This is a genomic window from Streptomyces sp. NPDC058231 (genome assembly GCF_042882275.1).
Taxonomy (GTDB): domain Bacteria; phylum Actinomycetota; class Actinomycetes; order Streptomycetales; family Streptomycetaceae; genus Streptomyces.
The window spans coordinates 14373-67555 of sequence record NZ_JBHVWN010000008.1 but is presented as its reverse complement, the minus strand read 5'-3'; the positions used below and the strand labels follow the sequence as shown (position 1 = coordinate 67555).

Here is a 53183-nt window from a genome sequence, read left to right as displayed (position 1 = left end):
AAGACTCCGTGGTGACCTGAGGTAGCCCACCGCACGGAGGAGTGGCACCCGACGCGCGGGCACGCGTACTGCGTCGAGTTGGCAGCTATCGCAGTGGAGAAGCCCCGACACAACGCCATGGGTACGCCCGAGTACGTCACGCCACACACGCCGGCCATCCAGCGCCGCAACGAACTGGCATCGCTTCGCGGCAAACTGTGCAGGGAAGCCGATGCGTTGGAGTACAGGATGCTAACCGCGCAGCGAGCGGCGGGAGCGACGTACGACGAAGCGGAAGACGCCGGGACCGTGGCCGCGATCGAGTTCCTGGAGGCCACCGGGCTGTTCACGGCCTCGGTCAAGGAGCGGCGGAGAAGGCTGACGGCCAGGAGAGCGAAACGGGCAGCGCAGCGCACGCCTGCTGAGTGAGCGGCGGCCGGGCGGCGTGGACGGCCGCCCGGCCCGGGATCTCACGCCCGCGTTTCGCGCGGGAGCCTACAGGGCCGCCGCGCCCACGTCCGGGTGACGTGTGCCAGATTCGGCCTCGGTGATCAGGTATGTGCCCCTATGGTGCGGTCCGCTCTTGCACACCACACAGAGGGGCCGACGCGTCATGTCGACAGCACCGGATCAGCAGCCTGCCCAGGTCGGGCAGCCTCCGACGATCATCATCAACAACACTTCCAGCTCTTCCGCTTCGGCGTCGGCCGCGGCGGTCGTCGGGGGCTATGGCCGGCTGGGGCGTAGGCGTCAGTCGTTCTGGGCGCACTTCTGGCTGTTCATGTTCACCGCGGGTATCGGCAACGTTCTGTACGCGATGCACGTGAGCCGCTGGAACAGGGCTCGCGGTCTGTGACGGCGGTCTGAAATGCAGCGAGGCCCTTCCCGTGCTCGAACTACGGGAAGGGCCTCTTGGCTTTCCGTGGGTCAGCGTAGCTCTGTGACGTCATGCCGATGGGCGCCCGGATGTGCGTGTCTGGGCTCTTGGCAGCCAGCAGGGTGGGCTGTTTCTGCGTGGTCTGGGGCGCCGAGATCGATCACGGGTCTGCGGTTGGTGACGATGTCCACGCGGTTGTGGCGGGCGTAGGCGGCGAGGGCGAGGGAGAGTTTCGGCTCTGTGGCTGTTCGGCGCATGGCTGCGGCCAGGTAGTTCAGTAGCTCGGGTGTCAGGCGGACGCGGCCCTGGAGCAGGCGGAGGTTGTCCGGTCCGTGGTCGGCGGCCAGTTGCGCGGCGTGGGCGGGGTCGGGTTTCTCGACGAGGCCGGCCATGGTGCGGACCGGACCGGCACCGGAGCAGACGATCACTCCGTGGCTGCTGGCGGCTTGAATGTCGAACGGGCTTGCCAGAATCGCCGGGATGCCGGGGGCGGTGGCGGTGATGAGTTCGGAGAGCGCGGTGTGGCTGGGGTCGACGTTGTCGGCGAAGGCCAGACAGACGTCCCCGCTGCCCAGGTGCTCGGCGCCGTTGAGTGCTGAGGTGACGTCGGCGTACCGGCCGCGCTGCGCGATGAAGTCCACCTGCAGCGCTTCGGAGGGCGGCCGCGGGCTGAGCGGCTGCCGGGCCAGTTCTTGGTAGCGGGCCAGGGCGCCAGGGGCGAAGACCTGACGGGTCCAGTCGATGAGAGGTGTGTAGTACGGGTGGTGGACCACCACAGCTCGTTCGGCGCCGAGGGCTGCGGTCTCCTCCAGGACGTGCACCAGGCCGGGGCGTCCCTGGACTGGGCGGAACTCTTTGGGCAGGACCGCCGACCAGCCGCCGACGCGTGTTCCTAGTCCTCCGGCGGCAATCACCACGCCTGCGAGCTGCGCGTTCATCGATGTGCTCCCGGTCCCTGGCTGGTGGGCGATAGCGTCGCTGGATGCATACACGAGTGACGGGCATCGTCATCGAGGGCGAGAAGATCCTGCTTCTGGACCAGGACACCGACGGGCCGCGGTCCTGGTCTCTGCCCGGGGGGAAAGTCGAGAACGGGGAGAGCCTGGAGCAGGCCCTCGTAAGGGAGATGCGGGAGGAGACCGGTGTCGACGTCGAGGTCGGCCGGCTGCTGTACGTGTGTGATCACACGCGGGCTCATGTTGTTCACATCACCTTCGAGGCCCGTCGGGTCGGCGGGCAGGTCGGGGCCGTCACGGAGGGCGCGGATACGCGTCCGATCCGGCAGGCCACGTTCGTGGAGATCGGTGACCTGCCCGGCCTGGGATTCAGCGAGACGTTCGTGAAGCTGTGCCGGGAGGGCTTTCCTGGGGCCGGTTCCTACATGGGCCCCAAGTCGGCCATCGGTCTATGACCCGGTCAGGGAGCTGATCAGGTAGCGGTCCGGCTCGCCGAGCGGGCGGGCGGGGCCGTGGAGGTCGTCGATCCATTGGTTGAGCCGGTGTGCCAGTTCCCATGCGCCGAGCCCGGACGCCGGTGTGGTCTGGGGGTCGCGTACGAGGCGGACACCGACCCCGCGCGAGGAGCCCAGCAGGTAACGGGAGCGCACGGCGCCGATCGCCTCGCCGGTGCCTGGCGTGTTCCATGCCGCGCCGAACATGTACCGCTGCACGGGTTCCGTGACGGGCTGCTCGGGGCCGTCGCCGCACCAGATTTGCAGGTTGCCGACCAGGTGGTGCACCTGGTCAGGGCCACAGCCAGGGTCAGCGACCGGACTGACATCCCCCACCGCGTAGTCGCAGTTGCGGGCCCGTGCCCCGGCGGTGGCCTCCAACGCCTCGGCGCGGGTGGGTAGGCGGGCCCCGGACCAGGCAGCCATGACGGCCGCCCCGACCCAGGTGACCCAGTACGCGGGGTGTGACTCGTATCCGGGGCTGACGCCCCATCGTCGCCGTGCGGTGTCGAAAAGCAGGCGTCCGCCGCGTTCGTGCGGCATCGGGCACACCAGCAGGTTCGTACCCAGGTGCGAGTTCGGGGCTCCGGCCGCGTGCAGCATGCTCAGCAGGTCGGCCATCTCCGCGTTGGTGACCAGCAGGTTGCGCCACGAGACCCGGGACCCGGGACAGTAGGCCGGCTTGGGCGCCCTTTGTACGGGTGATGGCGTCCGTGGGCGGGGGCGGCAGCGGGCGACCGGCTCACGCACCTCATACAGGTCATCGCCGGCCAGCCATTCTGCGGCGACTGTCGTGACCTGTGTGTCGAGCACCTGCTCGGCGAGTGCCAGGGTGGCGGCAGTGTGGTGGGACAGCAGTTCGGCTGTACGGAGGTCAAGTTCGGCCACCAGGTCGGTCTTGTGCACATCGGTGGCGAACGTGGCGTCGGTAGAGGCCCGGGCGTCGGGCACTCCGGCGGGCCGGGCCCGCTCGCTGTGGGGCAGCTGAATCTCCAGGTGGCGGACAAGCCGGTCCAGCGTCGCTGCACGGTCGGTGACGTGCTGCTCGTAGGAGATGACTGCGCAGGGGCGGTCTCCTCGGGCGAGGCCGCGGGCGAGCAGCAGGGCGTTGACTGCGATCAGGCGTCCCAGAGCAACCGGTTCCTCGGGCTCATCCTGCGGCAGCAGCGGCGCGAACATGTCGCGCCACCGAGGGCGCCGGGCGGTCGCCGCGACCTGGGCGTACCGCTCGCCGTACTGCCAGCGCTCCCACAGCCGGCCACGGGCGAAGCTGGAGGCGATCCCGACGGGGGCGCGGGTGAGGACCAATGTCGGGGAGTGGGGCAGCAGTCCCAACACGGTGTCGGTGGCGAAGAACAGATTGGTTTCCTTGACCAGGTGTCGCGGCTGTCCGTAGAGGTCGCTGATCGCACAGGCCAGATGGTGCCACCCCAGGCCGTCGAGCCCGGCGTCCTCCAGGCCGACCGGGTTGCGCGTGCGCGGCGACAGCGGATGCTCCCTGCCGAGCTGCTGCCGGAAGGGCTCGTTGTGCTGCGGCATCACTGAGCGCAGCGAGTCTGACAGCCAGTTCGATCCGACACGCTCGGAGATGCCCAGCGCCAGCACCGGCGCCGTGTGCGGCGGAACCTGACCGGGGCGGTACCCGTGGAGCTCAGCCACCTGTGCGGCGATGCTCGCAGCGGTTCCTGTGCTTCTCCCCGAGCCACAGTCGCACGCGGTGAGCCCGGATCCGACTGTGTCGAGCGCTTTGTCCATGGTTGCCTCCGGTAGGAGTGAGAGCAGCGAAACGGCTGGATGCGTCGTCCGCCTGCTGACTGTGGAGAGCCGTCCTGGGATGACACCGCCCCGGCGGCGGCATCGCTCATTCAACGGCGGGGCATACCGGGGAAAGGGGGCCAGAAATGGGTGCGTTTCCCGGGCGGGGGGCCAGGCCGGGGGGCCACTATGGGATTCCGGTCATGCGACATACGAGGGGCAGCCCATGCTGAGTCGGGACGGGATCGGCGCTTTATTGCGTGGCATCCGAGAGCAGGCGGGCCGGACCCGGCAGGAACAGGCTCTCCTCATGGAGGACGCGCTGGGCGGTGGCTGGTTCGACCCGGAGAACCTGAAGCGGTGGGAGAGCGAGCGGCGGTTACCGACCCCCGTCTGGCACGACCCGATCGCGCGCGTCTATGGGCTGACGAAGGGTGATGTGGTTCGGGCCGTCGCGGCGTCACGCGGGCACCGACGCAGTCAGGGCAAGGAGGACGAGGACGTGAACCGACGAAAGTTCCTAGGGTCGGCGGCAGTTGCGGTGGGCGTGAGCACCACGCTTCCAGGCATGGCGCAGGCCCGCGAAGGGATCGACGACGCGCTGACCGGTAGCGGGGAAGGCGACCTTGCCTATCTGGAGGCGGCGTTCGAGCGGCACCGGGGCGGATACCGGGGCCGCTCTCCCCATGCCGTCCTGACGGACATGCGGGCTGACCTCGACCTGCTACGTGACGCCCTCGGTCGGCCCCACCCGGCGAAGACCCGCGCGGACCTCGCCCGCATCACTGCGGGTATCGCCGGCCTGGTCGCGATCATTCAGCACGACCGTGGCGATCAGCCGGACGCGGCCCGTTGGTTCACGACCGCCGAGAAGGCCGCGGGCGAGTCCGGGGACCGGCAGATGTGCGCTTGGGTTCTGGCGCGGCACGCCATGGTGCCGCTCAACTACGGGTCTCCTCAGGCCGCGGCACGTCTCGCTGGCCGGGCGCGCCGGGTGGCTGGGCGGGCGCCTACTGCGGCGGCTGCGTTGGCAGCGGCCGTCTCCGCCCGGTCCCTCGCCGCGATCGGTGACAGGGACGGAGCGAACAAGGCGGTTACCGACGCCCGCTCTCTGGCCGAGCGCCTCGACGGCCCGGACATTGCTGACACCTGGTTCGGTTACCCGCTCCAGAAGCATCACGTGCATCTCTCCCAGGCGCACATGCTGCTCGGGGACGTGGCGGCTGCGTACGCCGCGCAGAGGTCCGCGCTCAAACTGACGGGCACACCATCGGTGATGAGCCGTGCCTTGCTGAGGATGGATACCGCCCTGTGCCTCCGCGTTGAGGGAGACCCGAGCGCAGCGGCCGACATGGCAGTCGAGACGTTCGAGCGTCTTCCGACCAGCTATCGCACCGGTCTGGTCCGCTCACGTGCCGAGGGCCTGCACCATCAGCTCACTGGTCGGCACCGCGACCGGCTCGGAGAAGCCCTGAGGTAGCCCGGGCAGCGGGCCGCGCGTCTCCGTGCGGCCGTCGTACTCCCACATGCCGCGCTGGCAGGCGGGCCAGTTAGCGGGTGCACGTCGATTTTCTCGCCGACGATGACGGGCATACGGACAACCTCGCCCCGGCGGATGTCCGAGGGCCTGTCCGGGCGTGCTTACAACGCAACAGACCTTCGCGGCGCTGCGCCATGTCGAGCAGGAGGCCCCGCAAGAGGTACGGCGGCCGGCGTTGCGGGCGCTGACGTCGGGCCTGCTGTACGGCCCAGCACGGGTGCAGGGATTGCGGGAGTTCGCCGTCCGTACCGGTGCGGTCGCCTGACCCGAGACCGTCAGCGCCCTGTGGCAGGCTGGATGGGTCCGGTGGTGGTCTCACCTCGAAGCCGATGCTGCCACCGGGCGCCAGCGTCCGGATCCAGGCCGACATCCTTGCCCACAGATGTCGGCCTGGACTGCCGAGAAGGCCCAATTCCCCTGCCCGTTCAGATCAACAGGCTGCAATGGCGTGCTGCTCCACTGACATTGAAGTGAAAACAGACCCGAGCCACGTAGGCCGAACTGTCCAGGACACTTCCGGTTGAGTAGCTGGAATCGTTAGGGCCAAGGGCGTGCGTGTAGTAAACGCTGGGCCATGTGTAACCGCCGTCGGCGGAGCGCTCAATCCAGAAGGTGCAGCCGACGGCGACGCCGGCGTTGATGTACAAACCCAACGCGTAGCTATTCTCGTAGCTGATTACTGCCTCGCAGCGACCACCCGCGCTCGCGTAATACGTGATTTGTTCCCAGCCGTCGCCCGATTGTGTTCCGTTCGCCGCCGCCTGCGCGGTGCCGGTGGCGGCGACGACGCCACCAAGGGCAAGGATCAGGGCTGTTGCTGCCGTTACGAGTCGACGGGGGCGGAGAGCTGACATGGTTCCTCCCAGAGGCCGTGGGAGGCCATCCTGGCAAGCCGGGGGAGGCGAAACTGACCTCTTCGAGAAAGTGGCTCGATCATATCGAGCCTGACTGAAAATCTGTTCCTGACAGATGATGAAAGAGGGGCATATTTCCTCTGACTTCACCCGCCATGAAATCCGGAACCGGGAATCGATAATTTTCCGGACCATGGAGGGTGGTTTCATCAGCAGATTTCCACTAGTTTCGTCGCATGGAACGGCCCAACCGGACTTCTCCAGATCGGCAAGTTGGGGCAACATCTTTTGGCTGACCTCGCTCACGTGCAGCATGTGAGGGGCCCAGACGGCCTTCACTCCGGCACGCTCACCAGCGCGAGATGATGCCCCCATGGACGACCTGATGCAGTTCCTCCGCGACCGCCTCACCGAAGACGAACAGATCGCACGCGTGGCATCTCGACCGCCCTGGCAGCGGGATTACCGCGCCGCGTTCATGCACGGCATCAGGGACGCCGCCGGCCGCGCCCTTGTGTCCGATGGGCTGATGAAGAGCCAGGACGTCTGCCACATCGTCCACCACGACCCGGCCCGTGTTCTGCGCGAGGTCGAAGCCAAGCGTGGCCTGCTGAAGCGGTACGAGGAGCCGGAGACGAGCGCCGCCCTATCGGACTCCTTCAACAAGCTCACGGCCAGCGTGGAACGCACGGTTCTCATCGAGGTGTTCCGCCACCTCGCCCTGACCTACGCCGACCACCCCGACTACCGCGAGGAATGGCGACCGTAGGTTCACCGCGCAGCCGGCCTTCGGGCTGTATCGCCGGAGGGTGTCGTCGTGGGTACCGCCCGTGCGACCCATCGGCCGCCAGTGGCTCGGCAAGGCCGGGTCGTCGGTGTTGCACCCAGCCGCTCGCACAGCTCGGCCAGACCGTCGGCACACTCTGCCTCGGTCTCACCTAGGACAACGAACCGCGCCCCCATAACCACAGTTTGCCGGGCAAGGAGGCGCAATGAGGGCGGAACGAGAAGGAAATACGCCTGGTCGGACACTAGGCCGGCGATGGGGGTAGTAGTCGGTGATGCACCGGGACTCTCCGTCGGCGGCGTAGCGGACGTGGAGCCCCTTGGCAGCGAGGGCCTGGGTGGCTTCGAGCGTTGTGCGGGGTGCGGGAGCGGTGTTCATCGGGTCGCTGCCTCCGTGGTGATGGGCTGCTGCTCGGTGGGGTGGCAGTTGCGGCAGTCGCCGTACGGCCCGGGGCGGCAGGTCGGGACGGCCAGCAGGTCCGTGACGGCGAACTCCTCGGTGGCCTGCGGGTCGTTCACCTCGTCGAGCAGGCCCCAGCGGCGTAGTACTTGCCCGTACTGCTCGCGAAGCTTTGCCCGTTCCTCGGGTGCAGGCTGCTGTGGCTGGTCAAGGGCGGCGAGGGTGCGGTCGACGTAGCGGCCGAGCTGGCTGTGGGGAAGAACCCAGGTGCGCATCTCGGCAACGAGGGCCCGCACGCGGTCGATGGCGGCCTCGGCCTGCTCGGCGCGGTCCCGCCAGCGCTTGATCGCCGCGGCATCCGATGCCGTCCGGCGGCGCATGTCCGGCATCATGGACAGGTCTAGGAAGTTCAGACGTTCCAGCGCGGCGTTCCGCTCGTCGTACAGCTGGTCGAGTTGGTCGCTGGTGAGGTCGTCGAGCGGGATGCGGTCGGTCATGCTGCTTGGTCCTCCGTGGGGTCGGTCCATCCCTCGCGGATGGCGTGGTGTGCGAGTGCCGTGGTGGTTTCACGGCCGGTGTGCGGGCGAGCGGCGAGTTCCGCGGCCCGTCGCCGGTCGTGGCGCCCCCATGACACGAGGAGGGCCGCGAGGACGCCGGTGGCGGCGAGGAGCAGCAGCGGGACGGAGAGCCGGTGAGGGAGCTCACGACTTCGGCGGTGAGGGCGGGCGGTACCTCGTCCCAGCGGAGAGGGTCGCCGTACGGGTGGCTGGTCACTGCGGGCTCCTCGTCGCGGTGTCCTGGGGGCGGGCCGGCTGCGGCTCGGTCCAGCCGAAGGGGGACTCGTCCCGGTCGGTGTCGACGACGGCGGCCAGGAGGCGGCGCAGCTCGGAGTCCCGTACGGGTCGAGGGGCGGGCGGGCTGTTGGTGGTCATGTGCTGCTCCAGGACTGGTTGGGGCACCACACGTCGTGCTTGGTGCCGAAGGAGGTCCACCAGCGATCGCACGTGCATGTGCGGACAATCACCGCCAGGTCCTCGACCGGGTCGCAGGGGTGGAGCTCTGTGTCCGTCGCCCGAGGCTCGGGGGCGTATCCGAGACAGCCAGCGACCCCGGAGAGGACAGCCGCGCCGAAGAACGCGGCGGCAAAGGACCAGGCGCCCTGTTGCAGAGACAGGGTGGCGGCGTACGCGAGGAACACGCACGTGACGCCGTGGACGAAGGACAGGGCCCGGGCGACGAACTTCACCGTGTCGTCTCCTCGCTGATCCAGGCGCCGAGGGCGTCGGCGTAAGCCTTGCGCGCCCGGGCGGCTTCGGTCTCCGCGCGAGCGGCTGCCTCACGGAATTCGGCGACGTGCGGGGCGTGCGCGGTCAGCCGTTCGGCGAGCCAGTCCGGCATGACCTTGGCGAGCTGGGCGACGGTGCGCCCGGCCCGGCGCGGGCCGGGGTTCAGGCACAGCCGCAGGAAGTCCCGCACCTCGCCGACGGTGTCGAGGTTCGTCGTCATCGGGCCGACTTCTTCCGCTCGGGCCTGTCGAACAGGCCGGCCGCCGCGCAGAACGCGACGTAGATCCGGGCCATGCGCTTCTCCTTGGCGCGCGCAACACGGCGGGCCTTCATGCGGGCCAGGATCTGGGCGTCGGTCGGCCGCTCCCAGCGGTGAACATCGGCGTAGTGGTGACCCGCCTCCATGCCGCACTTACGGCAACCGAACGGCGGCGGCGGGTTCCCATCGGGAAAGCGGACCGGGCCACGACGCAAGCCAGTGTCCGGGTCGCAGGTAACGAGGGTCATCAGATCTCCCTGTCGTCGTCGTGCGGCTCGGCCGGAATGCCGGACCGCTGGGTCGAGGGGCGGCGGTCACCGAGAGCCAGCGCACGGGTCACTGCCTGCGCGCCGTACCGGTCGGTGGTCGCGTCCTGGCCGTGCTCCTCGAGGAACGTCAGCACCTCGACGGGCCGGACACCTTCGGGTATCGGGCGGGCCGGACGGCGCTGGCCGGTACCGCACAGCAGGCACCCGTTCGGCACCGTCGGGTCGACCGGCCCGCCCGGGTGCCGCAGGCAGTGGTTCGCCCTCGCGTTGCCCCGGGCCGAAGCGACCAGCGCCCGGGCGTGGTCCAGCTCGGTGGCGATCTCCGTGAGCGTCGAGTCGTTCACGTCGTGCCGGGCGGCGAACTCGCCCAACGCCCGCAAGGCGGCCTGCAAAGCGGGCAGGAAGTCCGGGTTCACGCGTTGCTCACCGCCCGCTGCTTCACACGGCACGAGGGGCACAACTGCCCCGGGGTGGACGCCCGATGGGCGTGGTCGCAGCCGTCGCAGTTCACCAACGGGTGGCGTTGCCGCGAAGATCGCTGAGCGGGTGCGTGAGGCGTCGGCGCATCCTCATCGCCCCCGGACGGCACCGGCGTCAGGAACGCGCCCTGCACGGGCCGATCAGCAGCCTGACGACGTTCCTCCGCCTCACGCTCACAGGTGCGGCAGACGCCGCCGGTGTCGAGGTCCGTGCCGTCGTCGCACCGAGGGCTGGTGCACTTCCCCGGGCGGATCAGGGCGACAGCGACGCCGACGGGACGCAGGATGCCCGGGCCGTCAGCGGACTCGGCATCCGACTCGTAGCCATGCTCCAACCAGCGACGCTCAGCCCGGCCGACGAGATCACCGACGGCAATGCCACGGACGAGCTCGCCGCGGATGGCGTCGACGACAGTGCCAGGCACCGGGTTCGGGAGCTGGTCCCGCAGCTGGCGGGGCAGAAGCCCGATCACGCACCCGATCGCCGCAGCTTCAACCTCATCCGCGTGCTCGTCTGCCAGCGCGGCGGAGCCGCCAACGCCCGGCCCCCCACTACCGGTAGTTGGCCTACGGCCGTCACCACCAGTTTTCTTTTCCGTCTTCGTGGACCGTCTTCTATTAGACGTACCACCGTGTGGCACGTCGGAAAGCGGTACGTCGGTGCCACCTGCGGTTTCGTCCATATCCGCAGGTGACACCGACGTACCACCGTGCGGTACGTCGGTGCCATCCGACGTACCACCTGCCGGTACGTCGGTCCCACCTGCGGAAACGTCTGGCTTCTGCTCTCCCTCCGGCGCCGACGTACCACCGTGCGGTACGTCGGTCCGAACAGGGAGATCGTGGACAGTCAGAACCGTGCCGTGCCGACCGCCGGCCAGCGTCGCACGCTCGGGAACCATGTAGCCCTGAGCCTTGAGCTCCGCGAACGCGGCACGGAAGGCGCGTCGTCCAGGGCTCTCCTTCCCGAGCTTCTTGACCGACGCACGCCACATCTCGTCGGCCGTCGTCTCCCAGCCGTCAGGACGGCTCAGCAGCTCGACAAGGATGCCGCGAGCCATGTGGCTCAAGCGGTCATCCCGCGCAGTCGCGTTCGGCACCTGCAAGAAGTCCCCGGTGAGCCGGGAGCGCCGAATCCTCACGTCGTCTCTTCTCGGTCGTGCTGGTCGGGTGGTGGGGGATCAGGGGGCGGACGTGGGCTGTGCAAAGCCGCTCAGCTCCCTATGCAGCGCCCCGCGAAGCGCGTCGCCAGCCTCCTCACGCGGTCCCGGATCACCTCGTCGGCCCGGGTCAGCACCTCGCGGGTGGGCTCACCGAACGCGCCGAGGTGGTACGCCCGCGCCTTGATGGCGAAGGGGCGCGATGCGGGCCCCCACGGGGCGGTGCCGTCGTGGCGCTGCATCACCGAGTTGCACCGGTCGCACAGGAGCCCACGGACGAACCAGACGCCCTTGCCGCCCGCGAAGTGGTCGATGACCAATTCGCCTCGCGGCGTCTCGCGGTCGAGCCGGTCGCAGATCTCGCATCGGTCCTGTGCCCGGTCCCGCATGGCCTCGTACTCGTCGCAGGTCAGCCGGTAGGAGTAGACGTGCGTGCACTTCAAGTCGGGGCGTCGCGCATGCCCGTAGTCAGTGCGCCTGGAAGCGATTCGGACCGGGTTCAGGGCATGCGGGGGCAGCACGTACGACGGTTTCTTGATCATGCTTGAACTGTACAGTACGACGGACATGCAAGTTCGACGCACATGTATAGTCGCCTCATGAGCCAGCCCGAAGCCCGCATGGGCGTGACCGACGCCCGCGCCAACCTGACTGAGGTCATCGCCAGGGTTCGCCTCCGCGAGGAGTGCATCGTCCTCACGCGGCGCGATAAGCCGCAGGCGGTCGTCGTCCCCTACGGCCTGTACGAGCGCGCCCTCGCCGCCCTCGGCGAGACCGCGGTGCCCGTCGACGAGTAGAGCGTCCGACCCGCGCGCCACAGCAGGCCGTCCCGGACCGGGGCGGCCTCTTCTGCATGCCCGCCTCACGGCCGCCTCCGCGCCTTCTGCCGGTACGTGGCCAGGTCGGAGACACCAGGCGGGAGCGTGCCCGGCCGGGCCGGAGCAGGCGCAGCACGCCGGGCCCGGCACGTCGCGATGTGCGGGACGTGGAGTCGTTCCCAGCCCATGAGGGGCATCTCGCCGGACGGACGGCGGGACTTGGCCGTGCCGACGCCGTCGCGGTACACCGCGGCGTTGCCTTCGCTGTTCGGCTCCGGGTCGACGGCGAGGCGTTTCCCGCTCTCGGTGACCGTCCACAGCACTTCGCGGCGGCAGTCGGCGCAGACGGAGGTCCTGCGCATCTGCCCCTCCTTCCATGGGTGTTCGTGACACGGCTTCGCCGCCCCTACCGGTATGACGGGGCGGCGAGGCTGCGGGACGGGGGGTCATTCGCACAGATCGGCGTTCACTGGTCGGCTGCCTTGGGGGTCACACGGGCACCGCCGCGCCCGCGCAGCTTCACGTTGGCTTCCAGCAGCAGGGTGCGGGCGGTGCCGTAGGACATGTCCATCCAGACGGCAAGGGCCCGGATCGATGCGCCGGCCCGGTACGCCTCGGCGAGGTCGCTCCGCTTCCTGCTGCGCTCCTTGTCCTTGAGGCGGGGCCGGTACTTCGTCGCGAGGCGGGGGGTGTTGCTGCTCAACTTCAAATCCCTTTCTGGGACGGGGCGGTGGGGGCCCCGTGGTGCGGCCCGGGCGTCTGGGCGGTGGGCACCGCGTCGAGGGCATCGCCGATCATGTCGGCGAGCTCGCGGCGCCGGTCCGCGAGCCCCGGGGCGCCTTGTGCGGCGTGGGCCGAGCCGAGGAGCAGGCACTCGACGATCTCGGCGACGTCGTCGTGGCCGAGACCCGTCAGTAGCAGCGCCATCACAGACGCTCCGGCCTGGCGGCAATGTCGGCGTCCGCCATCGCGGCCAGGCACGCCGCCTCTGCCTCGTCCGTGGTCAGCAGGACGGGCACGACGGTCCTCCGCTCGTCGGCGGCGACGTACCGGCGGTCGATGCCTGCGTGGGCCCACTGCACGGCGATTTCACACGCCTTGATCGCCTGCGACTCCTCACGGGAACCGGGCACCAGCTCGTTCACGAGGAGGGCCAGTTCCTCAGCCGCCTTGGAGATCCGGGCCTTTATCGCGATGCGGTCGGCATCGGTCTTCGGCGGGGCGAAACGGATCGCGATCTCACGCGGGTTGATGGCCATTGCTGGGGTTCCGTTCTCGTGTCACGTCAGTCGTTCGTTCTCGTAGGCGTCAGCGGCATCGGCCGTCTGTTGCCGTAGGGCGTCCTCGGCGCACACCTTGTGCGCGGGCTTCCTCTGGCTGTCGCGGAGATTCGTCAGGTCCCCGCAGTAGCGGCAGGGCAGTTGGCGGGCCGACCAGTGCTCGGGCGACCCCCAGTTGAGAAGCCCGGTCGGCGGCGGGTCAGGCCGCGGCGCTCGCCGACGCGGGGGCACCGGCGGCCTCCTCCGGCCTGGGCCACTCCATGCGGGGAGGGGTGCGTTTCCGGGCGGAGCGCAGGATCGCGCGCCGCTCGCGCTCGTCCAGCCCGCCCCATACCCCGAAGGGCTCGGCGCGCTCCAGGGCATCGATCTGGCACCGGCTGGAAACCGGGCAGCTGCGGCAGTAGTCCTTTGCCTGCTGGGTGAGACGGGCGATCGTGCCGTCGTCCCCCTCGGGATAGAACAGGGCAGGGTCGGCGTCGCGGCATGCGGCCGTGCGGTCCCAGTGCGCGGGGCGGGGCAGGTTGTCGGGCCAGTAACGGCTAGGACGAGGCATCAGTGCTCCCCTTCGTCGTCGCGTCCGGACACCACCGGACGGGTGTCCGTGGACACGTCCGGACGCGTGTCCGCGCAGGTCAGTGCTGTGTTCGCGGCCGGGTCTGGCCCGGTGTCCGCAGGTGTCCGGACAGCTGTCCGGACGGTTGTCCGCCTTGTCTGGCCGTCCCGGTGACGGCCGGTGGGCCGCAGCCGCCACCACGTGACGACTACGGCCAGTCCGAGGAACCACGGACCCCACACGTGCGCCGTGATCACGGCGGTGAACACCACGTTCGCGACGACGAGGAAGGGGTCAGGGGCGCTCATCACTCAGCCCGGCTTCGAGTCGCCACCGGGTGACCGTCCGGGCCGCGACACCGAGCCTCTGTGCGATCTCCTCGGCGCCCACGTCGGCTTGGGTCATCAGCACCGCGGCGTAGCGCTGCTCGTCCTCGGTCAGCTCCGGCACCGGGGGCGCCCCGCCCATGAACCGCTCCACGGCGATGAGGTCCACATCCCGGTGCCATGTGGCACCGGCCGGCGGATCCATCCGGCCCCGCACGCGCGGGCGCTCCTCCTTCGCCAGCCGCTCCACGCGCAGGACACGGTCCTCAAGGTGGGCACCGGCCACACACCGGGGGAAGCCGCACACGGGGCCAGACTTGCCCTCTGCTTCGCGGCCGTGGTGAATACGGAACGCGTACCGGTACGCCGTCTCTGCCTCACGACGCACGCGCAGCAGCGGTGTGCCGTGCTCGGACACCGAGCCCGTCCAATCGAGGTGCCCGCCGTCGACAGCCAGCGTGCGGGCGGCGAACGCCTCCGCCCACGACTCCCCCGAGCCATGGCGCCCCCGCGGGTACACGGGCACGCCTTCCTTCACACGCACCCGGCGCACCCGCTCCGGGCCGACGCCCAACTCCCGGGCAAGGTTGGACACCTCGGCGCCGTCCAGCTCGGCAGCGATCTCGGCCGCAGTGATCACCGGGTCACCTCCGGCCAGTGCACTTTGTCCAGCCGGTCACGCTGCGCCTTCGGCATCTCCAACGGCGGGACCCCGAGGTGGTCCAGTCCGGCCACCCACAGCCACCAGGCGTCGCACTGGTTGTCGTCCGGGAACTCCCGGCCGGCCCGCTTGTACGCGGCCATGGCCATCGGCACCTTGTCCCCGCTGCCCTTGCCGGTCGCGTACGCCTTGAGCGTCGCGGCCGTCACGAGGGCGTACGGGGCACCGGCCTCGATCAGCACGGCCCGGACCACGCCGTGCACCATGCTGATCGGCTTGGCCGCGAAGCTGTTCTGCGGGATGTCCTCCATCACGACCAGGTCAGGAGCAGGCCCCAGACCGAGGTGCTCACCGCCGACCGCCATGCGTGCCGCCTCCGCGATCTGCAGGAGGCGCCGGTCACCATCGCCCGTGCGGGTCTTGACCGTTGTGGTGCTGCCGTCGCGGTAGCAGATGCCGGACGCGGTCAGGGACAGGTCGAAGGCCACCACGGACGGCAGCGGCCCCACAGCCTCCGGCTCAAACAGCGGGAACGTCTCCATCACGCCTCACCGCCCACAGAGGCGCCGTCCACGCGCCCCTGCTGCCCGAGGAAACGGTCCAGGTCGAAGGGCATGGCCAGCTTGAGGCCGGGCCACTCCAGCCGCTCCCCGCTGGTGTCCTCGTTACCGGGCGGGTTGTCCAGGTCCAGCTCCGTGAGGAACGCCCAGCCGACCAGTTCGGCGGGCGCCATCGCGGAGGCCTCGAGGAACGGGCGCGCGCCGGTCAGGAACGCACGGCGCGGCGACCAGGCGGTCACCCGCACCCACACGTGCGCCGTCTCGTCGTCAAAGCAGTCCATCCGTGCACCGTCCAAGTCGACGGCGATCACGCGCGCAATGGTCCAGCCCCTAGACATCGGCCGCCTCCACGCTGGGCGCCGGAGCCTCGCAATCGTCGCGCTGGTCGACCAGCGGGATGTCCTTGGCCATCCAGGACGACGGCAGCGGCGGGGCAAGCTCGATCTCCGTCAGCACGATGTCGTCGGCCTCCTTGGTACGGCAGTTGGCCTTGGCCTCCAGGAACCGGCCGGGCAGCTCCTCCGGGGTCAGCTTCGTCGCGGTGGTCAGCTGGTCCAGGAGGACCGTCACCCCGTCCGTCAGGCTCCACCCGACGACGATCACGCGGGCCGTGCGCGCCTTGACGTCGACCGACTCCACTTCCACGGGCGTGGTGAACCGCGGCTCGTCCCGGGCGGCGAGGTACGTGGCGCCCAGCTCCGTGACGGCCGGGACGTTCTCCACGAATCCCACGTACCGGCGCAGCATCAGCGGGGCCAGCTGCTCACTGTGCTCGACCATGTCGACGCCGGCCGCGACCGCGCGCAGTGCCGCTTCTACGTCCACTTCGAGGGGGCGGGAGCTGGTGGCGTGCATGGTCACGCGGAGCTTCCCGGCCCGCCACGACGCCGTGCCGTGCGTGGTCTCCGAGGAGCACGGGCAGCCGCGCACGTTGTCGCGGGTGTCCTCGTGGGTGAGGCCGAAGCACTCCACGATGACCGTTGCGCCCTTCTCGCACAGGGCCGCCGTACAGCACCCGCAGTCGGGGCAGTCGGCCTGTGCGGGCCGGACGTATTCCGGCTCGAACGACTCGCTCAAGGTCACTGGTTCTCCAAGGTGTTGTGGCCGCAGTGCCAGCAGGTCCGGGAGCCGTCCGCGTGGATCGCGTGAGGCCGGTGGCGCCGTTCACTCGGGCAGGGGTAGAAGTCGACGGCGTCGACTTCGCCCAGCTCTTCGAGCTCGGCGAAGTCCGCAAGGTCGGGGAAGTCGTCCAGGGGCCCCGGCGGAATGGCCGGGGCGGGGGCGGGGGCGGGCGCCAAGGGGTGCGCGCTGCGCCAAACGCGGACGGTCGGGGACGCGAGATGAGCCGCAGCCGATACCAGGGCGGCACTGCCCACCGTCAGGCCGAGGCCGAGCAGGTACGGGTCGCTCATGGGGACACACCCGCCCGCGGTGCGGGGACGAGAGGCCACTCCAGCCGGACAGACGCAGCCAGTTCCTGCTTGCCGTCGGTGCGGGCGAAGTGATCCCGCAGCCCCTCGGCCTGCTCGCGCGCCCACCCCACTTGCTGCTCGTGCAGGTCGGCGAGGTCGAGGCGCTTCAGCCACGGGTGCCGGTTGGCGAGCTTCCACGTCACCGCGCAGGCGGCGACCGCGTCGGCCTCCGCCGTGTGGGCCTCATCGAGCTGCACCACGTAGTGGCGGCACAGGTCCGTCAACGTACGGCCACCGCGCCGGAACCGGTCGACCTTCTTGTCCAGGACCCGAGGGTCGATCACACGCGGCACCGCGCGGTCGAACAGCGGGCGGATGCCGTACCGGCGTGCCTCGCGATCCAACAGGGTCAGGTCGAACTGAGCGTTCATCGCGACGATAGGCAGACCGGCGTCAGCGCCCTCAGCCAGCGCCGCGATGATCTCCTCGACCGCCTCGGCGGCCGGGCGGCCCGCAGAGCGGGCCGCCTCAGACGTCCATCCGTGCACTGCTGTGGCCTCGGCCGGGATCTCGACACCAGGGTCGACAACCCAGGACCGGGCCGTGCTCGGCTGGCCGCCGCCGAAGCGGACGGCACAGCCGGTCACGATGCGGGAGGTCTCCGGGTCAATGCCAGAGGTCTCCAAGTCGAAGCCCACCAGGGGGCGACGGTGCCAACTCATGCGGCACGCCTCCGGGCTGCACGTCCAGCGGCACGGTCCTTCTTCGGCTTGGACCGGCCGCGCAGTGCCGTGCTCCACTTCACCGGCAGCGGCCTCACGGTCTCGACCTGGGACGCCTCGGCGTGCTCGGCAGCGCGCTCCGCGTAGGCGAGGAGGTGCATCTCCTCGACCGGGGCGTGCACGACCTGAACCTGACCGGCGTCCCCGGCCTCGTCCGCCTTGAGCAGGGCGACCAGCTCAGCCGACATCGGGACGACCTTGTGCAGGCGGCGCAGAGCCGACTTCTTCCACATCGCGTCGAAATCGGTGTGCCAGAACGAGTCGTTCGCCCCGGACTCCTGCGCCCGCTGGTACGCCTGGCTGTACTCGTCGCGGATCGCCTCCGCGTCCTCCCGCGTCAGGATCACGACCTGCGAGCGGGCACCCGACGCCATCCAGCAGAAGGCGTACGCGAGGATCGGCTCACCGCGCTGGGCGCGGGGAAGCTCGACACGTGGCCGATGTGTGAAATCAAGCGGGGCCGGGGCGGTCGGCTCGTAGTTCCAGTCGTCCCCTTCGTGGATCATCCCGACGTGGACCGAGCCGACCCGGCCGGACCGGTACATCAGCTCGACGTAGCCCTGAGCCATCGGCACGAACACGGCCTGCTTGCCCTCACGCCGGATGACCGCATGACGGCCGTCCGGGATGAGACCGAACCGGGCGCAGGTCAGGAGCGCCTGCAACAGGGACGCCGGGGTGCAGCGGACCAGGCCCGGCAGGGCGGCCCGCACAGCGGCCAGGAACGCCCCGGTGTCGATGTGCGACGGCAGGGCCCGGGTGAACTCGTTGCCGTACCGCTCCAGCCAGTTCAGTGCGACGTCGGCGATATCGCCGCCCTCGGCCTGCGCCGACGTGTGCAGCTGCTCCGGCGTCGACGGCTTCGCGTCCTCGGCGAGACCGATCACGGTCGCCTCGGCGGTCGGCTGCTCGGTGGTGGCCGCGCGCACACGGTCCTTCAGGGTGGACAGAGACATGTTCAGATTCCCTTCGCGGGGACACGCAGGACGCGGGCTCGATACGTGGCGTACTTCTCGGGCTGCTCGGCCTTGAGTCGGTCGATATCGATGGCGGGCACCATGTGCGTGTAAGCGGCGGCCAACTCGGGCTCGGCCTCGGTGAACTGCTTCGACGCGAAGGTGCCGTTGCCCTTCCACGTCCAGGCCGGCTTGCCGCCTGCCTTGGCGACCTCGTTCTCGGCGGTGAGCAGCTTCATCTCGTTCTCGACGAGCCGCAGTTCCTCTTTGATGGCCTTCTCGCGCGCCTTGACGTCGGCGTGCCTGGCCCGCAGCTCCTTGGCCTGCGCCACGTCGATCTCGGCGATGGTCTCGGCCTTCACGGACCAGAGCTTCGCCAGCAGGTCAGTGGTCGCCTCCAGGCCGTCAGCCGGGGGCTCGAACCCCTCGACCACGTGGCGCTGGAACCACCGCCCGCAGTAGTCGACGAGGTACTCGACCATCTCCTCGTCGCGCTCCAGGCGAGACCAACGGAGCTTGTTCCCGCCGACCAGCGCGGCCACGAAGCCGTGGTCCCAGCCGCCGACAGCCATGCCCCAATGGCACTGGATCGCGGGGGCGTCGGGGACAGCCCCGTCCTCCCACTGATCCGCCTGGTACTCCGAGCGATTTTTGCATTCCAGCAGGCCAGATGCCGGGCCCGGCCGCTCGAACGTGTAGCGGTCGACGTTCACCCGCTGCCACGGCCGGTCGACGTGCACGAGGGTGCCGGGCGCCTCCGCCGTCTCGACCCCCGACCGCTTCGTGAACATGTGGGCGATGAAATCTTCGATCTCCGTGCCGATCTCGGCGGCCTCGTTGCCCTTGAAGGTGCTCCGGCCGTGCTTCTCCTCGAAGACGTGGCGCGGGCCGGTGTACTTGCCGCCCAGCCCGAGGATTCCGGCAACGTCCGAACCACCGATACCGGCACGTCGGACCTCCAACCACTCCTCCCGGGAGACCTCGGCGGGGAGCAGCAGGCGTGCGGTGGGCGCGTCGGCCAGGTGCGAGACCGAGCCGGGGACATCGACCAGGGCGGGCGTCATGGTGGTCATCGCGCGGTACTTCCGTTCTTGGCGAGACGAGTGCGGATGCGGCAGGCATCGCACTGGCAGCGAGGGGAGTGGGTGAGGGCGGTCCTGCGGCGGACACCGGCCATGGCCTCGATCTGGGCGGCCAAGAGGAGCGCATCCTCGGGGTTCCACGCGGCGGTTTCCATGTCGGCTGTGCCGTCCAGGACGGTCGCCTCGAAGAAGTGCACGAGCCGCAGGAAACGGTCGGGATTCTCGGAGGAGGCGACGCGGAGGAACGCCGTGTCGGCGGTGGTTGGAATGGCGACCATCACTGAGCACCGCCTTCGGCCACGGGACTCCAGGCGTGCAGGTAGTCCGCAGCCTGCTTCGCCGACATGTGGCCGTTCCGCGAGCGGAGTTCGGCGCGGATGCGAGCGGCGTCCTCGTCGTGGCCGTGTACGTCAAGCATCCGGGCGGCCTGCTGGGCGTGCATGCCCCGCCGTCCCTTGGCAGCGGTGAGGATCAGGCCGGCCGGGCTGTCGTCGGCCGGAGGGCTGGGAACCGGGACGGGCGCCGGGGCGAGCGGGAGGAGTACCTGGCGGGACTCCGCCAACACCGCGTCGTACATGTCGACGTGGCCACATCGATTCGCCCACCGGTCCACGACGTACCAGTCCCCGTCGTGGTGGAACCGGTGAGGGATGACGGTGTCGAAGCCGCGGGGGCCGCCGCACTGCGGGCACCGGGTGGAGACGGTCACGGTGATGACGCCGCTGCCGCTGTATCCGGGGCCGTCGCCGTCGTGGCGGATGCGGACGCTCATGCGGTCCGGCAGTACGGGGACCGGCTCTTCACCGGCGACGTACCGCACCCACAGGGCCGTGCCGTCGGTGTGCTGTGCGACATATGCCTCGTACGCACCGGCCGGTTCGTACGCGGGCATCATCTCCGCGAGCGGGACGCGGCGCGCGACGGTCTTGGCACTGGTGCTGCTGGGGTACAGGGCGGCCATCACCCAATGGCCGCGTTCCTCGCGGGCCATGGCGGTAGCGGTGGCGTGGTCGGGATTCGCCCGGTAAATGCTGCGGGACTTCACGACTGGTCACCTCCGCGCGGCCGGGGTACGCGGGCGAGCACGGCGCACTGGCGGCAGTTGTCCGCCTGGTGGGGCTCTTCCACCGGCGCGGTCGCCGTGCGGTGCGCGACGATCGAAGCGGGCAGCAGGACGACGGCCGCGATCATGGCTGCCAGGACGAGGTCGCTCATCGGGCACCTGCCGCCGGGAGGATGGTGCCGAGCTTGCGGCGGGGAGCTGGGGCGGAGTACGACACCCAGACCTGGACGGGTACGCCTCGCCATACGGTCACGCGCTCGACGACGCCGCCGCCGTCGACTCTGACGTGCACGGGCGTGCCGCCGAGGATCTGCGCGCAGTCGTCGATGATCCGGCCGCGTCCCTCCATGCCCTTCTGCTCGCCGCAAAGGGTTCCGAGGGTGTCGATGGACCAGGTAAGGCCCTCGATCTCGGGGTGGGTGGTGAGGAGGGTATTCAGCGCCAGAGTTGCTGAGGGCTGAGGGCTAGCATGTGCTTTCACGGGTCCTCAATTCAGTGGTGTTGAGGTGCCTGGTTGGCGGGGCTGGCCGGAACCGGGGCTACGGTCCGGGCGGCCCCGTTGCGCGTCAGGCGCGCCTGCGCCCTTGGGAGGGCGTGATGGTGGCGAGCGCCAGCGCGGGTTCTTTCGACGGTGTTGCAGCCGACGCGGGGCGGACACGGAACATGTCCTTGATCTCCAGCAGGTCGTCGTCATCGAAGGCGACGGCGGCGCCGATCTCCTGGTGCGGCAGCCGCTTGAGGTCGTCCTCAAGGAAGCGGGGGAAGCAGCGCCGCATCAGCTCTGCTGCTTCTGCGATGTCGTAGTTCCGGAGGCTCATGCGGCCTCGCGAACCAGGTCGTCCAGGCTGATCTCGTACGCCCGCCTCAGCGCGACCAGCGTCCGCAGGCTCGGTGTGGTGCGGCCTTCGATCAGGCGCCACATCGTCGAGTCAGTAACGCCAATGCGCTGAGCGATTCCGCTGGACGTGATTTGCCCGGCCGCCGTCGCTCTCTCCAGGAGCACATCGGTCCGTAGAAGCAACACGGATCCCTCCCTTCGGGTCGGGGTGCACGCATGCACGTTTGCTTGCATGCATGCACCGTATCACTTGCATGCACGCGTGCAATCACCTGAAGAGACACTTCCGGTTGTGTCTTTTGCGGACAACGCGCCCGCGCACTACCGCGCCAGCCTGCGCATTCATGCACCATGCGGGTTGACCTGCAAAAATGCATGCATGCAAGCTCTGTCGGCGTGCTTGCATGCACGCTAGGGTCGCCCCATGGACACTCCCGCCTCAGAAGCCGCCCAGGCATTCGGTCTCTTTCTTGCGGAAGCCGCGAACCGGGCCGGCTACGACGTCACATCCGGCACAGGCGGCCGTAAGCGGCTCGCCACGGCGAGCGGCATGAGTGCGTCCGCCATCAGTCGCACCCTCGACGGCAAGACCCTCCCGCGCCCCTCTCAGATGGAGGCGCTGGCCAAAGCCGTACATGTGGACGTGCAAACAATGCTCGTCCGGGGGAACGTCATTTCGGGTGAATCTTGGACTGAACCAAAGGAACCGCCTGTACGCTCGGCATCGCTCACCCCCGAAGACGCAGCGGACAGCTGGGGCATCACCGATCCCATGATTCGCAAGATGCTCATCAGCAACATTCGGCAGGCGATCAGCCTCCAGCTGGAGACGGAAGCCGAGGGGGACACTGCGTCTAGGGGGTAAACGTGCTGGTCCAGGGCTGCCGAGTCGCCGGGGAGATCGCTCTCCGTGTGGCCACTCTGGGTGCGATGGCCGTCGGCGGATGCCTCGGCGCCCATGGCCTACGCCATCACAACTGGATGCACGCCGTAGGCGGCACCACAGCCGTCACCATCGCGGCACTCGTGGCGGGCATCCTCGTGATCCGCCGATGGCTAATCCAGCACAACGTGACGATGCGTCGCGACCTGGAGAGCCTGGCGACCGAGCGGCGCTTGGTGGAAGACATTGCACGCCAGGTCGAGCGGCAGACCGCGACCAACCAGCTCCGGATCGAGAGCATCCAGAAGCGGCTGGACGAAACCCTCAATCAACTGAGCGCCGAGCGAGGACAGCACGCGGTGACTCAACGCGAACTGCGCGAGGTCACCGAGGAGTACAACCTCCTCATTCAGGAGACCCTCCAATCCAGCGCCGACCGGTTTACACGCGGGCCGCAGATCCGCGGCCTCACCGGAGTCCCCAGCAGGCAGCGCGCCCGGATCCCAAACACAGCCCGCGGGGAACACGACCGCGCCTGACCACAGGTCCGGTCGGCTGAATCGATTCGATCCACCCTCAGTCGCGGCACTCGGCCCTCGTGGCATACGAAAAGGGGCCCCGCACATTCGTGACCCCTTCGTTGCCTTGGGCCACTATGAGACGGACTGTGCCCCTTCCTTCGCTGTCCCGACCGCGGCGCCTTGCCCGGGGAAAAGCCCGCGCCCGGAGCCACCGGCTCGCCCGCCCCCGGCGACGAGGACCAGGCCGAGCCCACCGGAGTCGCCCCCACCTGGCGAGCCGGCGACATCCGCCCCAGGCGCACCCCCCGCCAAGCCGCCGTCGGCCCCGAGCACAACGAAGCCGACGGATGAGCCGGCGGCGCCTCCCACGCAGCCGACCGAGGCGCCCACGGCACCGCCCGCGAAGCCCGACGACTGCACCGTCCCCATCAAGCTGCCCCCGCTGCTGGACCTCTGCCTGCTGTAGGGCGATACGCGCGCCTGTGCGAGTGAATCGCCCGGCGCGCCTGCTGGCTTCCTTTGGCACTTCGGCCGAGCATTGGCCGAGCAAGAGACCACGAGGGAAACGAAAAGACCCCCGCCAACACGGGGGTCTCTGCGTAACGCCAGGTCAAGAGTGTGAGGCTTCACCACTCAGGCGTGGGGCGGGTGGGACTCGAACCCACGGCCGACGGATTATGAGTCCGCTGCTCTAACCGGCTGAGCTACCGCCCCTTTTCGGCGTGGCGCGTACATGTGTGCGCGCCGTCTGCCGCAGCATAGCCGGTCATACGATCTCTCGCTCCGGTTGGTCGGCTTCGCATGACCATGAAGACTGCGCTGCTCGCTGCCCGGTTCCAGGCGGTGCGAAGTAGACGCGAAAGTGTCGGGTCCGAGCTGCGCGACGACATACGAAAAAGGACCCCGAAGGGTCCTCTTCCGTTCCGCTCCCCCGACTGGACTCGAACCAGTAACCCTCCGGTTAACAGCCGAATGCTCTGCCAATTGAGCTACAGGGGATCGCGCTCCCCCGACTGGACTCGAACCAGTAACCTGCCGGTTAACAGCCGGCTGCTCTGCCAATTGAGCTACAGGGGATTGCTGCGTTTGCACCGAACCTTACCTGCCTGGCTGCTGCCGGGCGGCGCGCGTTCGCTGCGACACATACATTAGCGCAAGCAGGGGGGTGCTTTGCCAATCGGTATCGCCCGGGGTGATCTCGGGTGCCGACGGGTAGGCGGGACGCAGAGGTCTCACGCAGCAGGAGAAGGGTGGCAGCCATGCGGTACCGGCTCACGTTCATCGCCGGACTGGCCCTCGGTTACGTACTCGGCACTCGGGCCGGACGCGAGCGCTACGAGCAGCTGAAGAAGTCCGCGCGCCAGTTCGCCCAGAATCCGGCCGTGCGCAACACCGCCGAGTCCGCGGCCCAGAGCGGCCGCCAGTTCGCCGGCAAGGCGTACCACGCGGTGAGCGACAAGGTCGGGGACAAGGTGCCCGCCTCGGTGGCCGAGCGGGTGCGGTCGCTGCGGGGGCAGGGCGTCGAGGACGACTGGGGCACCAGCAACACCTGACGGAGGCGGCCCCCGCCCTCCCGTACGGGAACGGTCCTGCCGTGCGGCAGAATCTCCCTATGGGCATAGTCGCCGGCTTGGACAGTTCTTCGGCCTTCACACACATCGTCGTCTGCGACACGGAGACGGGCGCCGTACTCCGGCAGGGGTACGCCGCGCACCCCGTCGAGGCGAAGGCGACCGAGGTCGACCCGCAGGTGTGGCTGCTCTCGCTCGGCGAGGCGGCGACCGGCGGGCTGCTCGAAGGCGTGCAGGCCATCGGGGTCTCGGCGCAGCAGCACGGGCTGGTGCCGCTGGACCGGCAGGGCAATCTCGTACGTCCCGCGCTGCTCGGCAACGACAAGCGGGCGCAGGTCGCCGCGGCCGATCTGATCGACGGACTCGGCGGCCGGCAGGCCTGGGCGGAAGCGGTCGGGGCTGTGCCGCAGGCCGCGCAGCCGGTGTCGAAGCTGCGCTGGCTGGCGCGGACCGAACCGGAGGCGGCCCAACGGGTCGCCTCACTGCTGCAGCCGCACGACTGGCTGGTGTGGCAGCTGCTGGGCCGGCCCAACCGGCGGACCACCGACCGCGGTGCCGCGTCCGGGACGGGGTACTGGTCGGCGGCGAGCGGTTCCTACCGCCCCGATCTGGTGGAGCTGGCGCTCGGGCACCAGGCGGCGCTTCCCGAGGTGCTCGGCCCCGCCGACGCGGCCGGGACCACTCCTGAGGGCCTGCTGATCTCCGCCGGGACCGGCGAGACGATGGCCGCGGCCTTCGGACTCGGGGTCGGTACCGGCGACGCGGTGGTGTCGCTGGGCGCCTCCGGTTCGGTGATGGCGGTGCACCACGAGGCGCTGGCCGACCCGACCGGGACGATCACGTCGTTCGCGGACGCCACCGGGATGCACCTGCCGGTCGTGCACACGCTGAACGCGGTGCGGGCGCTGCGGGGCACCGCCGAGATGCTGGGTCTGGAGAGCTTGGATGAGCTGTCCGCGCTGGCGCTGAAGTCGACACCGGGCGCATCCGGGCTCGTGCTGCTGCCGTATCTGGAGGGTGAGCGCACCCCGCACCTGCCGCACACGGCGGGCACGCTGAGCGGGCTGCGCCGCGAGTCGATGAAGCCGGAGCACCTGGCGCGGGCGGCGTTCGAGGGGATGCTGTGCTCGCTGGCGGACGCGCTCGGCGTACTGCGCGGCCGTGGCGTGGAGGTGCGGCGGGTCTTCCTGCTGGGTGCGGCGGCCGAGCTGCCGGCCGTGCAGGGGCTGGCGCCCGCGCTGTTCGGCGCGCAGGTCGTCGTACCCCAGCCGGCCGAGTACGCGGCACTGGGTGCCGCCCGGCAGGCGGCCTGGGCTCTGGGGGTCTCGCAGGGGACGCTCGACCCGCACACTCCCCCGGCCTGGCAGGGCGCGGCGGCGCAGGTACTGGAGCCGGGCGACGAGCTGCCGGTCGGCCAGGCGGTGCGGCAGCAGTACCTGGCCACGCGGGAGCAGATCCACCCCGACGCCTTCGACTCCGCGCTCTGATCCGGGCGCGCTCGGTGACACCGCCGGGCCCCTGGAGGGGCCCGGCCATGATTTTGACCCGGGCTTGAGGAAAAACGTTCGCTGTCCCCTGTGCGTTGCCGGAAAATGGGTCGACCCCCGACCCAGCCGCCGACTCCGAGAGACACGCGTGCTCATAAAAATCCTGCGGGCCTATCTCGGCCCGTACAAGAAACCGATCGCGCTGCTGGTGGCGCTCCAGCTGCTCCAGACCTGCGCCACTCTCTATCTGCCCTCCCTGAACGCCGACATCATCGACAACGGTGTCGTCCAGGGGGACACGGGCTACATCCTGCAGTACGGCGGCATCATGATCGCCGTCTCCGTCGCCCAGGTGGTCTGCAACATGGGGGCCGTCTTCTACGGCGCCCGGACCGCTGCCGCGCTCGGCCGGGACGTCCGGGCATCGGTCTTCGACCGCGTCCAGTCGTTCTCGGCACGGGAGCTCGGACGCTTCGGTGCGCCGACGCTGATCACCCGTACGACCAACGACGTCCAGCAGATCCAGATGCTGGTCCTGATGACGTTCACCATGATGGTGTCGGCCCCGATCATGTGTGTCGGCGGCGTCATCATGGCGCTCGGCCAGGACGTCCCGCTGTCGGCGGTGCTGCTCGCGGTGGTGCCGGTGCTCGGCATCGCGGTGAGCCTCATCGTGCGCCGGATGCGGCCGCTGTTCCGCACGATGCAGGAGCGGCTCGACACGGTGAACCGGGTGCTGCGCGAGCAGATCACCGGCAACCGGGTCATCCGCGCCTTCGTCCGTGACGGGTACGAGGAGAAGCGGTTCCGCGGCGCCAACACCGAGCTGGCCGACGTGGCGCTCTCCACCGGGCGGCTGATGGCGCTGATGTTCCCGACCGTGATGACGGTCGTGAACGTGTCGTCGATCGCCGTCGTCTGGTTCGGTGCCCACCGCATCGACAGCGGCGGGATGCAGATCGGCGCGTTGACCGCCTTCCTCTCCTATCTGATGCAGATCGTCATGTCGGTGATGATGGCCACCTTCATGTTCATGATGGTGCCGCGCGCCGAGGTGTGCGCCGAGCGCGTCCAGGAGGTCCTGGAGACCGATTCGAGCGTGGTGCCGCCGGTCAAGCCGGTACGGGAGCTGCGCGCGCACGGTCACCTGGAGGTGCGGGAGGCGAACTTCCGCTACCCGGGCGCCGAGGAGCCGGTGCTGCGGTCGGTGGATCTGGTGGCCCGTCCCGGCGAGACGACCGCGATCATCGGGTCGACGGGCAGCGGGAAGTCGACGCTGCTCGGTCTCGTGCCGCGGCTCTTCGACGTGACCGACGGCCAGGTGCTGGTCGACGGCACGGACGTACGGACCCTGGATCCCTCGCTGCTGGCGAGGACGGTGGGTCTTGTTCCGCAGAAGCCGTATCTGTTCTCCGGGACGGTGGCGACGAATCTCAGGTACGGGAACCCGGACGCGACCGACGAGGAACTGTGGCACGCGCTGGAGGTCGCGCAGGCCAAGGGCTTCGTCGAGGAGCTGGAGCACGGGCTGAACGCCCCGATCGCGCAGGGCGGCACCAATGTCTCCGGTGGGCAGCGGCAGCGGCTGGCGATCGCCAGGACACTGGTGCAGCGGCCGGAGATCTACCTCTTCGACGACTCGTTCTCCGCGCTCGACTACGCGACGGACGCCGCGCTGCGCGGGGCGCTGGCGCAGGAGACGGCCGAGGCGACCGTGGTGATCGTGGCGCAGCGGGTGTCCACCATCCGTGACGCGGACCGGATCCTGGTGCTGGACGAGGGCCGGGTCGTCGGGTCCGGCAGCCATCACGAGCTGATGGACGGCAATGAGACATACCGGGAGATCGTGCTCTCCCAGCTGACGGAAGCGGAGGCCGCGTAATGGCCGGTCCTGGCGGACGCATGATGGCGGGCGGGGCGCCGACCGACCGGTCCATGAACTTCAAGGGGTCCTCGAAGCGACTGCTGAAGCGGTTCGCGCCGGAGCGGACGACGCTGTACGCGATGCTGACGGCCGGCGTGCTGAGCGTCGGGCTCTCGGTCGTCGGGCCGAAGATCCTCGGCAAGGCCACCGACCTGGTGTTCGCCGGTGTCATCGGTCGGCGGATGCCGGAGGGGACGACGAAGGAGCAGGCGGTCGAGGGTCTGCGCAAGAGCAACAGTGGCCTCGCCGACATGCTCTCCGGAGTCGACTTCACCCCCGGGCACGGCATCGACTTCGGTGCCGTGGGGCACGTGCTGCTCACGGCGCTGTCGGTCTACGTCGGTGCCGGTCTGCTGATGCTGGTGTCGACGCGGCTGTCGATCCGGGTGATCAACCGGGTCGTGCTCCAGCTCCGCGAGGACATCCAGACGAAGCTGTCGCGGCTGCCGCTGTCCTACTTCGACCGGGCCAAGCGCGGTGAGGTGCTCAGCCGGGCGACGAACGACATCGACAACATCTCGCAGACGATGCAGCAGACGATGGGCCAGCTCATCAACTCCCTGCTGACCATCGTCGGCGTACTGGTCATGATGTTCTGGATCTCGCCGCTGCTGGCACTGGTCGCACTGGTGACGGTGCCGCTGTCGGTGGTCGTGGCGACGCGGGTCGGCAAGCGGTCCCAGCCGCAGTTCGTGCAGCAGTGGAAGGTCACGGGCAAGCTCAACGCCCACATCGAGGAGATGTACACCGGGCACACCCTGGTGAAGGTCTTCGGACGGCAGGAGGAGTCCGCGAAGGACTTCGCCGAGCAGAACGACGCACTGTACGAGGCGAGCTTCAGGGCTCAGTTCAACAGCGGGATCATGCAGCCGCTGATGATGTTCGTGTCGAACCTGAACTACGTGCTGATCGCCGTCGTCGGTGGTCTGCGGGTGGCGTCGGGCACGCTGTCGATCGGTGACGTGCAGGCGTTCATCCAGTACTCGCGGCAGTTCTCGATGCCGCTGACGCAGGTCGCCTCGATGGCGAATCTGGTGCAGTCGGGTGTCGCGTCCGCCGAGCGGATCTTCGAACTGCTGGACGCGGAGGAGCAGGACCCGGACCCGGAGACGGGCGAGCACCCGGAGGAGCTGCGCGGCAGCGTCTCGCTGGAGAAGGTGTCGTTCCGCTACGAACCGGACAAGCCGCTCATCGAGAACCTGTCGCTGGCGGTCGAGCCGGGGCACACGGTCGCGATCGTCGGTCCGACCGGCGCCGGCAAGACGACGCTGGTCAATCTGCTGATGCGGTTCTACGACGTCACGGACGGCCGGATCACGCTCGACGGGGTCGACGTGACGAAGATGTCGCGTGACGGACTGCGTTCGGGGATCGGCATGGTCCTCCAGGACACCTGGCTGTTCGGCGGGTCCATCGCGGACAACATCGCGTACGGCGCGTCGCGCGAGGTCACCCGGGAGGAGGTCGAGGAGGCGGCGAGGGCGGCCCACGCCGACCGCTTCATCCGTACCCTGCCGGACGGCTACGACACGGTGATCGACGACGAGGGCACCGGCGTCAGCGCGGGTGAGAAGCAGCTGATCACCATCGCGCGGGCGTTCCTGTCCGACCCGGTGATACTGGTGCTCGACGAGGCGACGAGCTCCGTCGACACCCGTACCGAGGTGCTGATCCAGAAGGCGATGGCCCGTCTGGCGCACGGCCGTACGAGCTTCGTGATCGCGCACCGGCTCTCCACCATCCGGGATGCGGACGTCATCCTGGTGATGGAGAACGGGTCGATCGTCGAACAGGGCACGCACGACGAGCTGTTGGAGGCGCAGGGGGCGTACGCCCGGCTCTACGCCGCACAGTTCGCGCAGGCGGTCGCCGAGGTGGACTGACCTCCCCGGGGGTCAGTCCAGGTAGCCGCGGAGCTGGTCGGCGAGGGCATGGTCCCGCAGCTTGTTGAGAGTCTTGGATTCGATCTGGCGGATGCGTTCGCGTGTCACGCCGAAGATCCGGCCTATCTCCTCGAGTGTGCGGGGCCGCCCGTCGGCCAGCCCGTAGCGCAGCTGGACCACTTTCCGTTCCCGCTCGCCCAGGGTGGAGAGCACCGCGTCGAGGTGCTCGCGCAGTAACAGGAAGGCGGCGGATTCCACGGGTGACGCCGCGTCGCCGTCCTCGATCAGATCGCCGAGCGCGACGTCGTCCTCCTCGCCGACCGGCGCGTGCAGCGAGACGGGTTCCTGGGCGAGCCGCAGCACCTCACCGACCCGTTCCGGCGTCAGGTCGAGCTGGGCGGCCACCTCTTCCGGCGTCGGCTCGTAGCCGCGTTCCTGGAGCATCCGGCGCTGGACGCGTACCACGCGGTTGATCAGCTCGACCACATGGACCGGGACCCTTATGGTCCGTGCCTGGTCGGCCAGGGCGCGGGACATGGCCTGCCGGATCCACCAGGTCGCGTACGTCGAGAACTTGTAGCCCCGGGCGTAGTCGAACTTCTCCACCGCCCTGATCAGGCCGAGGTTCCCTTCCTGCACCAGATCGAGCATCGTCAGTCCGCGGCCCACGTAGCGTTTGGCGACGGAGACGACGAGCCGCAGGTTCGCCTCGATCAACCGGCGCTTCGCCATCCGCCCCATGACGACCAGACGGTCGAGGTCGACGGCGAGTCGGGAGTCCGGGTCCGGGGTGCCCGCGAGCCGCTCCTCGGCGAAGAGGCCCGCTTCGACCCGGCGGGCGAGCTCCACCTCGTCGGCGGCGCTGAGCAGCGGGATGCGTCCGATCTCCCGCAGATACTGCCGGAAGAGGTCGGATGACGTACCGCCGGTGTCCGGGCGGCCGCGTGGCTCCGGCGGTTCGGGCAGCTCCGCCTTCTCTTCCATGACATCAGCCGCTTCGGGTACTCCGGGCGCTCCGGGCTCTTCGGAAGGCCGCACTGGTTCGGGTGTCGGCGGGCCCACCGCGGCCTCCGGACGGCGCACGGCCCGGTGCTGCGCGGGAACGTCCGAGACACGCTCGGTTGTGGTCACGGTCCGGGTCTGCACGGGGGCGACCTCCAGGTGATCGCTGCCGGATCGCGGGGATGGAAGCCCACCGTGCAGTGGGCCGACCGCGCTCCGATGACTCAGGCACCGCCACCCAGTGTGGGGTAAGACACATCACCGCCACGAGGGGCGTGCGCGGACTTTCTGAGTCCGTTCCGTAACCGGTCGATTACCGGAGGGAACGATCAGGATCTGTCAGAGTGCGTCGGCGCCGCTGTTGCGCAGGGACTGGGCGTACTGCTGCAGCACCCAGACCTCGTTCTGCGCGGCCGCCAGGTGGTCCGGGGCCACATTGCTGCCGAGGCGGGTGAGACTGCCCTGGACGTCGTTGATCCGGCGGTCCACGGCGCGCAGCCGGACCTTGACCAGATGCTCGCCCGCGTACGCCTCGTCGATGGACTTGCCGTGGAAGACCTCGACGGCGAGCTCGGTGACCAGCTTGCGCACGGTGTCGTCGGGCGCCGCGCCGAGGACGGCGACCAGGTACTCGCGATTGTCGGCGAGGCCCTGTTCGGCGCCGCCCGCCTCCGCGATGCACTGGCGCACCGCGGCGTAGGGCGGGGCGGTGAACTCGTCGATCCCATAGGCGTCGAAGGCCGGGGAGACCAGGGCGGGCTTCTGCAGGGCGAGCTTGAGCAGCTCGCGCTCGGTGCGATGGGCGGGGCTGCGAAGGTTGAGCGCGGGGCCCGAGTGGGCGGCGGGGGCCTGCATCCCGCGCTGCGGGCCGCCGCGGGAGGGCGCCGGTGCGGGGCCGCCCCGGTCGCCGCGGTCACGGGCCCAGCGGGCCAGCTGGGCGACCCGGCGCACGACGTACTCCTGGTCCAGGATGCCGACGAAACCGGCCAGCTGGACGGCGACCTCGCGCTGCACGCTGCTCGTCTTGATCTTGGCGACCACGGGCGCCGCCTCGTCGAGCGCGGCGGCACGACCCGCCGGGGTCTCCAGGTCGTACCGGCCGACGATCTGGCGGAGCGCGAACTCGAAGAGCGGGGTACGGGGTTCGACCAGCTCCCGGACCGCCTCGTCGCCCTTGACGAGGCGCAGATCGCACGGGTCCATGTTGTCCGGGGCGATCGCGATGTACGTCTCCGCGGCGAACTTCTGGTCGTCCTCGAAGGCGCGCAGGGCGGCCTTCTGGCCGGCCGCGTCACCGTCGAAGGTGAAGATCACCCGGGCGCTGCCGTTGTCCATCAGGAGGCGGCGGAGGATCTTGATGTGGTCGCCGCCGAAGGCGGTGCCGCAGGTGGCGATGGCGGTGGTGATCCCGGCGAGATGGCAGGCCATGACGTCGGTGTAGCCCTCGACGACGACGGCCCGGCTGGCCTTGGCGATGTCCTTCTTCGCGAAGTCGATCCCGTACAGCACCTGCGACTTCTTGTAGATCGCGGTCTCGGGGGTGTTGAGGTACTTCGGGCCGTTGTCGTCGTCGCGGAGCTTGCGGGCGCCGAACCCGACGACCTCGCCCGAGGTGTCGCTGATCGGCCACATCAGCCGGCCGCGGAAGCGGTCGATGGGGCCGCGGCGGCCGTCCTGCGAGAGGCCTGAGGTGATCAGCTCCTTGTCGCTGAACCCCTTGCCTCGGAGGTAGCGGGTGAGGTGGTCCCAGCCGGCCGGGCTGTAGCCGACACCGAAGTGGGCGGCCGCCGCCTGGTCGAAGCCGCGCTCGGCGAGGAACTTCCGGCCGATCTCGGCCTCGGGGCCGTCCAGCTGCTCCACGTAGAACTGCGCGGCGACCTTGTGCGCCTCGACCAGCCGGATCCGCTCGCCGCGCTGGTGGGAGGGGTTGTAGCCGCCCTCCTCGTACCGCAGGGTGATACCCGCCTTGGCGGCGAGGCGCTCGACCGTCTCCGAGAAGGAGAGGTGGTCGATCTTCATCACGAAGGCGATCGTGTCGCCGCCCTCCTGGCAGCCGAAGCAGTGGAAGAGACCCTTGCTCGGACTGACCTGGAAGGAGGGGGACTTCTCGTCGTGGAACGGGCAGAGCCCCTTGAGGTTGCCTCCGCCCGCGTTCCGCAGCTGCAGGTACTCGGAAACGACGGCGTCGATCGGGACCGCGTCCCGGACCGCCTTCACATCGTCGTCATTGATCCTGCCTGCCACGGGTGAAGTCTACGGGTGAAGGACGGAAGCCATGCTGCCCACCGCTGTGATCCGCGGAACCGGGGGCGGGCGTGCCGCGGGGGACGGTTCCGGTCGTGGGCGTGGCACCGCCGGCGGACGCCGGGCCGCCGCCTCCCGACGGCTGCACGGCTGATCCGCCGCGCGCTGGATCACGGACGGTCCCCGGACCGGGGACCGACCGCGACGCAGCACCGGCCGCCCGGCTCAGATCAGGGACTCCAGCGGTACGGACGGGTTCGCGAGCGCGTCCGGGTCGATCTGCCGGCCGGAGCGGATCAGTTCCTGCACGGTCTCGGTGACATCCCACACATTGACGTTCATCCCGGCCAGCACCCTGCGGTCCGTCAGCCAGAACGCGATGAACTCACGCTTGCCCGCGTCGCCGCGGATGACGACCTGGTCGTACGAGCCCGGCGGGGCCCAGCCCGAGTACTCGAGCCCCAGGTCGTACTGGTCGGAGAAGAAGTACGGAACCCGGTCGTAGCTCACCTCCTGGCCGAGCATGGCCCGGGCCGCGGCCGGGCCGCTGTTCAGCGCGTTCGCCCAGTGCTCCACGCGCAGCGGGATGCCGAGCAGCGGGTGCCGCACGTTGGCGACGTCCCCGGCCGCGTAGATGTGCGGGTCGGAGGTGCGCAGCGACGCGTCGACGGCGATGCCGCCGCCGTCGCCGCGGGGGGCGAGGTCGAGGCCCGCGGCTTCGGCGAGGGCGGCGCGCGGGGCGGCGCCGATCGCGGCGAGGACGTCGTGGGCGGGGTGTTCCTCGCCGTCGTCGGTGCGGACGGCGAGGACCAGACCGTCCTGGCCGATGATCTCGGTGAGCCTGACGCCGAAGTGGAAGCGGACGCCCTGGTCGCTGTGGAGCTCGGTGAAGATCTGGCCGAGTTCCGGGCCGATGACCCGCAGCAGCGGGGTCGACTCCGGTTCGACGATGGTGACCTCGGCGCCGTATCCACGGGCCGCCGCGGCGACCTCCAGGCCGATCCAGCCGGCCCCGGCGATCACCAGATGGCCGTTGTCGCGGCCGAGCGCGGACAGCACGTTCTTCAGCCGGTCCGAGTGGGCGAGGCGGCGCAGGTGGTGGACGCCCGCCAGGTCGGTGCCGGGAATGTCGAGACGGCGCGGTTCGGCCCCGGTGGCGAGCAGCAGTTTGTCGTAGTGGACGACCGTGCCGTCGCCGAGTTCCACGGAGCGCGCCTCGCGGTCGATCGAGGTGACGGGCGTGCCCAGGTGGAGTTCCACGTCGGCGCCGGCGTACCAGGCAGGCTCATGGACGAAGACGCTGTCGCGTTCCTCCTTGCCTGCCAGATAGCCCTTGGAGAGGGGCGGCCGTTCGTACGGATGGTCGCGCTCGTCGCCGACGAGGATCACCCGGCCGCTGAACCCCTCCGACCTGAGTGTCTCGGCTGCCTTCGCTCCTGCCAGCCCTCCGCCCACGATGACGAACGTCCGATGTGCGTCGACCACTTGATGCCTCCTCTGTGCTTGCTGCGCGGCGTCGCCGACTGCGAGCGTCCCGCACGCAGCGTGATGACGAAAGAGGGTGTACCCCGATCAGGTCACACCCAGTGGTCACAGGTCTGTCTGCCGGCCGGGCCGCCACCGCGCGGGGCAGGGTCCCCGCGCAGCCGCCACCCGCGGACCGGGGCATGGGGTGTGCTGTGCTCACGGCGGGCCCGGCTCCCCTGCGCAGTGCGGAATGTGTACCCAGCACATCATCTGCGGCGCGGCTCGACCGGTGGCCGCCGCCGCGCCCGCCGCCTCGGGAGATGCCGGGGCGGTCGCGAGCGGCCGTCAGGGGCACGGCGGCCCTCACCGCCCCCGCGAGGTGAGCGAGACGTGCAGGGAGCGGGCCGAGGCGTCGGTGAGGGCGGCGATCTGGTCGACCAGGACCCGCTTGCGGGAACGGTCGTCGGGCGCCTGGTCGTACAGGGCGCGGAACTGCGGTTCCAGTCCCTCCGGGGCACGTGCGGTCAGCGCCGCCGCCAGTTCGGCGATGATGATCCGCTGGTCGGCGCGGATCGCCTCCTGCTCCGCGCGCTGCATCACATAGCGGTCGGCCACCGCCTTCAGCACCGCGCATTCGGAGCGTGCCCCGCGCGGGACGACGAGCTCGGCCGCGTACCGGCCGAGGCGGCCGGTCCCGTACGCACGCCGGGTGGCGGTCTCGGCGGCGAAGCAGAACCGGCCGATCAGCTGGCTCGTCGCGTCCTTCAGCCGGGCCTGGGCGACGGCGGACCCGTCGTAGCCGTGCGGCCACCAGTCCTGGGCGACGAGCCGGTCGAGGGCGTCGGCCAGCTCCTGCGGGTCGGTGTCGGCCGGGACGTACCGTCCGATCGCGACGTCCCAGATGTCCTGGCGCTCGGCTTCGGAGAAGAGGCAGTCGGGGTCGATGTGGCCGGCGTGCAGCCCGTCCTCGAAGTCGTGCACCGAGTACGCGACGTCGTCGGACCAGTCCATCACCTGGGCCTCGAAGCACTTGCGGTCCTGCGGTGCGCCCTTACGGGCCCAGTGGAAGACCGGCAGGTCGTCCTCGTACACCCCGAATTTCGGTGAGTCCGGGTCGGTGGGGTGGGCGCCGCGCGGCCACGGGTACTTGGTGGCGGCGTCGAGCGCCGCACGCGTCAGGTTGAGTCCGACGCTGGCCAGTTCACCGGTCTGCACGTCGCGGACGAACCGCTTCGGTTCGAGCCGGGTCAGCAGCCGCAACGACTGCGCGTTCCCCTCGAAACCGCCGCAGTCCGAGGCGAAGTCGTTGAGCGCCTGTTCGCCGTTGTGGCCGAACGGCGGGTGTCCCAGATCGTGCGCCAGGCATGCGGTCTCGACCAGATCGGGGTCGCAGCCGAGTGCGGCGCCGAGTTCCCGTCCGACTTGAGCGCATTCCAGGGAGTGCGTGAGCCTGGTCCGGGGGCTGGCGTCCCAGGCGAGGCTGCGGGTTCCGGGCGTGACGACCTGGGTCTTCCCGGCGAGTCTGCGCAGCGCCGCGGAGTGCAGCACGCGGGCGCGGTCCCGCTGGAAGGCGGTTCGGCCGGGCCGCTTGTCGGGCTCGGTGTCCCAGCGCTCGGCGTCGGCCGCACCATAGGGCGCGCTGCCGTGTTCCTTTGTGCCCTGCGTACCGTCCATGGTTCCGACAGTAAACGGCCGGACCGACAAGGTCGCTCAGGCTGACGCCAGGAGATGGCCGTTCATCACGGCTTCGTGCGCCGGGAGCGCGTCGGCCACTGCCCGGTCGTACCGGTGCAGGAGCAGCCGCGCCATCGCCGGATGGGCGCCGAGCGGGGGCGCGGCGATCCAGGGGGCGGCATCGGCGGCGGCCGTCGCGAAGCGTCCGGGCGCGGTGAAGTACGAGGCGACGGCGATCCGGTGGCTGCCGCGGGCGGCGAGGGCTCGCACGGCGACCGGCACGGTGGGGGTGGCGGCCGAGGCGTACGCGGGGACCACGGGAACACCGCCGAGCCGCTCGCTGAGCATCCGCGCGGTGCGGCGGGTGTCGCAGGCCGAGTCGGGATCGCGTGAACCGGCGGCGGCGAGGACCACCGCGGCGCCGCGGACGTCGGTCTCCCCGGCGGGCCAGCCCGCTTCGACGAGCCGGCCGTGGAGCGCCTCCACGAGCAGCGGATGCGGCCCGAGCGGCGCGGCGACCGTGGTCCGCAGGGCGGGTACGGCCGCGGCCGCCGCCGGTATGTCGCGCTTGACGTGGTGACCGCGGCCCAGCAGCAGGGGTACCAGCACGGCTTCACCGGTCCCCAGACCGGCGAGGGTGCCCGGCAGGAGCGGTTCGTTCAGCTCGATGTGCCCGAGCCGGACGTCCAGTCCGGGGCGGAGTTCGCGCACCCGGTCCAGCAGCTTCACGACCGTACGCAGCGCCCGCGGATCGCGGCTGCCGTGGGCGACGGCGACGAGGGCAGGGGCTGCGCCCGGTGCGGGCTGCGCGGGCGGGTGCATGAATCTGCGCGTTCCGTTCAGGGAGACATGGCTGAGCTGGGTGCCGAGCTGTGCGGTGATGCGGGACAACAGTTGCGCCGTGCTGTCGAGAGGCAGGGATTCACGAGGGTGTGCCGATGCCGACTCCGTCATGGACCGATGGTGCCGGGCGCAGGTTGCCGGGTCGTTGCGCAGGGGTGACGGGTCTTTGCCACGGGCTCACGGGGAGGCCGTCGCCGGTGTCAGGGGCACGGCGCGGGAGCCGGGGGCGTCAGAGGTGGGGCGGGAGCCGGGGTGTCAGGGAGCGGGCGGCAGTCCGAAGACGCGTTCCAGGACGTGCGCGACGCCGTCCTCCTCGTTGGACACCGTGTGCTCCGGTACGGCAGCCAGTACGGCCGGGTGGGCGTTGCCCATGGCGTAGCCGGTGCCCGCCCAGCCGAGGACGGTCAGGTCGTTGGGCATGTCACCGAAGGCGATGACCTCCGAGGCGTCGATCCCCCGCGCGGCGCAGAGTTCGGCGAGGGTGCCCGCCTTGGTGACGCCGGAGGCGCTGATCTCCAGGAGCCCCCGTCCGCCGGAGTGGGTGAACTGCACCTCGCTGCCCGCCGCGCCCGCCCCTTCGCGGGCGGCGTCCAGCAGTGTGTCGGCGTCGAGCCGGTCGGACCAGGCGAGCAGCTTGGTGACGGGTACGTCGGTCAGCCACAGGTCCGCCAGTGAAGGTACGGGCAGCTCGGCGCCCTCGTCCTCGGAGAACCGCATCCGGTACGCCGGTTCGTAGAGCACCTGGTTGCCGGTCTCCAGGGCGAAGCCGATCTCGGGCACGGCCGCCGCGACCGCGGTGGCCACCCGCCGGGCGACGCTGACGGACAGCGCGCGGGAGGAGACGACCGTACGCGTCCCCAGGTCGTAGACGAGCGCGCCGTTGCTGCACACCGCCGTGCCCGCCAGGCCGGCCGCGTCGGCGAGCCGGTCGACGAACCGGGGAGGCCTGGCGGTGACGACGACGATCTCCGCCCCGGCGGCCTCGGCCGCGCGCAGGGCGCGGAGGGTGCGGGGCGACAGGGAGCCGTCTCGGCGCAGCAGAGTGCCGTCGAGGTCGGAGGCGATCAGGCGGGGAAGCAGCACCGGACGATGCTACTGGCCGGGATGCGGACGTGACGCGTGCAGGGCGCGCTCCGCCGCCTCGTGCCACCAGCGCGGTGGCGACGGCGACTTCGGCAGCGACCAGGGCTGATCCGGGTGAAGCCCCAGGGGAGACAGAGCCGTTGCGCGGACGTGGACGGTGAACCACCCGTGCCAGCGGCCGTCGGGCCCCGGGCCGCAGGCCAGGTCGAAGTACACGTCATCGGGAGGGAACGGCATCCAGTCGATGCCTCGGTCCCGTAGTCACGTACGCACGGCGGCCGCCGGGTGCGGGCAGCCTTTCAGGTTCTCGTACTCGGCGATGGTCACCCACTCCTGGGTGCCGACGGAGGCACTCGATCGGTTCATGGGTGTCATGATGCCCGGCGCGCCGGGCGAGGAAAACGCCAGGAGGCAGAACCCTTCCGCCCTTCCGCTCGTCAGGTCAGGTAACGCACCGACACTGAACAGGGGGCTCCGATGCGGGGGAAGCGGTCGCAACGGATGGGGCGGCTCGGACGGCTGCGGCCACGGTTGCCGCGGACGCGGCGGGCGCAGCGATGGGCGGTGCAGGGGGTGATGGCCGCCTGTGTGCTGGGGCTGGCGCCCGCGACGTGGCTGTACACCACCGCCGACGCCCGGGTCAGGACGACCGCGGAGGCGCCCGCGCAGCAGGTGGCCGTGGTGTTCGGGGCGGGGCTGCGGGACGGGAAGCCGTCGGCGTACCTCGCGAACCGGCTGCGGGCCGCCGCCGAGCTCTACCGGGACGGCAAGGTGAGGGTCGTGCTGGTGACCGGCGACAACAGCCGCGAGGACTACGACGAGCCCGATGCGATGCGCGCGTTCCTCGTCGCGCACGGCGTGCCCGACCGGCGGGTCGTCAGCGATTTCGCCGGTTTCGACACCTGGGACTCCTGTGTGCGGGCCAAGAAGATCTTCGGGGTGGACCGGGCCGTGCTGGTGAGCCAGGGGTTCCACATCCGCCGGGCGATCGCGCTCTGCCGGGCCGCGGGGATCGACGCGTACGGGGTCGGGGTCGACGCCAGGCACGACGTGACCTGGTACTACGGCGGGACGCGGGAGATGTTCGCGGCGGGGAAGGCGGCGCTGGACGTGGTCTTCAGACCGGATCCGCACTTCCTGGGGCCCGCGGAGCACGGGGTGGGGAAGGCGCTGGCGGACCGTCGGCGATGAGAGCGGCGGCCCGGCGCGCTCACCGCCCCGACGGAGGCCGCCGGGTGAGCCAGTTGCCGCCGGGAACGGGTGTGCCGCGGGTTCGCAGGGAGCGGGTGACGGAAGCGGCCGCGAGGTAGACCCAGGCGCGGGATGTCCCGGTGCCGGTGCCTGCGCCTGTGCCGGTCCGCCTCCCGGCCTGGAGACGGACCTCTCTGACCACCCGCTCGTACAGGTTGTCCGGGTGTCCCGCGCCGAGGTAACGCTCCAGCCGGTCGAGGCGTGCGAGCAGCTCCGCGCCGGCCCCGGGGGCCGCGGTGACGAGGACGCCGTGCACGGTGCCGTGGCCCTCGATCGCGTACGGGTATCCGGGGCCCTCGTAGAGCAGGGCTCCTGGCAGCAGGGCCGGTTGTTCCGCGACTGCCCGGCCGCGCAGGAACAGGTCGTGGTTGGGTTCGCCGGGCAGCAGCGTCCCGTAGACGAAGAAGGGCAGTTCGGGGGCGGTCCCGGGCACGGTCAGAGGGCCGTGACGGGGGCGGTCTCCGCCGCCAGCCAGGCGAGGTAGCGGGCGCTGCCGCGCACCACCGGCACGGCGATGATCTCCGGGGTGTCGTAGTCGTGTGCCGCCTGGAGGTGCTCCTCCAGCTCGTCGTAGCGCTCGGCCGTGGTCTTGAACAGCACCTGCCACTCCTCGGAGGTCTCGATGGCGTTCTGCCACCGGTAGACGGAGGTGACGGGCGCGGAGATCTGCGCGCATGCGGCGAGCCTTGCCTCCACGGCCCCCTGGGCGAGTGAGTGGGCCTTCTCCTCGCTGTCCGTGGTGGTCAGTACGGTCAGCCATGCCGGCGACGTCATCGTCGGTCTCCTCAACTCTTCGGTTTCCACGGATCCTGTGCCCGCGGCGTGTCCTTCTCGTCGATTGTCGGGGCGGTTCGGTGCCGTGTCCTCCTCCATCACCCGTGCGGTATGGACATGACATGTCATGAACCCTTAAATCTGAGGCGAGCTCAGACCGCCTTCGCCCCCACGCACTCCGAGGAGTCCGATGAGATCGATCCGGCATGCATCACGCCGCACACCCCTCGGCATGGCCGCCGCCGCTGTCACCCTGCTGGCCTCCACCCTCACCGCCACCGCGGGCGCGGCCGCGGCCGGCCATCCGGTCCCTAGCCGCGCCACCGCCGTCCGTGACGCCGCTGCGGCACTCACCGGGCATGCCACCGCCCTCGGCCTCACCGCCGCCCAGGGCACCGCGGTGCGCGACGTGGTCGTCGACAAGGACGGCAGCCAGCATGTGCGCTACGACCGCACCTTCCGTCATCTGCCGGTCCTCGGCGGCGACTTCGTCGTCCATCTCGCCCCCGACGGCGCGTACCGGAGCGCCGACCGGGCCGTCCGCGGCGACCTCGCCGTGCCGACCGTGACCCCGTCGCTCTCCGCACCGAGCGCCGCCGACCTGGGCACGGCCGCCCTGCGCTCCGCCCACCGCGGCGAGAAGCTCCTCAAGGTCGCGGCCCGCCCGCAGCTCGTCGTGGACGCCCTGCACGGCGCGCCCAGGCTGGCCTGGCGCACCGAGGCCGCCGGGAAGGACTCACTGGGCAACCCCGTCGCCCGCGTCGTGATCACCGACGCGCGCACCGGCCGGCAGATCGACGCCTGGGACAGCCTGGAGACGGCGAGCGGCGACGGACGGTCGCTCTACAGCGGCACGGTCCCGCTGGAGACCACGCTGTCGGGATCGACGTACCAGCTCAAGGACGCGACGCGCGGCAACACCTACTCCGGCGACGCCCAGAACAAGACCGACAGCTGCATCCTCTCCATCTGCTGGAGCCGGGCGCCCGCGGCACTGTTCACCGACGCCGACAACCACTGGGGCAACGGCACCACCTCGGACCGGGCATCAGCGGCGGCCGACGCCCAGTACGGCACCGACACGACCTGGGACTACTACAAGGACGTGCACGGCCGGAACGGCATCGCCGGCGACGGCAAGGGCTCGTACAACCGGGTGCACTACGGGAACAAGTACAACAACGCGTTCTGGGACGACAGTTGCTTCTGCATGACGTACGGCGACGGTGACGGCACCACCTTCGGTCCGCTGGTCGCGCTGGACGTGACAGGGCACGAGATGTCGCACGGCGTGACGTCGAAGACCGCGAATCTCACCTACTCGGGCGAGTCGGGCGGGCTCAACGAGGCGACCTCCGACATCTTCGGCACGCTGGTGGAGTTCCACGCGAACAACGCGCAGGACCCGGGTGACTACCTCATCGGCGAGAAGCTCGTGAAGCCCGGCTTCGGCAAGGCCGCGCTGAGGTTCATGGACCAGCCCTCCAAGGACGGCAGTTCGGCGGACTGCTGGAGTTCGTCGGTCGGCAGCCTGGATGTGCACTACTCGTCCGGTGTCGCCAACCACTTCGCTTATCTGCTGGCCGAGGGCAGCGGCCCGAAGACCATCGGCGGGGTCCAGCACAACGGCACCACGTGCAACGGGGCGACGCTGGGCGGCATCGGCAAGGACAAGCTCGGCAAGATCTGGTACCGGGCACTGACCGTCCACATGACGTCCTCCACCAAGTACGCGGGCGCCCGCACCGCGACGCTCGACGCGGCGAAGGACCTGTACGGGGCCGGCAGCGCGGAGCAGAACGCGGTGGCCGCGGCCTGGTCGGCAGTGTCGGTCGGCTGACCCGGAGCGGGTCCCGGAGCAAGGCGCGCTCCGGGACCCGCCCGTGTTCCGCCCGGCGCCCCGTCAGCCGCCGTACGGACGGACCGACCTGGCGTCCCGCAGCCCGCGCCCCCACCAGACCAGCTGGTCGAGCAGCGTCTTCGCCGCCGCATCGACGGCCACCGGGTCCCGGTGCCTGCCCTCGTCGTCGAAGAGCGTGCCCGCGTTGTGGAACGAGACGGTGTCGCGGATGGAGACGGCGTGCAGCTCGGCGAAGACCTGGCGGAGGTGCTCGACGGCCCGCAGCCCGCCCGACACTCCCCCGTACGAGACGAAGGCGACGGGCTTGGCCTGCCATTCGGCGTGATGCCAGTCGATGAGGTTCTTCAGCGGAGCCGGAAAGGAATGGTTGTACTCGGGAGTGACGACGACGAAGGCGTCGGCGGCGGAGAGCCGTGCCGAGACCCGCGCCAGGCGGGCCTGTGCGGCGGGATCCGGGCGAGGGGTGAGGGCGAACGGCAGGTCGAGTTCGGCGACATCGACGAGGTCGGTCTCGATCTCCGGGCGGCCGGCGGCGCGGGAGAGGAACCAGTCGGCGACGACGGGCGCGAAACGGCCCTCGCGGTTGCTCGCCAGGACGACCGCGACGTTCAGGGGTCCCGTGCCGGGTGCGGAGGATGCAGGTGTGGTGAGGTCCATGCGACGAGGCTCATATGTCAACCAAGGTTGAGGTCAAGTGCACTCGTTCGACCGCCCGGCATACGGTGGGCACATGACGACCGCCGCACCCCTGTACGCCGAGTTCAACGGCCACGCAGCCACCGAGGCGGATCTCCGGATCCCCGCCTTCGCCGGCTACGGCCATTTCACCGCCATGCAGGTCAGGGGCGGGAGGGTGCGCGGCCTCGACCTCCATCTGGCCCGGCTGGACTCCGCCAACCAGGAACTGTTCGGCCACGGGCTCGACGGGGAACGGCTGCGCGACCTCGTCCGGCACGCCCTGGACGGCGCGGGACTACGGGACGCGTCGACCCGGGTGTACGCCTTCCTCCCGCCGGACGAGACGGCGACGACCGTCATGGTCACGGTGCGCGGACCGGCACAGAAGTCCGCCGAACCGCACAGCCTGATGTCCGTCCCCTATGCCCGCACCGTGCCGCACATCAAGCGTCCCGGCGAGTTCGGCCAGACCTACTACGGGCGGCTCGCCGCGCGCTCCGGCTTCGACGAGGCACTGCTGACCGCGCCGGACGGGGCGGTGACGGAGGGGGCGATCACCAACATCGCCTTCTGGGACGGCACTTCGGTCGTCTGGCCCGCCGCGCCGTCGCTGCACGGCATCACCATGGCCCTGCTGCAGCAGCAGCTCCCGGGCGTCGGGCTGGAGTCCGCGCGGCGCCCGGTGACGCTGGACGGGATCGGCGCCTACCGGTCGGCGTTCCTCACCAACTCCCAGGGCATCGCACCGGTCCGGCGGATCGACGACACGGAGTTCACGGTCGACGGCGAGCTGATGGAGCGGGTGGCCCTCGCGTACGGGACGGCCCCCTGGGACACCGTCTGAGCCGGCTCGCGCACGGTTCCGGGACTCCCCGGGACGCTCCGGCGCGCCAGGGTGGAGCATGGGGCGCATGCAGATCCACATCGAGGGCTCGGACCTCCCCGGCCGCAGCTGCGGGCCCGGCAGCGGCTTCCCCGGCGCCGAGAACATCCATGTCGGCGTGCAGGGCAAGGACAGGCCCGGCGAACTGCTCGGCCTGCACCCCGGCGACGCCCCGTCGGCCACCTGGACGCTGGACTGCACCGCCACATCGGACGGTGACGGCGTCGCCGTCACCGGTCCGTACGTGCAGAACCGGCTCGGCGGGCGCTTCGTCTATCTGTCGTGGGGCAGCGTGGACGACGGCGGGGTCTTCTCCATGATCCGGCGGGCCAAGCTGATGTTCGACGACATCGATCCGGCCGTGCTCGAAGCCGCCGTACGCTCCGGACATCTCACCGCACGACTGCGCCTGAGCGATGCCGAGGGGCGCCCGCTCTGCGCCCGGGTCCGGCCGCCGGCCGTCATCTGGTCCGCCGCCGCCCCGGGATGACACAGAGGAACCGCTCCTGCCGGGCCCAGGGGGGGTGGGTCCGGCAGGAGCGGCGGCGGGGGCGGCGGGGGGAAGGCCGTCCCGTGGGGGGTGTCATCCATGTGCCCGGGACCGCCGAGGTCATGCATGTGATGTACGCCACTCACTTTCCGCAGCTCGTCACTCGATCGGCACGGTGCGCCGCGGGACGGACCTCACCCCTCCCCAAACCGGCCGTGACCTGCACACATGACTTTCGGCGAAGGAGTCCGCCCGGACCGGTCGGGTGAAAGCTGACTGGGCGTCAACAGGCATGGGCGGCGAGCCGACCGTTAGCTACGAATCAAGGAGACACCCGCCAGCGCCTTTGCTCGGAGGAAACCCTCATGCGTAGTCCTGCCCGCCTCGTGACCGGCGCCGCCGCCGCGGCGCTCGCCACTGCAGCGCTCGGCCTCTCCGCCGCCGCGCCGTCCGCGTTCGCAGGAGACCGTGAGCAGCTGGAGATATCCCCGACGAGCGCGGCACCGGGCACCACGGTCACGGCGGCCACCACCGCTTGCGGGAACGACGCGAAGGCCACCGGGGATGCGAACTCCCTGGAAGCGGGAACCTTCGGGCTGGCGTCGGACACCCGCAAGGAGGTGGTGGTCGGCACGTTCACGGTGCCGAAGAAGACCGACTCCGGCCCGTACAGCGTCGATGTGTCCTGCGAGAACGGAAAGGGAGCCACCGGAACCCTTCAGGTGAAGGCGGCGAAGAGCACGGAGGACGACGTTTCCGGCGACGACGACCCGGGCACCCAGCGCGACACTCCTTCCCTCGACGACCTGACCAGCGGGGTCGGCTCACTCCTGGGGAACCAGGTCCCGTTCGGGCTGGACAACCCTGGCGGGAACGAGAGCGGACGGGACACCGGGAACGGCTCCGGGCGTGACACGGGACGTGATTCCGGGAACGGAAACGGCCGTGATTCGGGACGGGACACCGGGAACGGAAACGGAAACGGACGGGACACCGGACGCGACACCGGGAACGGCGGACACAGCAACGGCAACGGCAACGGCCGTGATTCGGGACGGGACACCGGGAACGGAAACGGACGCGACACCGGGAACGGCGGACACGGCACCGGCAACGGCAACGGCAACGGCAACGGACGCGACACCGGGAACGGCGGACACGGCACCGGCAACGGCAACGGCAACGGCAACGGACGCGACACCGGGAACGGCGGACGCGGCACGGGCAACGGCAACGGACTCGATTCGGGCGGCGGCTCCGGCCGCGACGGCTCCGCCCTGCCCTCCTCCCCCTCGGGGCACGTCAACACTGGTGTCGGCGGCAGCGTCCGCCCGGACACCACCCAGATCGCGGCGGGTGTCGGCGTTCTCGCCGCGTCCGCCGTCGGCGGAGCCTGGCTCCTGCGTCGTCGGGCGAGCGGCACGCAGGCGGACAGCTGACGGGACGTATACACGCCCCCGTACCGCCAGGATTCCGTCCCGGTGGCCTCGCGCCGCCGGGACGGGACCCATCTCATCCCCATTCCTACCCACCCCGGAGGAACACCCGTGTCCCAGAAGGCCAAGGGCTGGCTGGTCGCCATCACGGCACTGTTCGGCATCTGGCTGATCCGGAACGGCGCCGGAACCGTGGTGGTGCCGCCGCAGCCGGCCGTTGCCCAGGCCTTCGCCGCGGGAGGGCCCGAAGTGCAGCCGGGCTCGCCGATGGCCGACCCGCTGCGGCCCTCGGAGCCCGTACGGCTCCGCATCCCCAGCATCAAGGTGGACGCCCCGATGGTCCGGCTCGGACTCAGGCCCGACGGCAGTCTCGACGTGCCGCCCGCCGCGGACCGCAACCTCGTCGGCTGGTACAAGAACGGCACCCCGCCGGGCGCCAAGGGCACCGCGCTCATCGCCGGCCATGTCGACAACGCCCAGGGACGGTCCGTCTTCTACGACCTGGGCTCCCTGGCCAAGGGAAGCACCGTCGAAGTGCTCCGCCAGGACGGGCACACCGCCGTCTTCGCGCTCGACGCCATCGAGGTGTACGCGAACAAGAACTTCCCCGACCGGCGGGTCTACGGCGCCTCGCCGTTCGCCTCGCTGCGGCTGATCACCTGTGGCGGCGGGTTCTCGCCGACCACCGGCTATCAGGGCAATGTGGTCGCGTACGCGCACCTCACCGGCGTGCGCTGACGGGAACCGCGCCGCTCACGCCCACTGGTCGAAGGCGAGCTTCGCGACCAGCGAGAACACCACGACGAGCAGGACGCCGCGGACGAACTCGCTGCCCTTGCGCAGCGCCATCCGCGCGCCGAGCAGCCCGCCCGCCAGGTTGAACACCGCCATCAGCGCGGCCAGCTGCCACATCACACTGCCCTGGTAGGCGAACATCACGAGCGCGCCGGCGTTGGTGCAGACGTTGACGATCTTGGCGGTGGCGGACGCCGTCACCAGGTCGAGGTGGAGTACGGCGGTCAGCGCGAGCACCAGGAATGTGCCGGTGCCCGGGCCGAAGAGGCCGTCGTAGAAGCCGATGCCACCGCCGACCAGAGCGATCGCGGTGACGGCACGGGCCCGGGTGACCCTGCGGTCCGCGACCGCGGCCGCCTGCTTGCCGAACTGCGGCCGCAGCATCACGAACGCCGCCACCGCCAGCAGCACCACCATGATCACCGGACGGAGTACGTCGCTGCTGATCCCTGCCGCGAAGAAGGCGCCGGTCATCGACCCGGCCAGTGCCATGAGCCCGATCCGCAGAGCCGTCCCGACCTTCACCGGCGCCTTGCGGACGTATGTCACGGCGGCGCCCGACGTGCCGACGATGGCGACCGCCTTGTTGGTGCCGAGGACATGCGCGGCCGGGACGTGCGGCAGGCCGAGCAGCAGCGCGGGCAGCAGGAGCAGCCCGCCGCCGCCCACCACCGCGTCGATCCAGCCCGCGGCGGCTGCGGCGAGGCAGAGGACAACGAGGGTGGTCAGGGTTATCTCGGGCATGCCCACGACTTTATGAAGGCGATACGTGTCCCGTCCAACTGTCTCTGCGGGATCGCCGGAAAGTTGAGCCAACTCTGAGGTTCCGGGCGTCCGCGGCCCTCACAGGCCCCTTCCGGAGACGCTGAGCGCAAGGTTCCTCCCGGGAAACAGCGGGGATCCGGTCGGGTAACACCGTCCGCGCACGCTTCTCACCATGAAGACACGGACGGAGGACGCGGCGCATGCGGTGGCGACCTGCGCCGGGACGGCGGGCGCACGGCTCCCCGCCCGTACGTCCCTGCTCCACCTGCTCACCGACGACGGAGGTCTCTGAGATGCCGGTGTCCACGCCCCCGACCGACCGTGTCTCCGCCGTCCCGACGATCGTGGTCGTCGGGCACGGAATGGTGGGCCAGCGGTTCCTCGAGGCACTCGCCGAGCGCGGTCTGACCGCGGCCGCGGGCACGGCCCGGGTCGTCGTGCTCTGCGAAGAGCCGCGCGCCGCCTACGACCGGGTCCAGCTGACCTCGTACTTCACCGGGCGGACCCCGGACGATCTCTCGCTCGTCGAGCCCGGCTTCATGGAACGGCACGGCTTCGAGCTGTACCTGGGCGACCCCGCCGAATCCCTCGACCGCGGGGCCCGCACGGTCACCGCGCGGTCCGGGGAGACCTTCGCATACGACACCCTCGTGCTGGCCACCGGTTCGTACCCGTTCGTTCCACCGGTCCCCGGCAAGGACTCCGACGGCTGCTTCGTCTACCGCACCATCGAGGACCTCCTCGCGATCGAGGAGTACGCGAGGACGGCGACGACCGGTGCGGTCGTCGGCGGCGGGCTGCTGGGGCTGGAGGCGGCGGGGGCCCTGAAGGGGCTGGGGCTCGACACCCACGTCGTGGAGTTCGCGCCCCGGCTGATGCCGGTACAGGTCGACGAGGGCGGGGGCGCGGCGCTGCTGCGCACCATCGAGTCCATGGGTCTGACCGTGCACACGGGCGTCGGCACACAGGAGGTCACCGCGGGCGCGGACGGCGCGGTGAACGGCATGTCGCTCTCCGACGGTTCGTCGCTCGCCACCGACCTGGTGGTCTTCTCCGCGGGTGTACGCCCCCGGGACCAGCTGGCCCGCGACTGCGGCCTGGCGGTCGGGCCGCGCGGCGGCGTCATCATCGACGCGGAGTGCCGTACCTCGGACCCGGCGGTCTTCGCGATCGGCGAGTGCGCGCTGGCCTCCGACGGCCGGGTGTACGGACTCGTCGCACCCGGGTACGAGATGGCGCAGACCGCCGCCGAGGTGATCGCGGGCGGGCGGGCGGCGTTCACCGGCGCCGATCTCTCGACGAAACTGAAGCTGCTCGGGGTGGACGTGGCGTCTTTCGGCGACGCGCACGGCACGGCCGAGGGCTGCCTCGACGTGGTGTACGCGGACTCCCGCTCCGGCGTCTACAAGAAGCTGGTGATCGGCCGGGACGGCACGCTGCTCGGCGGGGTGCTGATCGGGGACGCCGACCAGTACGGGACGCTGCGGCCGATGACCGGCACTGTCCTGCCGGTCGCGCCGGAGCAGCTGGTGCTGCCGGCCGGCGCGGGCGGCCCGGTCACGCTCGGCCCGTCCGCCCTGCCGGACGAGGCCGTGATCTGCTCCTGCCACAACGTGACCAAGGGCGCGATCTGCGCGCACACCACGCTGCCCGAGGTGAAGAAGTGCACCAAGGCCGGTACCGGCTGCGGCAGTTGCGTCAAGGTGATCGGGCAGCTGATGCCGCAGAGCGAGGACAGGGGCCTGTGCGGCTGCTTCCCGTACACCCGGAGCGAGCTGTACGAGATCGTCCGCACCCTCGGTGTCACGTCGTACGCCGAACTCCTCGACTCGCACGGTCGGGAGACGGCGCGCGGCGGGGACGGCTGCGAGGTCTGCAAGCCCACCGTCGGTTCGGTCATCGCCTCGCTGGCGCCGACGGTCGGTGCGAGCGGGTACGTGCTGGACGGCGAGCAGGCCGCCCTGCAGGACACCAACGACCACTTCCTGGCCAATCTGCAGCGCAACGGCTCGTACTCGATCGTGCCGCGCATTCCCGGGGGCGAGATCACCCCGGAGAAGCTGATCGTGATCGGCGAGGTCGCCCGCGACTTCGGCCTCTACACGAAGATCACCGGTGGTCAGCGGATCGACCTGTTCGGCGCCCGGGTCGACCAGCTGCCGCTGATCTGGACACGTCTGGTGGACGCCGGGTTCGAGTCCGGGCACGCCTACGGAAAGTCGCTGCGCACGGTCAAGTCCTGTGTGGGGCGGACCTGGTGCAGGTACGGCGTGCAGGACTCGGTGAAGATGGCGATCGACCTGGAGCTGCGCTACCGCGGGCTGCGTTCGCCGCACAAGCTGAAGTCGGCGGTCTCCGGCTGCGCCCGGGAGTGCGCGGAGGCCCGCGGCAAGGACTTCGGCATCATCGCCACGGTCGGAGGCTGGAACCTGTACGTCGGAGGGAACGGCGGCGCCGAACCGCGCCACGCGGATCTGCTGGCCCAGGATCTCTCCGACGCCGAACTGGTCCGCCTCATCGACCGGTTCCTGATGTTCTACATCCGCACCGCCGACCGCCTGGAGCGCACCTCGACCTGGCTGGACCGCATCGAGGGCGGTCTCGACCACGTACGGGACGTCGTCGTCCACGACACGCTCGGGCTCTGCGACGAGCTGGAGCGGCTGATGGCGGACCATGTCGCCGGCTACCGCGACGAATGGGCCGAGACGATCAACGACCCGGAGCGGCTGAGCCGCTTCGTCACGTTCGTCAACGCACCGGACGCACCCGACCCGTCGGTGAAATTCGTCCCGGAACGCGACCAGGTCAGGCCCGACCTGGAGATCCTCGCCGGACCGGTGCTCGCCGTCCGCACTCTCGAAGGGACCACTTCCCGATGACCACTCAGACGACGGTGACGGCGCGGCAGACCGCGATGGTCCAGCTCGCCGACGGAGAAGGCTGGTTCACGGTCTGCGAGCTGTCGCGGCTGACCCCGGGCCGCGGCGTCGCCGCGCTCCTCCCGGACGGTCGTCAGGTCGCGCTCTTCGTGGACCGGGCCGGGCGCGCGTACGCGATCGACAACCGGGACCCGTTCACCGGGGCGTACGTCCTCTCGCGCGGCCTGACCGGTTCGTCCGGGGGACGGCCCTTCGTCGCCTCTCCCCTGCTGAAGCAGCGTTTCGATCTGGCGACGGGGGTCTGCCTGGACGACGACGAGGTATCGGTCCCGGTCTACGCGGTGCGCGCCGCCTGACGGAGCGGCCTGAGGTGACGGGACCGTCCGGCGGCCGATTCCGGCCAACCGCTCCCGGCCGTACGCTTGATCCATGAGCCAGGGCTGGAACGCGAGCAACATCCCCGACCAGAGCGGCCGTACGGCCGTGATCACCGGAGCCAACAGCGGCATCGGGCTGATCACGGCACGCGAGCTGGCGCGCAGCGGCGCACGTGTGCTGCTCGCCTGCCGTGACAAGGACCGCGGCAAGGAGGCCGAGTCACGCGTCCGGGCGGCCGTGCCGGGCGCGGAGGCGGAGTTCGTGCCACTGGACCTCGCCGACCTCTCCTCGGTGCGGGAGTTCGCCGCCTCGTACCCGTCCGACCGGCTGGACCTGCTGATCAACAACGCGGGGGTGATGGCCCTGCCGTACGGGAGGACGGCCGACGGCTTCGAAGCCCAGTTCGGGGTCAACCACCTCGGGCACTTCGCCCTCACCGGCCTGCTCCTGCCGAAGCTGCTCGGCACCCCCGGGGCCCGGGTGGTGAGTGTGTCCAGCGCGATGCACGCCGTGTCCGACATCGACATCGGTGACCTCAACAGCGAGCACAACTACCGCCGCTGGATCGCCTACGGGCGCTCGAAGACCGCGAACCTGCTCTTCATCCATGAACTGTCGCGCCGGCTCGCGGCGGCCGGCTCCGGCCTCGTGGCCGCCGCTGCCCACCCCGGTTACGCGGCGACCAATCTGCAGACCGCGGGCGCGCGGATGGAGAACCGCAGGGCGGCTGCGCGGGTCTTCGAACTCGGCAACCGGATCATCGCCCAGCCCGCGTCGTCCGGTGCGCTGCCGACGCTGTACGCGGCCACCGCGCCCGGCGTGCGCCCCGACTCCTTCACCGGTCCGAAGCTGCTGGGCTGGCGGGGTGCGCCCGCCCCGTCCCGGCGGACACGCTGGACGCTCGACGATGTGGCGGGCGAGCGGCTGTGGGTGGCGTCGGAGCAGCTCACGGGGGTGACCTGGCCCGGACTCACCGGCTGACGCACGCGACGGATGCAGCGCTCAGCCCTGGTCCTGGACCACGGCCGGGTCCATCCAGACGACCTCCCAGATGTGGTGGTCCGGGTCCTGGAAGGAACGGCCGTACATGAATCCCTGATCCACCGTCTCGTTGGCGGGCGACCCGCCGGAGGCGAGCGCCGTGTCGACGAGCTCGTCGACCCTCTCCCGGCTCTCCGCGCTCAGGGCGAACAGCGCCTCGGTGTACTTCGACGCGTCGACGATCTCCTTCTTGGTGAACTCCTTGAAGCGCGGCTCGGTGAGGAGCATCGCGAAGATCGTGTCACTGATGACGAGACACGCGGTGTTCTCGTCGCTGAACTGCGGGTTGAACGAGAAACCGAGCTTGCCGAAGAAGCCCTTCGTCGTCTCCAGGTTCTTGACCGGCAGGTTCAGGAAGATCATCTGGGGCATGACTGTCTCTTCTCTCCGGTGGCGCGCCGTCGGGGCGCCTTCGAGGGGTAGACGGCAGGCGGCCGCCGAACTCATCGCGGGCGGCGAAGAAAACTTCCCGGCCATCATGACAGCGCGAGCGGTGCGCCGCCCCGCAGGAGCGAACCGCCGAGCGGGGTCAGGGTGTGCAGGACCGAACTGCCGTGCCGCAGGGTGCGCACGAGTCCCGCCTCCCGCAGCACACAGGCGTGCTGACTCGCCGAGGCAAGGGAGACCCCCGCCCGGCGGGCCAGCTCGCTGGTCGTGCAGCCGTCGCCGATGGTCTGGAGAACGGTGGAGCGGGTGTTGCCGAGGAGCCGGCCCAGCCAGGGGCCCGGGCCCCGTTCGGCGAAGACCGGGGCGGCGGAGTGGGTGACGGGGTACACGAGGACCGGCGGGAGTTTCGGGTCGCGGTAGACGACCGGGGTGGAGCGGCAGAAGAACGAGGGCTGGAGAAGCAGCCCCCGCCCGTCCAGATGAACGTCGCGGTCGACGGGGTAGTCGGCCTCCAGCACCGGGGCCCGCCACCGGATCACGGGCGCCAGGGAAGCGAGGAGTTCGTCGGCGCCACCGTCGAGCAGGGCGCGGCCTCGGACCGCGCGGTCGGCCTCGACGCTGGCCCTGATGTGCGGCCAGTACGGTTCGACGGCGGCGCTGTGGTAGCCACGGAGCGCGGCGATGAGCCGCCCGAGGGGTTCGGCACGCCCCTCGGAGAGCGCGTCCAGCCGGACCGGCGGGCCCGCCCGCCCGCCGCCGGGGCGTCCGCCCGCGGGCCGCACCCCGCCGCTGCGCACACCGCGTCCGCCACCGGGCCGCCCGCCCAGGGGTGCGGGCCGTCCCGGCTCGGGACGACCCGCCGGCAGCAGGGCGAGCTCGGTGTGCAGCCGCTCGGGCGGGGTGTCGCGCAGCGCCTCCAGGCCTGCGTCGAGACCGTACGGCTCACCGGCCGCCTGCCCGGCGGGCGTGAGGAAGTCCGGGAAGTAGCCGCGGGACGGCACCAGGGCGGACAGCAGTCGGGTCTCACCGTGCAACCGGGGCCGGGTTTCGGTACGCCACTGCCCGAAGACCGTGGAGCCACGCCGGTCCCTCAGCCGGTGGAAACTCAGAATGGTTTCCCAGAGTGCGTCCGGCCGGGTGGCCATCCGCACCTTGGAAAGGTCCATCCCGGACACATGGATACGCAGCACCGAACCCCCACCTATTGCACCCGCAACTTCCCCCCGCATCAGGGTATGCGGACCGTCACAGGACGTCACCACGGGGTTTCGGCCAGAGGTGAAACGTCTCGCTCCGGCCCCCGGCACCCGAAAAGCTGTACGACGTCGGGTACGAAAACCTGAGCCGACCGGAAGAGCGAGTGAAGGCCGTGGGGGGTTTTGCTCGCTCTGCGGCGGTCGGCGCATGGTGCGGCTCCGTGCCTGACGGGGGTAAGCCGGGTGCGGCCCATGGATGGGGGGGCCAAGGGCGGCGCCCCGCGCCCGGAACCCCCCGAAAATTTTTTAGATTAAACAAAGAAGATAACGGCCATAACCCAAAACACGACTTGGGCCCC

66 protein-coding genes and 3 tRNA genes are annotated in these 53183 nt (G+C 70.3%); 23 read left to right on the top strand and 46 right to left on the bottom strand.

What is annotated here, in order from left to right:
* Positions 1 to 78 precede the first annotated feature (78 nt).
* A complete protein-coding gene (locus ACFVXE_RS08220; protein ID WP_389670201.1) occupies positions 79 to 408 on the top strand; it encodes a hypothetical protein in 330 nt (109 codons plus the stop codon).
* A 184-nt stretch (positions 409 to 592) separates the two neighbouring features.
* Positions 593 to 835: a hypothetical protein gene (locus ACFVXE_RS08215; protein WP_389670200.1), complete on the top strand. Its 243-nt coding sequence runs from the start codon at positions 593 to 595 to the stop codon at positions 833 to 835.
* Positions 836 to 906: 71 nt separating this feature from the next.
* Here ACFVXE_RS08215 and ACFVXE_RS08210 read toward each other — a convergent pair whose 3' ends face one another.
* Entirely contained in the window at positions 907 to 1794 is an 888-nt protein-coding gene (locus tag ACFVXE_RS08210; protein ID WP_389670199.1) for a hypothetical protein, read from the bottom strand.
* 44 nt (positions 1795 to 1838) lie between these two features.
* Between ACFVXE_RS08210 and ACFVXE_RS08205 the strand changes: the two genes are divergently transcribed.
* Entirely contained in the window at positions 1839 to 2267 is a 429-nt protein-coding gene (locus ACFVXE_RS08205) for an NUDIX hydrolase (protein WP_389670198.1), read from the top strand.
* Here the strand turns inward: ACFVXE_RS08205 and ACFVXE_RS08200 are convergent.
* Positions 2262 to 3965 carry an SUMF1/EgtB/PvdO family nonheme iron enzyme gene (locus tag ACFVXE_RS08200; RefSeq protein ID WP_389670197.1) on the bottom strand — a complete coding sequence of 568 codons (1704 nt, stop codon included), beginning with the start codon at positions 3963 to 3965 and terminating at the stop codon, positions 2262 to 2264. The two genes, ACFVXE_RS08205 and ACFVXE_RS08200, sit on opposite strands and share 6 nt — an antisense overlap.
* A 322-nt stretch (positions 3966 to 4287) precedes the next feature.
* Here ACFVXE_RS08200 and ACFVXE_RS08195 point away from each other — a divergent pair, with 322 nt between their 5' ends.
* Positions 4288 to 5541, top strand: a complete 1254-nt coding sequence (locus ACFVXE_RS08195; protein WP_389670196.1) for a transcriptional regulator — start codon at positions 4288 to 4290, stop codon at positions 5539 to 5541.
* A gap of 157 nt (positions 5542 to 5698) precedes the next feature.
* The gene (locus ACFVXE_RS08190; protein WP_389670195.1) at positions 5699 to 5866 is read left to right on the top strand and encodes a hypothetical protein; all 168 of its coding nucleotides are present in this window, start codon (positions 5699 to 5701) and stop codon (positions 5864 to 5866) included.
* A 160-nt stretch (positions 5867 to 6026) separates the two neighbouring features.
* Here the strand turns inward: ACFVXE_RS08190 and ACFVXE_RS08185 are convergent, their stop codons facing one another.
* Positions 6027 to 6455: a hypothetical protein gene (locus ACFVXE_RS08185; RefSeq protein WP_389670194.1), complete on the bottom strand. Its 429-nt coding sequence runs from the start codon at positions 6453 to 6455 to the stop codon at positions 6027 to 6029.
* Positions 6456 to 6828: 373 nt separating this feature from the next.
* Here ACFVXE_RS08185 and ACFVXE_RS08180 point away from each other — a divergent pair, with 373 nt between their 5' ends.
* Positions 6829 to 7224: a DUF6221 family protein gene (locus ACFVXE_RS08180; RefSeq protein WP_389670193.1), complete on the top strand. Its 396-nt coding sequence runs from the start codon at positions 6829 to 6831 to the stop codon at positions 7222 to 7224.
* A gap of 392 nt (positions 7225 to 7616) precedes the next feature.
* Here the strand turns inward: ACFVXE_RS08180 and ACFVXE_RS08175 are convergent, their stop codons facing one another.
* The 8 genes from ACFVXE_RS08175 to ACFVXE_RS08140 all read right to left on the bottom strand — a co-directional run bounded on the left by ACFVXE_RS08175 (position 7617) and on the right by ACFVXE_RS08140 (position 11636).
* Positions 7617 to 8138, bottom strand: a complete 522-nt coding sequence (locus tag ACFVXE_RS08175) for a hypothetical protein (RefSeq protein WP_389670192.1) — start codon at positions 8136 to 8138, stop codon at positions 7617 to 7619.
* 273 nt (positions 8139 to 8411) lie between these two features.
* Positions 8412 to 8573, bottom strand: a complete 162-nt coding sequence (locus ACFVXE_RS08170) for a hypothetical protein (protein WP_389670191.1) — start codon at positions 8571 to 8573, stop codon at positions 8412 to 8414.
* The gene (locus tag ACFVXE_RS08165) at positions 8570 to 8887 is read right to left on the bottom strand and encodes a hypothetical protein (RefSeq protein WP_389670190.1); all 318 of its coding nucleotides are present in this window, start codon (positions 8885 to 8887) and stop codon (positions 8570 to 8572) included. Before ACFVXE_RS08165 ends, ACFVXE_RS08170 begins: the two co-directional genes overlap by 4 nt.
* A complete protein-coding gene (locus ACFVXE_RS08160) occupies positions 8884 to 9147 on the bottom strand; it encodes a hypothetical protein (protein ID WP_389670189.1) in 264 nt (87 codons plus the stop codon). Before ACFVXE_RS08160 ends, ACFVXE_RS08165 begins: the two co-directional genes overlap by 4 nt.
* Positions 9144 to 9434 (bottom strand): hypothetical protein, encoded by a 291-nt coding sequence (locus tag ACFVXE_RS08155; protein WP_389670188.1) that lies wholly within the window; start codon positions 9432 to 9434, stop codon positions 9144 to 9146. The genes ACFVXE_RS08160 and ACFVXE_RS08155 overlap by 4 nt, the downstream gene beginning before the upstream one ends.
* Positions 9434 to 9871: a hypothetical protein gene (locus tag ACFVXE_RS08150; protein WP_389670187.1), complete on the bottom strand. Its 438-nt coding sequence runs from the start codon at positions 9869 to 9871 to the stop codon at positions 9434 to 9436. The genes ACFVXE_RS08155 and ACFVXE_RS08150 overlap by 1 nt, the downstream gene beginning before the upstream one ends.
* Positions 9868 to 11004 carry a hypothetical protein gene (locus ACFVXE_RS08145; RefSeq protein ID WP_389670186.1) on the bottom strand — a complete coding sequence of 379 codons (1137 nt, stop codon included), beginning with the start codon at positions 11002 to 11004 and terminating at the stop codon, positions 9868 to 9870. The genes ACFVXE_RS08150 and ACFVXE_RS08145 overlap by 4 nt, the downstream gene beginning before the upstream one ends.
* Before the next feature lie 143 nt (positions 11005 to 11147).
* Positions 11148 to 11636, bottom strand: a complete 489-nt coding sequence (locus ACFVXE_RS08140) for an endonuclease domain-containing protein (protein ID WP_389670185.1) — start codon at positions 11634 to 11636, stop codon at positions 11148 to 11150.
* Between the two features lie 57 nt (positions 11637 to 11693).
* Between ACFVXE_RS08140 and ACFVXE_RS08135 the strand changes: the two genes are divergently transcribed.
* Positions 11694 to 11891 carry a type II toxin-antitoxin system Phd/YefM family antitoxin gene (locus ACFVXE_RS08135; RefSeq protein WP_389670184.1) on the top strand — a complete coding sequence of 66 codons (198 nt, stop codon included), beginning with the start codon at positions 11694 to 11696 and terminating at the stop codon, positions 11889 to 11891.
* 65 nt (positions 11892 to 11956) lie between these two features.
* Here the strand turns inward: ACFVXE_RS08135 and ACFVXE_RS08130 are convergent, their stop codons facing one another.
* The 20 genes from ACFVXE_RS08130 to ACFVXE_RS08035 all read right to left on the bottom strand — a co-directional run bounded on the left by ACFVXE_RS08130 (position 11957) and on the right by ACFVXE_RS08035 (position 21611).
* The gene (locus ACFVXE_RS08130) at positions 11957 to 12274 is read right to left on the bottom strand and encodes a hypothetical protein (RefSeq protein WP_389670183.1); all 318 of its coding nucleotides are present in this window, start codon (positions 12272 to 12274) and stop codon (positions 11957 to 11959) included.
* Positions 12275 to 12378: 104 nt separating this feature from the next.
* Positions 12379 to 12615 carry a helix-turn-helix domain-containing protein gene (locus ACFVXE_RS08125; RefSeq protein WP_389670182.1) on the bottom strand — a complete coding sequence of 79 codons (237 nt, stop codon included), beginning with the start codon at positions 12613 to 12615 and terminating at the stop codon, positions 12379 to 12381.
* A 2-nt stretch (positions 12616 to 12617) separates the two neighbouring features.
* The gene (locus tag ACFVXE_RS08120; protein ID WP_389670181.1) at positions 12618 to 12839 is read right to left on the bottom strand and encodes a hypothetical protein; all 222 of its coding nucleotides are present in this window, start codon (positions 12837 to 12839) and stop codon (positions 12618 to 12620) included.
* Complete coding sequence (locus tag ACFVXE_RS08115; RefSeq protein WP_389670180.1) at positions 12839 to 13171, bottom strand: hypothetical protein; 333 nt, start codon at positions 13169 to 13171, stop codon at positions 12839 to 12841. The genes ACFVXE_RS08120 and ACFVXE_RS08115 overlap by 1 nt, the downstream gene beginning before the upstream one ends.
* Positions 13172 to 13391: 220 nt before the next feature.
* A complete protein-coding gene (locus ACFVXE_RS08110) occupies positions 13392 to 13745 on the bottom strand; it encodes a WhiB family transcriptional regulator (protein ID WP_389670179.1) in 354 nt (117 codons plus the stop codon).
* Positions 13745 to 14053 (bottom strand): hypothetical protein, encoded by a 309-nt coding sequence (locus ACFVXE_RS08105; protein ID WP_389670178.1) that lies wholly within the window; start codon positions 14051 to 14053, stop codon positions 13745 to 13747. The genes ACFVXE_RS08110 and ACFVXE_RS08105 overlap by 1 nt, the downstream gene beginning before the upstream one ends.
* Positions 14040 to 14711, bottom strand: a complete 672-nt coding sequence (locus tag ACFVXE_RS08100; RefSeq protein ID WP_389670177.1) for a helix-turn-helix domain-containing protein — start codon at positions 14709 to 14711, stop codon at positions 14040 to 14042. The genes ACFVXE_RS08105 and ACFVXE_RS08100 overlap by 14 nt, the downstream gene beginning before the upstream one ends.
* Positions 14708 to 15274: a Holliday junction endonuclease gene (locus ACFVXE_RS08095; RefSeq protein WP_389670176.1), complete on the bottom strand. Its 567-nt coding sequence runs from the start codon at positions 15272 to 15274 to the stop codon at positions 14708 to 14710. Before ACFVXE_RS08095 ends, ACFVXE_RS08100 begins: the two co-directional genes overlap by 4 nt.
* Complete coding sequence (locus ACFVXE_RS08090) at positions 15274 to 15603, bottom strand: hypothetical protein (RefSeq protein ID WP_389670175.1); 330 nt, start codon at positions 15601 to 15603, stop codon at positions 15274 to 15276. Before ACFVXE_RS08090 ends, ACFVXE_RS08095 begins: the two co-directional genes overlap by 1 nt.
* Before the next feature lie 19 nt (positions 15604 to 15622).
* Complete coding sequence (locus ACFVXE_RS08085) at positions 15623 to 16375, bottom strand: hypothetical protein (RefSeq protein WP_389670174.1); 753 nt, start codon at positions 16373 to 16375, stop codon at positions 15623 to 15625.
* Complete coding sequence (locus tag ACFVXE_RS08080; RefSeq protein ID WP_389670173.1) at positions 16372 to 16704, bottom strand: hypothetical protein; 333 nt, start codon at positions 16702 to 16704, stop codon at positions 16372 to 16374. Before ACFVXE_RS08080 ends, ACFVXE_RS08085 begins: the two co-directional genes overlap by 4 nt.
* Positions 16701 to 17426, bottom strand: a complete 726-nt coding sequence (locus tag ACFVXE_RS08075; RefSeq protein WP_389670172.1) for an exonuclease domain-containing protein — start codon at positions 17424 to 17426, stop codon at positions 16701 to 16703. Before ACFVXE_RS08075 ends, ACFVXE_RS08080 begins: the two co-directional genes overlap by 4 nt.
* Positions 17423 to 18442, bottom strand: coding sequence for a recombinase RecT (locus ACFVXE_RS08070; protein ID WP_389670171.1), 1020 nt, complete (start codon positions 18440 to 18442; stop codon positions 17423 to 17425). Before ACFVXE_RS08070 ends, ACFVXE_RS08075 begins: the two co-directional genes overlap by 4 nt.
* A gap of 2 nt (positions 18443 to 18444) precedes the next feature.
* Positions 18445 to 19515, bottom strand: a complete 1071-nt coding sequence (locus tag ACFVXE_RS08065; RefSeq protein ID WP_389670170.1) for a YqaJ viral recombinase family protein — start codon at positions 19513 to 19515, stop codon at positions 18445 to 18447.
* The gene (locus ACFVXE_RS08060) at positions 19512 to 19802 is read right to left on the bottom strand and encodes a hypothetical protein (RefSeq protein WP_389670169.1); all 291 of its coding nucleotides are present in this window, start codon (positions 19800 to 19802) and stop codon (positions 19512 to 19514) included. The genes ACFVXE_RS08065 and ACFVXE_RS08060 overlap by 4 nt, the downstream gene beginning before the upstream one ends.
* Positions 19802 to 20569, bottom strand: coding sequence for a hypothetical protein (locus ACFVXE_RS08055; RefSeq protein WP_389670168.1), 768 nt, complete (start codon positions 20567 to 20569; stop codon positions 19802 to 19804). The genes ACFVXE_RS08060 and ACFVXE_RS08055 overlap by 1 nt, the downstream gene beginning before the upstream one ends.
* Positions 20566 to 20739, bottom strand: a complete 174-nt coding sequence (locus ACFVXE_RS08050) for a hypothetical protein (protein WP_389670167.1) — start codon at positions 20737 to 20739, stop codon at positions 20566 to 20568. The genes ACFVXE_RS08055 and ACFVXE_RS08050 overlap by 4 nt, the downstream gene beginning before the upstream one ends.
* Positions 20736 to 21068 (bottom strand): hypothetical protein, encoded by a 333-nt coding sequence (locus ACFVXE_RS08045; RefSeq protein WP_389670166.1) that lies wholly within the window; start codon positions 21066 to 21068, stop codon positions 20736 to 20738. The genes ACFVXE_RS08050 and ACFVXE_RS08045 overlap by 4 nt, the downstream gene beginning before the upstream one ends.
* An 85-nt stretch (positions 21069 to 21153) precedes the next feature.
* Positions 21154 to 21405 carry a hypothetical protein gene (locus ACFVXE_RS08040; protein ID WP_389670165.1) on the bottom strand — a complete coding sequence of 84 codons (252 nt, stop codon included), beginning with the start codon at positions 21403 to 21405 and terminating at the stop codon, positions 21154 to 21156.
* On the bottom strand, positions 21402 to 21611 hold the full coding sequence (locus ACFVXE_RS08035) for a helix-turn-helix domain-containing protein (protein WP_389670164.1): 210 nt from the start codon (positions 21609 to 21611) through the stop codon (positions 21402 to 21404). The genes ACFVXE_RS08040 and ACFVXE_RS08035 overlap by 4 nt, the downstream gene beginning before the upstream one ends.
* A gap of 238 nt (positions 21612 to 21849) precedes the next feature.
* Between ACFVXE_RS08035 and ACFVXE_RS08030 the strand changes: the two genes are divergently transcribed.
* From ACFVXE_RS08030 to ACFVXE_RS08020, 3 genes are all read left to right on the top strand, one after another.
* Positions 21850 to 22290, top strand: coding sequence for a helix-turn-helix domain-containing protein (locus ACFVXE_RS08030; protein ID WP_389670163.1), 441 nt, complete (start codon positions 21850 to 21852; stop codon positions 22288 to 22290).
* 65 nt (positions 22291 to 22355) lie between these two features.
* Positions 22356 to 22847, top strand: coding sequence for a hypothetical protein (locus tag ACFVXE_RS08025; RefSeq protein ID WP_389670162.1), 492 nt, complete (start codon positions 22356 to 22358; stop codon positions 22845 to 22847).
* Positions 22848 to 23009: 162 nt separating this feature from the next.
* Entirely contained in the window at positions 23010 to 23180 is a 171-nt protein-coding gene (locus ACFVXE_RS08020) for a hypothetical protein (RefSeq protein WP_389670161.1), read from the top strand.
* Positions 23181 to 23469: 289 nt separating this feature from the next.
* On the opposite strand, the gene ACFVXE_RS08015 is transcribed toward ACFVXE_RS08020, so the two are convergent.
* The 3 genes from ACFVXE_RS08015 to ACFVXE_RS08005 all read right to left on the bottom strand — a co-directional run bounded on the left by ACFVXE_RS08015 (position 23470) and on the right by ACFVXE_RS08005 (position 23906).
* Positions 23470 to 23543 (bottom strand) — tRNA-Ile (locus ACFVXE_RS08015).
* A gap of 212 nt (positions 23544 to 23755) precedes the next feature.
* Positions 23756 to 23828, bottom strand: a tRNA-Asn gene (locus ACFVXE_RS08010).
* Positions 23829 to 23833: 5 nt separating this feature from the next.
* A tRNA-Asn gene (locus ACFVXE_RS08005) sits at positions 23834 to 23906 on the bottom strand.
* Positions 23907 to 24088: 182 nt separating this feature from the next.
* Here ACFVXE_RS08005 and ACFVXE_RS08000 point away from each other — a divergent pair.
* The 4 genes from ACFVXE_RS08000 (at position 24089) to ACFVXE_RS07985 (ending at position 29694) form a co-directional block, all read left to right on the top strand.
* A complete protein-coding gene (locus ACFVXE_RS08000) occupies positions 24089 to 24382 on the top strand; it encodes a YtxH domain-containing protein (RefSeq protein WP_389670330.1) in 294 nt (97 codons plus the stop codon).
* Positions 24383 to 24441: 59 nt separating this feature from the next.
* Complete coding sequence (locus ACFVXE_RS07995; protein ID WP_389670160.1) at positions 24442 to 25887, top strand: FGGY family carbohydrate kinase; 1446 nt, start codon at positions 24442 to 24444, stop codon at positions 25885 to 25887.
* A 148-nt stretch (positions 25888 to 26035) separates the two neighbouring features.
* Positions 26036 to 27769: an ABC transporter ATP-binding protein gene (locus ACFVXE_RS07990; RefSeq protein ID WP_389670159.1), complete on the top strand. Its 1734-nt coding sequence runs from the start codon at positions 26036 to 26038 to the stop codon at positions 27767 to 27769.
* On the top strand, positions 27769 to 29694 hold the full coding sequence (locus ACFVXE_RS07985; protein ID WP_389670158.1) for an ABC transporter ATP-binding protein: 1926 nt from the start codon (positions 27769 to 27771) through the stop codon (positions 29692 to 29694). The genes ACFVXE_RS07990 and ACFVXE_RS07985 overlap by 1 nt, the downstream gene beginning before the upstream one ends.
* Before the next feature lie 12 nt (positions 29695 to 29706).
* Here ACFVXE_RS07985 and ACFVXE_RS07980 read toward each other — a convergent pair whose 3' ends face one another.
* From ACFVXE_RS07980 to ACFVXE_RS07955, 6 genes are all read right to left on the bottom strand, one after another.
* Positions 29707 to 30840 (bottom strand): RNA polymerase sigma factor, encoded by a 1134-nt coding sequence (locus ACFVXE_RS07980; RefSeq protein ID WP_389670157.1) that lies wholly within the window; start codon positions 30838 to 30840, stop codon positions 29707 to 29709.
* Positions 30841 to 31035: 195 nt separating this feature from the next.
* Positions 31036 to 32940, bottom strand: coding sequence for a DNA primase (dnaG, locus tag ACFVXE_RS07975; RefSeq protein WP_389670156.1), 1905 nt, complete (start codon positions 32938 to 32940; stop codon positions 31036 to 31038).
* Between the two features lie 225 nt (positions 32941 to 33165).
* On the bottom strand, positions 33166 to 34425 hold the full coding sequence (locus ACFVXE_RS07970; RefSeq protein WP_389670155.1) for an NAD(P)/FAD-dependent oxidoreductase: 1260 nt from the start codon (positions 34423 to 34425) through the stop codon (positions 33166 to 33168).
* Between the two features lie 345 nt (positions 34426 to 34770).
* Positions 34771 to 36081 (bottom strand): deoxyguanosinetriphosphate triphosphohydrolase, encoded by a 1311-nt coding sequence (locus ACFVXE_RS07965; protein ID WP_389670154.1) that lies wholly within the window; start codon positions 36079 to 36081, stop codon positions 34771 to 34773.
* A gap of 36 nt (positions 36082 to 36117) precedes the next feature.
* On the bottom strand, positions 36118 to 37035 hold the full coding sequence (locus ACFVXE_RS07960) for a sirohydrochlorin chelatase (protein WP_389670153.1): 918 nt from the start codon (positions 37033 to 37035) through the stop codon (positions 36118 to 36120).
* Positions 37036 to 37179: 144 nt separating this feature from the next.
* Positions 37180 to 37992, bottom strand: a complete 813-nt coding sequence (locus tag ACFVXE_RS07955) for an HAD family hydrolase (protein WP_389670329.1) — start codon at positions 37990 to 37992, stop codon at positions 37180 to 37182.
* Positions 37993 to 38508: 516 nt separating this feature from the next.
* Between ACFVXE_RS07955 and ACFVXE_RS07950 the strand changes: the two genes are divergently transcribed.
* Positions 38509 to 39198 (top strand): vancomycin high temperature exclusion protein, encoded by a 690-nt coding sequence (locus ACFVXE_RS07950; protein ID WP_389670328.1) that lies wholly within the window; start codon positions 38509 to 38511, stop codon positions 39196 to 39198.
* 19 nt (positions 39199 to 39217) lie between these two features.
* Here ACFVXE_RS07950 and ACFVXE_RS07945 read toward each other — a convergent pair whose 3' ends face one another.
* Both ACFVXE_RS07945 and cutA read right to left on the bottom strand, forming a co-directional pair.
* A complete protein-coding gene (locus ACFVXE_RS07945) occupies positions 39218 to 39691 on the bottom strand; it encodes a gamma-glutamylcyclotransferase family protein (RefSeq protein WP_389670152.1) in 474 nt (157 codons plus the stop codon).
* Between the two features lie 2 nt (positions 39692 to 39693).
* Positions 39694 to 40032: a divalent-cation tolerance protein CutA gene (gene cutA, locus ACFVXE_RS07940; RefSeq protein ID WP_389670151.1), complete on the bottom strand. Its 339-nt coding sequence runs from the start codon at positions 40030 to 40032 to the stop codon at positions 39694 to 39696.
* A gap of 232 nt (positions 40033 to 40264) precedes the next feature.
* Here cutA and ACFVXE_RS07935 point away from each other — a divergent pair, with 232 nt between their 5' ends.
* Entirely contained in the window at positions 40265 to 41872 is a 1608-nt protein-coding gene (locus tag ACFVXE_RS07935) for a M4 family metallopeptidase (protein ID WP_389670150.1), read from the top strand.
* 63 nt (positions 41873 to 41935) lie between these two features.
* Here the strand turns inward: ACFVXE_RS07935 and ACFVXE_RS07930 are convergent, their stop codons facing one another.
* Positions 41936 to 42550 (bottom strand): NADPH-dependent FMN reductase, encoded by a 615-nt coding sequence (locus tag ACFVXE_RS07930; protein ID WP_389670149.1) that lies wholly within the window; start codon positions 42548 to 42550, stop codon positions 41936 to 41938.
* Positions 42551 to 42623: 73 nt separating this feature from the next.
* On the opposite strand from ACFVXE_RS07930, the gene ACFVXE_RS07925 reads away from it, so the two are divergent.
* The 4 genes from ACFVXE_RS07925 (at position 42624) to ACFVXE_RS07910 (ending at position 46118) form a co-directional block, all read left to right on the top strand.
* Entirely contained in the window at positions 42624 to 43415 is a 792-nt protein-coding gene (locus tag ACFVXE_RS07925) for an aminotransferase class IV family protein (protein WP_389670148.1), read from the top strand.
* A gap of 67 nt (positions 43416 to 43482) precedes the next feature.
* Positions 43483 to 43944: a DUF5990 family protein gene (locus tag ACFVXE_RS07920; RefSeq protein WP_389670147.1), complete on the top strand. Its 462-nt coding sequence runs from the start codon at positions 43483 to 43485 to the stop codon at positions 43942 to 43944.
* A 365-nt stretch (positions 43945 to 44309) separates the two neighbouring features.
* On the top strand, positions 44310 to 45383 hold the full coding sequence (locus ACFVXE_RS07915) for a hypothetical protein (protein WP_389670146.1): 1074 nt from the start codon (positions 44310 to 44312) through the stop codon (positions 45381 to 45383).
* Between the two features lie 108 nt (positions 45384 to 45491).
* Positions 45492 to 46118 carry a class F sortase gene (locus ACFVXE_RS07910; RefSeq protein WP_389670145.1) on the top strand — a complete coding sequence of 209 codons (627 nt, stop codon included), beginning with the start codon at positions 45492 to 45494 and terminating at the stop codon, positions 46116 to 46118.
* A 15-nt stretch (positions 46119 to 46133) separates the two neighbouring features.
* On the opposite strand, the gene ACFVXE_RS07905 is transcribed toward ACFVXE_RS07910, so the two are convergent.
* Complete coding sequence (locus tag ACFVXE_RS07905) at positions 46134 to 46919, bottom strand: sulfite exporter TauE/SafE family protein (RefSeq protein WP_389670144.1); 786 nt, start codon at positions 46917 to 46919, stop codon at positions 46134 to 46136.
* A gap of 314 nt (positions 46920 to 47233) precedes the next feature.
* Here ACFVXE_RS07905 and nirB point away from each other — a divergent pair, with 314 nt between their 5' ends.
* From nirB to ACFVXE_RS07890, 3 genes are all read left to right on the top strand, one after another.
* Complete coding sequence (gene nirB / locus ACFVXE_RS07900; protein WP_389670143.1) at positions 47234 to 49822, top strand: nitrite reductase large subunit NirB; 2589 nt, start codon at positions 47234 to 47236, stop codon at positions 49820 to 49822.
* Positions 49819 to 50178 (top strand): nitrite reductase small subunit NirD, encoded by a 360-nt coding sequence (nirD, locus tag ACFVXE_RS07895; RefSeq protein ID WP_389670142.1) that lies wholly within the window; start codon positions 49819 to 49821, stop codon positions 50176 to 50178. Before nirB ends, nirD begins: the two co-directional genes overlap by 4 nt.
* Before the next feature lie 73 nt (positions 50179 to 50251).
* Positions 50252 to 51181 carry an oxidoreductase gene (locus ACFVXE_RS07890; protein WP_389670141.1) on the top strand — a complete coding sequence of 310 codons (930 nt, stop codon included), beginning with the start codon at positions 50252 to 50254 and terminating at the stop codon, positions 51179 to 51181.
* A gap of 21 nt (positions 51182 to 51202) precedes the next feature.
* Here ACFVXE_RS07890 and ACFVXE_RS07885 read toward each other — a convergent pair whose 3' ends face one another.
* Positions 51203 to 51613 (bottom strand): VOC family protein, encoded by a 411-nt coding sequence (locus tag ACFVXE_RS07885; RefSeq protein ID WP_389670140.1) that lies wholly within the window; start codon positions 51611 to 51613, stop codon positions 51203 to 51205.
* A gap of 104 nt (positions 51614 to 51717) precedes the next feature.
* Positions 51718 to 52818 carry an ArsR/SmtB family transcription factor gene (locus tag ACFVXE_RS07880; RefSeq protein ID WP_389670139.1) on the bottom strand — a complete coding sequence of 367 codons (1101 nt, stop codon included), beginning with the start codon at positions 52816 to 52818 and terminating at the stop codon, positions 51718 to 51720.
* Between the last annotated feature and the right edge of the window lie 365 nt (positions 52819 to 53183).

Coding starts and splice junctions, on each gene's coding strand:
- ACFVXE_RS08170 (WP_389670191.1), bottom strand. CDS start 8,573: ATGACCACCAACAGCCCGCCCGCCCCTCGACCCGTACGGGACTCCGAG.
- ACFVXE_RS08065 (WP_389670170.1), bottom strand. CDS start 19,515: ATGACCACCATGACGCCCGCCCTGGTCGATGTCCCCGGCTCGGTCTCG.
- ACFVXE_RS07950 (WP_389670328.1), top strand. CDS start 38,509: ATGGGGCGGCTCGGACGGCTGCGGCCACGGTTGCCGCGGACGCGGCGG.
- ACFVXE_RS08075 (WP_389670172.1), bottom strand. CDS start 17,426: ATGAGTTGGCACCGTCGCCCCCTGGTGGGCTTCGACTTGGAGACCTCT.
- ACFVXE_RS07890 (WP_389670141.1), top strand. CDS start 50,252: ATGAGCCAGGGCTGGAACGCGAGCAACATCCCCGACCAGAGCGGCCGT.
- ACFVXE_RS07935 (WP_389670150.1), top strand. CDS start 40,265: ATGGCCGCCGCCGCTGTCACCCTGCTGGCCTCCACCCTCACCGCCACC.
- ACFVXE_RS08130 (WP_389670183.1), bottom strand. CDS start 12,274: ATGCGCAGGACCTCCGTCTGCGCCGACTGCCGCCGCGAAGTGCTGTGG.
- ACFVXE_RS08060 (WP_389670169.1), bottom strand. CDS start 19,802: ATGGTCGCCATTCCAACCACCGCCGACACGGCGTTCCTCCGCGTCGCC.
- ACFVXE_RS08000 (WP_389670330.1), top strand. CDS start 24,089: ATGCGGTACCGGCTCACGTTCATCGCCGGACTGGCCCTCGGTTACGTA.
- nirD (WP_389670142.1), top strand. CDS start 49,819: ATGACCACTCAGACGACGGTGACGGCGCGGCAGACCGCGATGGTCCAG.
- ACFVXE_RS07930 (WP_389670149.1), bottom strand. CDS start 42,550: ATGGACCTCACCACACCTGCATCCTCCGCACCCGGCACGGGACCCCTG.
- ACFVXE_RS08070 (WP_389670171.1), bottom strand. CDS start 18,442: ATGTCTCTGTCCACCCTGAAGGACCGTGTGCGCGCGGCCACCACCGAG.
- ACFVXE_RS07965 (WP_389670154.1), bottom strand. CDS start 36,081: ATGGACGGTACGCAGGGCACAAAGGAACACGGCAGCGCGCCCTATGGT.
- nirB (WP_389670143.1), top strand. CDS start 47,234: ATGCCGGTGTCCACGCCCCCGACCGACCGTGTCTCCGCCGTCCCGACG.
- ACFVXE_RS07985 (WP_389670158.1), top strand. CDS start 27,769: ATGGCCGGTCCTGGCGGACGCATGATGGCGGGCGGGGCGCCGACCGAC.
- ACFVXE_RS08210 (WP_389670199.1), bottom strand. CDS start 1,794: ATGAACGCGCAGCTCGCAGGCGTGGTGATTGCCGCCGGAGGACTAGGA.
- ACFVXE_RS08110 (WP_389670179.1), bottom strand. CDS start 13,745: ATGCCTCGTCCTAGCCGTTACTGGCCCGACAACCTGCCCCGCCCCGCG.
- ACFVXE_RS08155 (WP_389670188.1), bottom strand. CDS start 9,434: ATGACCCTCGTTACCTGCGACCCGGACACTGGCTTGCGTCGTGGCCCG.
- ACFVXE_RS08135 (WP_389670184.1), top strand. CDS start 11,694: ATGAGCCAGCCCGAAGCCCGCATGGGCGTGACCGACGCCCGCGCCAAC.
- ACFVXE_RS07905 (WP_389670144.1), bottom strand. CDS start 46,919: ATGCCCGAGATAACCCTGACCACCCTCGTTGTCCTCTGCCTCGCCGCA.
- ACFVXE_RS08095 (WP_389670176.1), bottom strand. CDS start 15,274: ATGGAGACGTTCCCGCTGTTTGAGCCGGAGGCTGTGGGGCCGCTGCCG.
- ACFVXE_RS08025 (WP_389670162.1), top strand. CDS start 22,356: ATGGCCGTCGGCGGATGCCTCGGCGCCCATGGCCTACGCCATCACAAC.
- ACFVXE_RS08040 (WP_389670165.1), bottom strand. CDS start 21,405: ATGAGCCTCCGGAACTACGACATCGCAGAAGCAGCAGAGCTGATGCGG.
- ACFVXE_RS07920 (WP_389670147.1), top strand. CDS start 43,483: ATGCAGATCCACATCGAGGGCTCGGACCTCCCCGGCCGCAGCTGCGGG.
- ACFVXE_RS08120 (WP_389670181.1), bottom strand. CDS start 12,839: ATGGCGCTGCTACTGACGGGTCTCGGCCACGACGACGTCGCCGAGATC.
- ACFVXE_RS08175 (WP_389670192.1), bottom strand. CDS start 8,138: ATGACCGACCGCATCCCGCTCGACGACCTCACCAGCGACCAACTCGAC.
- ACFVXE_RS08105 (WP_389670178.1), bottom strand. CDS start 14,053: ATGAGCGCCCCTGACCCCTTCCTCGTCGTCGCGAACGTGGTGTTCACC.
- ACFVXE_RS08050 (WP_389670167.1), bottom strand. CDS start 20,739: ATGAGCGACCTCGTCCTGGCAGCCATGATCGCGGCCGTCGTCCTGCTG.
- ACFVXE_RS07960 (WP_389670153.1), bottom strand. CDS start 37,035: ATGACGGAGTCGGCATCGGCACACCCTCGTGAATCCCTGCCTCTCGAC.
- ACFVXE_RS07915 (WP_389670146.1), top strand. CDS start 44,310: ATGCGTAGTCCTGCCCGCCTCGTGACCGGCGCCGCCGCCGCGGCGCTC.
- ACFVXE_RS07995 (WP_389670160.1), top strand. CDS start 24,442: ATGGGCATAGTCGCCGGCTTGGACAGTTCTTCGGCCTTCACACACATC.
- ACFVXE_RS08185 (WP_389670194.1), bottom strand. CDS start 6,455: ATGTCAGCTCTCCGCCCCCGTCGACTCGTAACGGCAGCAACAGCCCTG.
- ACFVXE_RS08160 (WP_389670189.1), bottom strand. CDS start 9,147: ATGACGACGAACCTCGACACCGTCGGCGAGGTGCGGGACTTCCTGCGG.
- ACFVXE_RS07925 (WP_389670148.1), top strand. CDS start 42,624: ATGACGACCGCCGCACCCCTGTACGCCGAGTTCAACGGCCACGCAGCC.
- ACFVXE_RS08080 (WP_389670173.1), bottom strand. CDS start 16,704: ATGAGCGACCCGTACCTGCTCGGCCTCGGCCTGACGGTGGGCAGTGCC.
- ACFVXE_RS08115 (WP_389670180.1), bottom strand. CDS start 13,171: ATGGCCATCAACCCGCGTGAGATCGCGATCCGTTTCGCCCCGCCGAAG.
- ACFVXE_RS08140 (WP_389670185.1), bottom strand. CDS start 11,636: ATGATCAAGAAACCGTCGTACGTGCTGCCCCCGCATGCCCTGAACCCG.
- ACFVXE_RS08215 (WP_389670200.1), top strand. CDS start 593: ATGTCGACAGCACCGGATCAGCAGCCTGCCCAGGTCGGGCAGCCTCCG.
- ACFVXE_RS08195 (WP_389670196.1), top strand. CDS start 4,288: ATGCTGAGTCGGGACGGGATCGGCGCTTTATTGCGTGGCATCCGAGAG.
- ACFVXE_RS08205 (WP_389670198.1), top strand. CDS start 1,839: ATGCATACACGAGTGACGGGCATCGTCATCGAGGGCGAGAAGATCCTG.
- ACFVXE_RS07885 (WP_389670140.1), bottom strand. CDS start 51,613: ATGCCCCAGATGATCTTCCTGAACCTGCCGGTCAAGAACCTGGAGACG.
- ACFVXE_RS08180 (WP_389670193.1), top strand. CDS start 6,829: ATGGACGACCTGATGCAGTTCCTCCGCGACCGCCTCACCGAAGACGAA.
- ACFVXE_RS08030 (WP_389670163.1), top strand. CDS start 21,850: ATGGACACTCCCGCCTCAGAAGCCGCCCAGGCATTCGGTCTCTTTCTT.
- cutA (WP_389670151.1), bottom strand. CDS start 40,032: ATGACGTCGCCGGCATGGCTGACCGTACTGACCACCACGGACAGCGAG.